The sequence below is a fragment of the Vibrio sp. 10N.286.51.C3 genome, assembly GCF_003050065.1.
Lineage (GTDB): Bacteria > Pseudomonadota > Gammaproteobacteria > Enterobacterales > Vibrionaceae > Vibrio > Vibrio crassostreae.
In genome coordinates this window covers 1-57671 of record NZ_PIGC01000010.1, presented here as the reverse complement: position 1 = coordinate 57671, position 57671 = coordinate 1, and the positions used below count along the sequence as shown (strand labels likewise).

The 57671-nt window shown below is 44.4% G+C and carries 51 protein-coding genes and 3 tRNA genes (1 of these 54 running past the window's edge); 22 read left to right on the top strand and 32 right to left on the bottom strand.

Annotated features, from left to right (window positions below; translation table 11 throughout):
* Positions 1-2544 carry the 3' portion of an exodeoxyribonuclease V subunit beta gene (gene recB, locus CWO27_RS12745; RefSeq protein ID WP_107899050.1) on the top strand. 1131 nt of this gene lie to the left of the window's left edge, so the window shows 2544 of its 3675 coding nt (coding positions 1132-3675); its start codon lies off the left edge, out of view; the stop codon is at positions 2542-2544.
* The gene (gene recD, locus CWO27_RS12740) at positions 2544-4754 is read left to right on the top strand and encodes an exodeoxyribonuclease V subunit alpha (RefSeq protein WP_102432262.1); all 2211 of its coding nucleotides are present in this window, start codon (positions 2544-2546) and stop codon (positions 4752-4754) included. The genes recB and recD overlap by 1 nt, the downstream gene beginning before the upstream one ends.
* A 52-nt stretch (positions 4755-4806) precedes the next feature.
* Here the strand turns inward: recD and CWO27_RS12735 are convergent, their stop codons facing one another.
* Both CWO27_RS12735 and argA read right to left on the bottom strand, forming a co-directional pair.
* Positions 4807-4998: a hypothetical protein gene (locus CWO27_RS12735; RefSeq protein WP_008223046.1), complete on the bottom strand. Its 192-nt coding sequence runs from the start codon at positions 4996-4998 to the stop codon at positions 4807-4809.
* A 283-nt stretch (positions 4999-5281) separates the two neighbouring features.
* Positions 5282-6619, bottom strand: coding sequence for an amino-acid N-acetyltransferase (gene argA, locus CWO27_RS12725; protein WP_048663694.1), 1338 nt, complete (start codon positions 6617-6619; stop codon positions 5282-5284).
* A 162-nt stretch (positions 6620-6781) separates the two neighbouring features.
* On the opposite strand from argA, the gene CWO27_RS12720 reads away from it, so the two are divergent.
* From CWO27_RS12720 to csdE, 4 genes are all read left to right on the top strand, one after another.
* Positions 6782-7255, top strand: coding sequence for a DUF2850 domain-containing protein (locus tag CWO27_RS12720; RefSeq protein ID WP_107899049.1), 474 nt, complete (start codon positions 6782-6784; stop codon positions 7253-7255).
* Positions 7256-7336: 81 nt separating this feature from the next.
* Positions 7337-8449 (top strand): murein transglycosylase A, encoded by a 1113-nt coding sequence (gene mltA / locus CWO27_RS12715; RefSeq protein ID WP_048663693.1) that lies wholly within the window; start codon positions 7337-7339, stop codon positions 8447-8449.
* A 113-nt stretch (positions 8450-8562) separates the two neighbouring features.
* A complete protein-coding gene (gene tcdA / locus CWO27_RS12710) occupies positions 8563-9372 on the top strand; it encodes a tRNA cyclic N6-threonylcarbamoyladenosine(37) synthase TcdA (RefSeq protein ID WP_048657895.1) in 810 nt (269 codons plus the stop codon).
* 37 nt (positions 9373-9409) lie between these two features.
* The gene (gene csdE, locus CWO27_RS12705) at positions 9410-9838 is read left to right on the top strand and encodes a cysteine desulfurase sulfur acceptor subunit CsdE (protein ID WP_107899048.1); all 429 of its coding nucleotides are present in this window, start codon (positions 9410-9412) and stop codon (positions 9836-9838) included.
* A 73-nt stretch (positions 9839-9911) separates the two neighbouring features.
* Here csdE and csdA read toward each other — a convergent pair whose 3' ends face one another.
* The 3 genes from csdA to CWO27_RS12690 all read right to left on the bottom strand — a co-directional run bounded on the left by csdA (position 9912) and on the right by CWO27_RS12690 (position 12996).
* Entirely contained in the window at positions 9912-11123 is a 1212-nt protein-coding gene (csdA, locus tag CWO27_RS12700) for a cysteine desulfurase CsdA (RefSeq protein WP_107899047.1), read from the bottom strand.
* A gap of 86 nt (positions 11124-11209) precedes the next feature.
* Positions 11210-12103 (bottom strand): 2-dehydropantoate 2-reductase, encoded by an 894-nt coding sequence (gene panE / locus CWO27_RS12695; RefSeq protein ID WP_102480750.1) that lies wholly within the window; start codon positions 12101-12103, stop codon positions 11210-11212.
* A 110-nt stretch (positions 12104-12213) separates the two neighbouring features.
* Positions 12214-12996 (bottom strand): nucleoside-specific channel-forming Tsx family protein, encoded by a 783-nt coding sequence (locus tag CWO27_RS12690; RefSeq protein ID WP_102480751.1) that lies wholly within the window; start codon positions 12994-12996, stop codon positions 12214-12216.
* Positions 12997-13584: 588 nt separating this feature from the next.
* On the opposite strand from CWO27_RS12690, the gene CWO27_RS12685 reads away from it, so the two are divergent.
* Positions 13585-14931 (top strand): DUF4397 domain-containing protein, encoded by a 1347-nt coding sequence (locus CWO27_RS12685; protein WP_102480752.1) that lies wholly within the window; start codon positions 13585-13587, stop codon positions 14929-14931.
* A gap of 78 nt (positions 14932-15009) precedes the next feature.
* Here the strand turns inward: CWO27_RS12685 and CWO27_RS12680 are convergent, their stop codons facing one another.
* The 4 genes from CWO27_RS12680 to CWO27_RS12665 all read right to left on the bottom strand — a co-directional run bounded on the left by CWO27_RS12680 (position 15010) and on the right by CWO27_RS12665 (position 18757).
* The gene (locus CWO27_RS12680) at positions 15010-16368 is read right to left on the bottom strand and encodes an AmpG family muropeptide MFS transporter (protein WP_048657901.1); all 1359 of its coding nucleotides are present in this window, start codon (positions 16366-16368) and stop codon (positions 15010-15012) included.
* A 53-nt stretch (positions 16369-16421) separates the two neighbouring features.
* On the bottom strand, positions 16422-16970 hold the full coding sequence (locus CWO27_RS12675) for a peptidylprolyl isomerase (protein ID WP_102480753.1): 549 nt from the start codon (positions 16968-16970) through the stop codon (positions 16422-16424).
* A complete protein-coding gene (locus tag CWO27_RS12670) occupies positions 16970-17539 on the bottom strand; it encodes a YajG family lipoprotein (protein ID WP_048663688.1) in 570 nt (189 codons plus the stop codon). Before CWO27_RS12670 ends, CWO27_RS12675 begins: the two co-directional genes overlap by 1 nt.
* Positions 17540-17605: 66 nt before the next feature.
* Positions 17606-18757 (bottom strand): methyltransferase, encoded by a 1152-nt coding sequence (locus tag CWO27_RS12665; protein ID WP_048607983.1) that lies wholly within the window; start codon positions 18755-18757, stop codon positions 17606-17608.
* A gap of 174 nt (positions 18758-18931) precedes the next feature.
* Here CWO27_RS12665 and bolA point away from each other — a divergent pair, with 174 nt between their 5' ends.
* The 9 genes from bolA (at position 18932) to nqrM (ending at position 27051) form a co-directional block, all read left to right on the top strand.
* Entirely contained in the window at positions 18932-19240 is a 309-nt protein-coding gene (gene bolA, locus CWO27_RS12660) for a transcriptional regulator BolA (protein WP_017064186.1), read from the top strand.
* 521 nt (positions 19241-19761) lie between these two features.
* Positions 19762-21102 carry a Na(+)-translocating NADH-quinone reductase subunit A gene (locus CWO27_RS12655; RefSeq protein WP_048657905.1) on the top strand — a complete coding sequence of 447 codons (1341 nt, stop codon included), beginning with the start codon at positions 19762-19764 and terminating at the stop codon, positions 21100-21102.
* Between the two features lie 5 nt (positions 21103-21107).
* On the top strand, positions 21108-22352 hold the full coding sequence (locus CWO27_RS12650) for an NADH:ubiquinone reductase (Na(+)-transporting) subunit B (protein ID WP_017067139.1): 1245 nt from the start codon (positions 21108-21110) through the stop codon (positions 22350-22352).
* The gene (locus CWO27_RS12645) at positions 22342-23109 is read left to right on the top strand and encodes a Na(+)-translocating NADH-quinone reductase subunit C (protein ID WP_004735209.1); all 768 of its coding nucleotides are present in this window, start codon (positions 22342-22344) and stop codon (positions 23107-23109) included. The genes CWO27_RS12650 and CWO27_RS12645 overlap by 11 nt, the downstream gene beginning before the upstream one ends.
* Positions 23109-23741: an NADH:ubiquinone reductase (Na(+)-transporting) subunit D gene (locus CWO27_RS12640; protein WP_008223083.1), complete on the top strand. Its 633-nt coding sequence runs from the start codon at positions 23109-23111 to the stop codon at positions 23739-23741. Before CWO27_RS12645 ends, CWO27_RS12640 begins: the two co-directional genes overlap by 1 nt.
* 7 nt (positions 23742-23748) lie before the next feature.
* Entirely contained in the window at positions 23749-24345 is a 597-nt protein-coding gene (gene nqrE, locus CWO27_RS12635) for an NADH:ubiquinone reductase (Na(+)-transporting) subunit E (protein WP_009848375.1), read from the top strand.
* Between the two features lie 29 nt (positions 24346-24374).
* Positions 24375-25601 (top strand): NADH:ubiquinone reductase (Na(+)-transporting) subunit F, encoded by a 1227-nt coding sequence (gene nqrF / locus CWO27_RS12630; protein ID WP_017631923.1) that lies wholly within the window; start codon positions 24375-24377, stop codon positions 25599-25601.
* A 174-nt stretch (positions 25602-25775) separates the two neighbouring features.
* Complete coding sequence (locus CWO27_RS12625) at positions 25776-26780, top strand: FAD:protein FMN transferase (protein WP_048657906.1); 1005 nt, start codon at positions 25776-25778, stop codon at positions 26778-26780.
* A 16-nt stretch (positions 26781-26796) separates the two neighbouring features.
* A complete protein-coding gene (gene nqrM, locus CWO27_RS12620) occupies positions 26797-27051 on the top strand; it encodes a (Na+)-NQR maturation NqrM (protein ID WP_009848378.1) in 255 nt (84 codons plus the stop codon).
* A gap of 135 nt (positions 27052-27186) precedes the next feature.
* Here the strand turns inward: nqrM and CWO27_RS12615 are convergent, their stop codons facing one another.
* Positions 27187-28425 carry a response regulator gene (locus CWO27_RS12615; RefSeq protein ID WP_107899046.1) on the bottom strand — a complete coding sequence of 413 codons (1239 nt, stop codon included), beginning with the start codon at positions 28423-28425 and terminating at the stop codon, positions 27187-27189.
* Between the two features lie 164 nt (positions 28426-28589).
* Between CWO27_RS12615 and dinB the strand changes: the two genes are divergently transcribed.
* On the top strand, positions 28590-29666 hold the full coding sequence (gene dinB / locus CWO27_RS12610) for a DNA polymerase IV (protein WP_048657908.1): 1077 nt from the start codon (positions 28590-28592) through the stop codon (positions 29664-29666).
* A 112-nt stretch (positions 29667-29778) separates the two neighbouring features.
* Here dinB and CWO27_RS12605 read toward each other — a convergent pair whose 3' ends face one another.
* Positions 29779-31713 carry a RecQ family ATP-dependent DNA helicase gene (locus CWO27_RS12605; RefSeq protein WP_107899045.1) on the bottom strand — a complete coding sequence of 645 codons (1935 nt, stop codon included), beginning with the start codon at positions 31711-31713 and terminating at the stop codon, positions 29779-29781.
* A gap of 145 nt (positions 31714-31858) precedes the next feature.
* On the opposite strand from CWO27_RS12605, the gene CWO27_RS12600 reads away from it, so the two are divergent.
* The 3 genes from CWO27_RS12600 to CWO27_RS12590 all read left to right on the top strand — a co-directional run bounded on the left by CWO27_RS12600 (position 31859) and on the right by CWO27_RS12590 (position 34866).
* On the top strand, positions 31859-32332 hold the full coding sequence (locus CWO27_RS12600) for a GreA/GreB family elongation factor (RefSeq protein ID WP_102432271.1): 474 nt from the start codon (positions 31859-31861) through the stop codon (positions 32330-32332).
* Between the two features lie 88 nt (positions 32333-32420).
* Positions 32421-33215, top strand: coding sequence for a YggN family protein (locus CWO27_RS12595; protein ID WP_107899044.1), 795 nt, complete (start codon positions 32421-32423; stop codon positions 33213-33215).
* Between the two features lie 289 nt (positions 33216-33504).
* Positions 33505-34866 carry a sodium-dependent transporter gene (locus CWO27_RS12590; protein WP_102432273.1) on the top strand — a complete coding sequence of 454 codons (1362 nt, stop codon included), beginning with the start codon at positions 33505-33507 and terminating at the stop codon, positions 34864-34866.
* A 148-nt stretch (positions 34867-35014) separates the two neighbouring features.
* Here the strand turns inward: CWO27_RS12590 and lipA are convergent, their stop codons facing one another.
* The 12 genes from lipA to leuS form a co-directional block, all read right to left on the bottom strand.
* On the bottom strand, positions 35015-35980 hold the full coding sequence (gene lipA, locus CWO27_RS12585; protein ID WP_017059920.1) for a lipoyl synthase: 966 nt from the start codon (positions 35978-35980) through the stop codon (positions 35015-35017).
* Between the two features lie 4 nt (positions 35981-35984).
* Positions 35985-36644: a lipoyl(octanoyl) transferase LipB gene (lipB, locus tag CWO27_RS12580; RefSeq protein WP_004737632.1), complete on the bottom strand. Its 660-nt coding sequence runs from the start codon at positions 36642-36644 to the stop codon at positions 35985-35987.
* Positions 36645-36839: 195 nt separating this feature from the next.
* Entirely contained in the window at positions 36840-37118 is a 279-nt protein-coding gene (gene ybeD, locus CWO27_RS12575) for a DUF493 family protein YbeD (protein ID WP_026084358.1), read from the bottom strand.
* Positions 37119-37350: 232 nt separating this feature from the next.
* The gene (locus CWO27_RS12570) at positions 37351-38532 is read right to left on the bottom strand and encodes a serine hydrolase (protein ID WP_017067140.1); all 1182 of its coding nucleotides are present in this window, start codon (positions 38530-38532) and stop codon (positions 37351-37353) included.
* Between the two features lie 93 nt (positions 38533-38625).
* Positions 38626-39465 carry a septal ring lytic transglycosylase RlpA family protein gene (locus tag CWO27_RS12565; protein WP_102432274.1) on the bottom strand — a complete coding sequence of 280 codons (840 nt, stop codon included), beginning with the start codon at positions 39463-39465 and terminating at the stop codon, positions 38626-38628.
* Between the two features lie 3 nt (positions 39466-39468).
* Positions 39469-40590 carry a rod shape-determining protein RodA gene (rodA, locus tag CWO27_RS12560; RefSeq protein WP_048607962.1) on the bottom strand — a complete coding sequence of 374 codons (1122 nt, stop codon included), beginning with the start codon at positions 40588-40590 and terminating at the stop codon, positions 39469-39471.
* Positions 40590-42482 (bottom strand): penicillin-binding protein 2, encoded by a 1893-nt coding sequence (gene mrdA / locus CWO27_RS12555; RefSeq protein ID WP_102432275.1) that lies wholly within the window; start codon positions 42480-42482, stop codon positions 40590-40592. Before mrdA ends, rodA begins: the two co-directional genes overlap by 1 nt.
* A 6-nt stretch (positions 42483-42488) precedes the next feature.
* On the bottom strand, positions 42489-42959 hold the full coding sequence (rlmH, locus tag CWO27_RS12550) for a 23S rRNA (pseudouridine(1915)-N(3))-methyltransferase RlmH (RefSeq protein WP_004735246.1): 471 nt from the start codon (positions 42957-42959) through the stop codon (positions 42489-42491).
* 3 nt (positions 42960-42962) lie between these two features.
* The gene (rsfS, locus tag CWO27_RS12545; protein ID WP_004735247.1) at positions 42963-43280 is read right to left on the bottom strand and encodes a ribosome silencing factor; all 318 of its coding nucleotides are present in this window, start codon (positions 43278-43280) and stop codon (positions 42963-42965) included.
* 64 nt (positions 43281-43344) lie between these two features.
* Entirely contained in the window at positions 43345-44370 is a 1026-nt protein-coding gene (holA, locus tag CWO27_RS12540; RefSeq protein WP_102432276.1) for a DNA polymerase III subunit delta, read from the bottom strand.
* Positions 44371-44382: 12 nt separating this feature from the next.
* Positions 44383-45036: an LPS-assembly lipoprotein LptE gene (locus CWO27_RS12535; protein ID WP_102432277.1), complete on the bottom strand. Its 654-nt coding sequence runs from the start codon at positions 45034-45036 to the stop codon at positions 44383-44385.
* A 179-nt stretch (positions 45037-45215) separates the two neighbouring features.
* Positions 45216-47792: a leucine--tRNA ligase gene (gene leuS, locus CWO27_RS12530; RefSeq protein WP_017068503.1), complete on the bottom strand. Its 2577-nt coding sequence runs from the start codon at positions 47790-47792 to the stop codon at positions 45216-45218.
* 263 nt (positions 47793-48055) lie between these two features.
* On the opposite strand from leuS, the gene CWO27_RS12525 reads away from it, so the two are divergent.
* The gene (locus CWO27_RS12525) at positions 48056-48526 is read left to right on the top strand and encodes a zinc ribbon-containing protein (RefSeq protein WP_009848479.1); all 471 of its coding nucleotides are present in this window, start codon (positions 48056-48058) and stop codon (positions 48524-48526) included.
* Between the two features lie 106 nt (positions 48527-48632).
* Here CWO27_RS12525 and lnt read toward each other — a convergent pair whose 3' ends face one another.
* From lnt to miaB, 5 genes are all read right to left on the bottom strand, one after another.
* Positions 48633-50150 carry an apolipoprotein N-acyltransferase gene (lnt, locus tag CWO27_RS12520; RefSeq protein ID WP_102432278.1) on the bottom strand — a complete coding sequence of 506 codons (1518 nt, stop codon included), beginning with the start codon at positions 50148-50150 and terminating at the stop codon, positions 48633-48635.
* Positions 50151-50182: 32 nt separating this feature from the next.
* A complete protein-coding gene (gene corC / locus CWO27_RS12515) occupies positions 50183-51073 on the bottom strand; it encodes a CNNM family magnesium/cobalt transport protein CorC (protein WP_012603382.1) in 891 nt (296 codons plus the stop codon).
* A 120-nt stretch (positions 51074-51193) separates the two neighbouring features.
* A complete protein-coding gene (ybeY, locus tag CWO27_RS12510) occupies positions 51194-51655 on the bottom strand; it encodes an rRNA maturation RNase YbeY (protein ID WP_102432279.1) in 462 nt (153 codons plus the stop codon).
* Positions 51656-52777 (bottom strand): PhoH family protein, encoded by a 1122-nt coding sequence (locus CWO27_RS12505; RefSeq protein ID WP_048663673.1) that lies wholly within the window; start codon positions 52775-52777, stop codon positions 51656-51658. It abuts the gene before it with no gap.
* A 163-nt stretch (positions 52778-52940) separates the two neighbouring features.
* Positions 52941-54365 (bottom strand): tRNA (N6-isopentenyl adenosine(37)-C2)-methylthiotransferase MiaB, encoded by a 1425-nt coding sequence (gene miaB, locus CWO27_RS12500; protein ID WP_012603385.1) that lies wholly within the window; start codon positions 54363-54365, stop codon positions 52941-52943.
* A gap of 308 nt (positions 54366-54673) precedes the next feature.
* On the opposite strand from miaB, the gene CWO27_RS12495 reads away from it, so the two are divergent.
* Entirely contained in the window at positions 54674-55849 is a 1176-nt protein-coding gene (locus tag CWO27_RS12495) for a 2-octaprenyl-3-methyl-6-methoxy-1,4-benzoquinol hydroxylase (protein ID WP_102432280.1), read from the top strand.
* A gap of 69 nt (positions 55850-55918) precedes the next feature.
* On the opposite strand, the gene CWO27_RS12490 is transcribed toward CWO27_RS12495, so the two are convergent.
* The 4 genes from CWO27_RS12490 to CWO27_RS12475 form a co-directional block, all read right to left on the bottom strand.
* A complete protein-coding gene (locus CWO27_RS12490) occupies positions 55919-56965 on the bottom strand; it encodes a lactonase family protein (RefSeq protein WP_102480002.1) in 1047 nt (348 codons plus the stop codon).
* A 157-nt stretch (positions 56966-57122) separates the two neighbouring features.
* Positions 57123-57207 (bottom strand) — tRNA-Leu (locus tag CWO27_RS12485).
* A gap of 94 nt (positions 57208-57301) precedes the next feature.
* Positions 57302-57376, bottom strand: a tRNA-Gln gene (locus tag CWO27_RS12480).
* 30 nt (positions 57377-57406) lie between these two features.
* Positions 57407-57491, bottom strand: a tRNA-Leu gene (locus tag CWO27_RS12475).
* Positions 57492-57671 lie beyond the last annotated feature (180 nt).

Here is a 57671-nt window from a genome sequence, read left to right as displayed (position 1 = left end):
GTGGATGAGCAATCGCTGCTGGTGGAAAGAATCCGTACCTTATACCCGGTGGCGATGATCGATGAATTCCAAGATACCGATCCGCTGCAATACAGTATTTTTAGCCGAATCTACCTCGATAATCCGCAGTGTGGTCTGTTTATGATCGGTGACCCGAAGCAGGCTATCTACGGTTTCCGTGGCGCGGATATCTTTACCTACATTAAGGCAAGAAACCAAGTTAGTGCTCACTATACGTTAGGGACTAACTGGCGTTCGAGTGCTGATATGGTCAGCGCAGTAAACCAAGTGTTTATGAATTCGGACAGTCCGTTTATCTACGATCAAGACATTCCATTTTTGCCCGTTGCTGCCAGTCCATCTGCTGACAAACGCCAATGGGTGATGAATGGCCAGACTCAACACGCACTGACCTTTTGGCTGCAAGAGGCTGAAGATAAGCCATTGCCGAAAGGTGAATATCACAAGGCAATGGCAGAAGCGACAGCGAGTCAAATTCAAACCATTCTGACCGCTTCTCAAAACCAGCAAGCCTATTTTGATAACGGCAAAAAACAACATGCCGTGAATGCGGGGGATATTGCTGTCTTGGTTAGAACCGGTAGTGAGGGTCGTCTGATTAAGAACGCGCTGTCTGAGCAAGGTATCGCGAGTGTGTATTTGTCGAACCGAGATAGTGTGTTTACCAGCTTAGTCGCACAAGATATCCAACGCTTACTACAAGCTGTGCTGACACCTGAAAACGACCGTGCATTGCGCGCGAGTTTGGCCTCTGAGTTGTTTGCTCTGGATGCCGCATCATTGGATGAACTCAACAACGATGAAGTGGTGTGGGAGAACGTCGTTAACGAATTTCGAGAATATCGTAAGTTGTGGCTGCAGCGTGGCGTGCTACCAATGCTGCGTAGCGTTATTAGTAAACGCCATCTCGCGGAACGCTTACTAGAAGAAGAAAATGGTGAGCGCTCACTTACTGATTTGATGCACATAGGCGAATTGCTACAACAAGCAAGGCAAGAGCTTGATAGCGACTATGGCTTGTTGCGTTGGCTAGCAGAAGCGATTTCCGATGCTCAAAATGGTTTAGGCGGGAGTGAGGATGACATTCAGCGTCTTGAATCAGAAAGAAACTTGGTTCAAATCGTTACCATCCACAAATCAAAAGGCTTGGAATATGACCTCGTATTTTTGCCGTTTGTCGCGAGTTACCGTGAAGCGAGTGAAGGCAAGTTCTACGATCACGAATCAGATACCACAGTGCTTGATATTACCGGTAGCGACAGTGCTTTGGCGCAAGCCGATAAAGAGCGACTCGCGGAAGACCTGCGTTTGATTTACGTGGCGCTTACTCGTGCCGTTTATGGCTGTTTTATTGGTATGGCTCCTTTACGTAAAGGGCGTTCAACCAAAGAGCCGACCGGCGTTCACTTAAGTGCCATGGGCTACTTGGTTCAAAACGGACAAGAGCAAGGCATCGCTGAGTTACATCAAGCTCTGTCAGCGATTGAGGGTAAGAATTCAAGCGTATTGCTGTCTGAAACACCAACCGCTCACGAACAAGTTTTTGTGCAAACAGAGCAAGTGAGTGACGACTTACAGGCCAATGAACTTAAAGCTTCAATTGACCGAGCTTGGCGTATCACCAGTTATTCAGGGCTTGTAAAACAAGGCAGTCACGGCGCGAGCCATGACGCTACCATTGAGGTGTCTGGTTTCGATATTGACTCGGCTGATGAACAAGATGAGTCGGAACTGATTGAACCTGAACGTTCTATATTCACGTTCCCTCGCGGCGCTCGCCCAGGTACCTTCTTGCACACCTTGTTTGAGGATGTTGAATTTACTGAGCCAGCAACCAGTGAACATAACACGCAAGTAATCACTCACTTATTAGAGTCGGAGCAATACGAACTAGAGTGGTTACCTGTGCTTCAACAACTGGTTGATACGGTGCTGAACACCGCGTTGGATGGCAAAAATCTAAAGCTAAGTGAGAAAGACTCGACTCAACGATTAGTCGAAATGGAGTTCTTGTTGCCGATCGAAGTGTTGGCCGCATCTGAATTGAATCAAACCATTCAATATCACGATCCGTTATCGGCCAAAGCGGGTGACTTAGGCTTCCAAACCGTGCAAGGCATGTTGAAAGGCTTCATCGATTTGGTGTTCGAGCATCAAGGTAAATACTATGTGCTCGACTGGAAATCGAACCATTTAGGTGATGACGTTGCCGTCTACCATGGTGAGGCATTGAAATCGGCGATGGCCGACCACCGTTACGATCTGCAATATCAAATCTACGCGTTGGCTCTGCACCGTTTCTTACGCAGCCGCGTTGCAGATTACAGTTATGAACAACATTTTGGTGGGGTTTATTACTTGTTTTTAAGAGGAATGGACGGCCAATCTCAACAAGGTATTTTCTCGGCTAAACCTACATTGGCTTTGCTCGATGAAATGGATCAATTGATTGACGGTAAAGTGATAGACAGACGTTCAGCACAATTGAATGACAATGAAACTGGACAGATGGGGCTTCTATAATGACAACAACGACCACTAATACCAGCATAGAAGCTGCGAACACAGTTAAGCCAGTTTCACTTATCCCTGAGCAGCTCATGGATGTATTAAAGTTCCTAGCGGACAAAGGTTCGATTCGTCAGTTGGATTATCAGTTTGCCCGTTTTATTGCTCAGCAAGCCACGAGTTACTCTCAAGAAATCGGCTTTCTCGCGGGGGTAGTGAGTCATGAATTAGGCAAAGGGCACATTTGTTCTCAGCTTATACAGCAGCATACGATAGGCCCTGCACAAACGGCAGATCTAGCCCAGTTACTTGGGTTGTATGGTGAAACGGCGCTGCAATTGAATCAAAAGCTGTTAGGTATTGATTGGTTGGCGGTACTTCAATCGTCCAATTTAGTTGGAGCAACCAATGACTGTGTTAAGCCGCTGATGTTTGATGGACAGCGTGTCTACTTACAGCGTTACTGGAACTACGAGGTTGTACTGGCTGACACCTTAAACCGTTTAAGTAAGCCTGTAGAGTTCAATATTGAACAGAAAAAGGCGCTGACGGAAACACTCAATCAGCTCTTTGCACGCAGCTATCACTTCCTGTTTAACGCCTTAGCCAAGGCTGAAGCAAGCCAACAAACGTCTCAGGTGTTACGCCAACAATTGGTGTGTGATCATCTTGATATTGTGAATGAGCAGGCTCTAGATTGGGGAGCAATCGACCAAGCGATTATCCAAGCCAAGCAGGTAACAGACTTAGATGTCCTAGATAGCTTGGTACCGTTATCGGCATGTTTGAATTGGCAAAAAGTGGCGGCAGCGGTGGCGCTGAGTCGTCGCTTTGCGGTGATTTCCGGTGGGCCGGGTACTGGTAAAACGACCACAGTAACCAAGTTATTGTCGGCGATGGTCGAGCAATCATTAAGCCAAGGAAAAACACCTACGATTAAGCTAGTGGCACCAACGGGTAAAGCGGCGGCGCGTTTAACTGAGTCGATTGGTAAAGCGATTGAACAGTTGCCATTAGCGCCTGAAGTGAAAGCCAACATACCAACTGAATCGAGTACCTTACACAGATTACTCGGCGCGATTCCTAACCGTGCTGAATTTAGACATAACCGACGCAATCCACTCCACCTTGATATCTTGGTGGTGGATGAGGCCTCTATGGTTGATTTATCGATGATGTATAAGCTGGTGGATGCACTTCCTGAACACGCAAGGCTTATCTTGTTGGGTGATAAAGACCAACTCGCTTCTGTTGAGGCGGGCGCGGTGTTAGGTGATATCTGCTCATTTAATTCAACAGGCTATAGCACAGTGCAAGGCAACTTGATTGCGGAGATGACAGGCTTTGATGCGATAGCCAATACACAACAAGCAAAAGCGGGAGCCGTTAATCCTCCGGAGATTGCAGATAGCTTGTGTATGCTGCAGAAGAGTTATCGTTTCGATGCACGTTCAGGTATCGGGCAGTTAGCAAAAGCAATCAATAACGGCTCTGCGAATCAAGTAGACCAAGTGTTTGCCAAAGGGTTTGGCGATATTGAAAATCATCCTCTATCGAGTGACAGCTACAACTTGATGCTACGTACTTTGGTTCATGAGTATGGTGCGTACCTCAATAGAATGAACGTGCCGTTGGAAGAATTAGAAACTCAAGAATCGAGAGCCAAATTGGTACTCGATTTGTTTAGCCAATGCCGACTGTTGTGCTCTATTCGTGAAGGTGATTTTGGTGTTAAAGGTCTCAACCATCGTATTGAAAGAGCGCTTGCCGCAAGACGTTTAGTGAATCCACACAACGATGAATTGTGGTATCACGGGCGACCTGTGATGGTAACGCGTAACGATCATGGCTTGGGTTTATACAATGGTGATATTGGTATCTGCATGCTTGAATCGGATTCAAGCCAACCTGATTCATCACCTCGCTTGAAGGTCTATTTTGAGTTGCCTGATGGTAGCGTAAAAGCGGTGTTACCAAGCCGAGTGCCGGATCATGAAACCGCTTATGCGATGACGATACATAAATCTCAAGGTAGTGAATTTGATCTGACCTTAATGATCTTGCCGCCGGATTTCAGCCCTATTTTAACGCGAGAGCTTATCTACACAGGTATTACGCGAGCGAAGAAGCAACTGATGATGTTCAGTGATACTAATGTATTAAAGCGTGGGATTAAGGTGAAAACAGAGCGAGTGAGTGGTTTAGGAAGCCGCTTAACTAGCTAAAGGTGATTGAGGTACATGTACAAAGCAACCATCCCTGGTTGCTTTGAGCGTGCTAGGAATCAGTGCCTAAAAACGCTCGAGTAAACGATATGTGGTTTATCTTGTATTTTGCTTGGCAATTCAAAATAAACTCTTTTAGATTCTCGCTCACAGGGAACACGCAGTGTACGTCTAGCCCTTCTAAGAATTGGTTATCAGCCATATCCCAAAAACTTTGCAGCGAGTTACAAACAATGGTTCTCATATCAATGTTGCTCTTTTTGCTGTTTATATTAACGAGCAGAGCTAATGTTAGCGTGCTGACCGTCAACGGGTATAGCAATCCGTGCAGTGACCACCTCAATGCATGTGATATGACAACCGAGATGGTAATTCCAATAAAAACATTTGTTATTTTGTTAAAGCGACTAAATTCTATACAATTTTGCGTGTGAGTTAAAGTGCATAGTTAATAAATCTCATATAGAAAACGATTACGTTTGCAATTATTTTTATTTTGAAGTGAGATTCCGCTCCAAAAACTTTATTTATACGTTGAGCGCCAGGATCTTTGAGTTTCTCTGATAGTTGTATAGCCCTTGTTTTTCCATCGGTAACTCATCAACTGCTATCTCGTAAAAACCTTGTTCACGAAACCAATGAAGGCTGTGTGTCGTTAGGACAAATATTTGGTCGATATCGCGAGATTTTGATTGGTGGCGCATGTAATCCAGCAGTAATTGCCCACGATTTCCATCACGATAATCAGGGTGGATTGCAACACACGCCATCTCTGCCATGTGATCTTCCGGGTAGGCGTATAGCGCCGCGCAACCAATGATCAGTCCGTCTTTTTCGATAATGGTAAAGCGGTGGATCTCCTGCTCTAATTGCTCTCTTGAACGACGAACCAAGATGCCTTGTTCTTCTAAAGGACGAATGAGATCAAATATGCCACCAATATCGTCAATCTGAGCTTGTCTTACTTGCTCTGCACTCGCCATGACCACTTGGGTGCCAATACCATCAAAAGAGAACAGCTCTTGGATTAATGCGCCGTCGACTTTGTAGCTGATTAGATGGCAACGAGGGACTCCGGCACGACAAGCCGAGATCGCACCTTTCAAGAAGCGCAGTGTTCCTGTGCTCATGTCTTCGGCAGGTTTTTGAGATTCTGTTAAGCGTTCTAGAATTTGTTTGGCGTCTTTAGGGAAGAGTTCGGCGAGTACATTGCCGCTTTCATCTGTTACCCCTTGCTCGGAACAGAAACCAATCAGCTTGTCGGCCTTTAAACGAATAGCAACCTGAGTTGCGACTTCTTCTGAAAGCAGGTTAAAGCTTTCGCCAGTCACGGAGCTAGCTATGGGCCCAAGAAGGACTATGGAACCTTGGTCAAGTGTGCGATTAATCCCTTCGATATCGATTCGACGAATACGACCACTGTGGCAATAATCTGTACCATCATCGACACCTAGCGGTTGCGCGGTGATGAAGTTACCACTCATCACATTGAGTTGAGTGCCTGCCATAGGGGTGTTGTTCAAGCTCATTGAAAGGCGAGCTGTTATGGCTAGTTGTAGCTGGCCAGCTGCCTGCATAGCGACACCCAGAGAGTATTCATCGGTGACTCTAATATTCTTGTGATAAGGCGTATGGCAATCTTGTTTTTCTAACAGTTGGTTGATCTGTGGTCTTGCCCCGTGAACGAGAACAATCTTCACGCCAAGACTATGGAGTAGGGCAATGTCGCTAATAATGTTACCAAAGTTTCTATCGGCAACAGCTTCGCCTCCCAGCATAATGACCATGGTTTTGCCACGGTGAGCATTCACGTAAGGGGTTGATTGTCTGAAACCTTTTACTAGCGCTGTACTTCTTAATTTCACAGAACAAGTCCATTTATGTTTATTTATTCGCTAATTTAGCATTTAAATTCAAATGTAAACAACACCTTTTTGGAATAAAGCGCAAACTATTCTTATCTAGACTTCAATATATAAACTGTCTCAGTGTAGAATGCGCATAGCATCCTTATGAGTCGTAAACGAATGCAGCAAGTTCCCGCTACAAAGAACAAAATCGATGAGATAACCAAAGGCCTCTACAGTGAAGCAGATCAGCGCAATCAATCTAAGTTGAAGCGTAAGATCATTGAGCGCTGCTTAATGGTTTTAGCCTTGGTGGGTTCATTTGCTGTGGTTTCTTTATTCGGTGATGTGCTTTCCCGAGTGCAAGATGCGGCGACGCCTGATCATCTAATATATGGTACTTGGATAGAGCAGGATGTTGCACATTATGCGACAGATGAGTTTGTACTGAATGCTAATGGTGTGTCAGTTCGTGGGTCTGTTATCTCGACGAACTTTGACTTTGATGGCCACTACTTCGAATATAAGGCCGGTGAAAAGACCTATCGCTACCGCATGACTAATTCTGACAATACAGAAATGGTGCTCGATTCTGACAGCCACTATAACCCTACCTTCCGTCTTAAAGGTCACATCGATAACTCCGTCCGGTAGGTTATCTTATTGTAAACTCTTACAATCTAAGATTGTGTTATCTGACTGTTTTTGTCATCCTCGATGCATAGAATTTTTAGGATGACTCTTGTGATTAAAAAATGGCTTCCCCTTGTCGCTGCCTCTTTGTTATTTGGCTGTGCTCAACCCACTGATCTCGCTCAACAACACCTTGATGATGAATTTCCCCGCACCTTAAATAAGGTCGATCAGGTTGAATCCAATAAACCAAGAGACTATACCGCATTTTCAGAGCAAGCTGAGATGGTGGTTTCTAAATCTCCTTCGATGGCTAAAATCTATGAGCCGCTTTATCAGCAACTCAATGAGTGGGCAATGCTGAGTGGTGACCCGAGTGAGTTAGCAAACTTTGGCGTTCAAACTGCGCAGCTTGGTGGTGGTGATAAACAAGGCAATGTTTTGTTCACGGGTTACTTTTCTCCTGTAATGGAGTTGCGCCACGAAGCGAATGAAGAATATCGTTACCCAGTTTATGGGCTTCCTGAATGTGGTAAAGAGTGTCCAACACGCGAAGAAATTTACAACGGCGCATTAGAAGGTCAAGGCCTTGAGTTAGGTTACTCAGCAAACCGTATCGACCCATTTATGATGGAAGTGCAGGGCAGTGGGTTCGTGCACTTCGGTGATGATGATACGCTGCAGTATTTCGCATACGCAGGTAAGAACAATAAAGCTTATGTGAGCATTGGCCGTGTTTTGATTGAGCGAGGCTTAGTTCCACGCGAAAAAATGTCACTAAAAGCAATCAAAGAGTGGGTATTGGCAAACGACCCTGAAGTGGTCAAAGAGTTGCTTGAGCAAAATCCATCTTTCGTGTTTTTTGAAGCGAGAGACGACTTGTCAGTAATGGGCAGTGCTGGGATTCCTCTATTACCAATGGCTGCAGTAGCTGGCGATCGCTCTATCTTGCCTATGGGAACTCCAATTCTGGCTGAGGTTCCTTTATTGAATGCGGATGGTACTTGGAGCGGTGCACACCAATTAAGACTGTTACTGGTTTTGGATACGGGCGGCGCGGTTAAGCAAAACCATTTGGACCTTTACCACGGCATGGGCCCTCGAGCGGGTACTGAAGCGGGTCATTACAAGCATTTTGGTCGTGTGTGGAAGCTCGGGTTAGATGGCAGCGCAACCGAAGCTCCTTGGGCTTTGCCTCCTGAAAAGGTTGAGTAAGCGACAATAAAATAGGGCATTGAAAGCGAATCGTTAATCCCCTAGACTTTTTATTCAAGAGTGCGTATAAAACGCACTCTTTTCTTTTTCTCAGAAATAAATTGGCGGCAACAATGCGTGAATTGACCACTCCAGCTTCAGAAAACTATGACCAACGATTTGGTGGCACTCGTCGCCTGTATGGCAATAGTGAAGTCGACATACTTAGAGGAGCACACGTGTGTGTAATCGGTATTGGCGGTGTAGGTTCATGGGCGGTTGAAGCGCTTGCTCGTACTGGTTTAGGTGAGCTGACGTTGATCGATATGGATGACGTTTGCGTGACCAACATTAACCGTCAGATTCATGCTATGTCGGGTACCGTTGGTAAGAGCAAAATCGAAGTGATGGCAGAGCGCGTCAAGCTGATTAACCCTGAATGCAAAGTTAACCTGATTGATGACTTTATCGGCCCAGACAATCAGGCTGAATACCTATCGAAAGAGTTCGACTTTGTGTTAGATGCTATTGATAGCATGAAAGCGAAGGCTTCGCTGCTGGCGTACTGTCGTAGCAACAAAATTAAGGTGATCACTACTGGTGGTGCTGGTGGTCAAATCGACCCAACGCAAATTAAAGTGGCCGATCTGACCAAGACAATTCAAGACCCGCTAGCGAAGAAGCTAAAAGACACCCTTCGTCGTCATCATAATTTCCCTAAGAATCCAGCACGTAAGTTTGGTATCGATTGTGTGTTCTCAACTGAACAGCTGAAATATCCTCAAGCTGACGGCAGTGTATGCGCTGCGAAAGCAACAGCAGAAGGTCCAAAGCGCATGGATTGTGCGACGGGTTTTGGTGCGGCAACGGTGGTAACGGCGACGTTTGGTTTTGTGGCTGTTTCACGTATTGTAGAAAAGCTGATTCAAAAGCACGCTAAGTAACGTCTTCTATTCAATTAATAATCGACTGGATATTAAAATGACCACATTCCCAAGCTCTCCATTCGGCACTGAAATTACCAGTGATGATATTGTCGCGAAAATGCAGACATTCAGCGGCTGGGAAGACCGTTATCGCCAAGTGATTCAATGGGGAAAAAAACTACCTAACATGCCTGATGAACTGAAAAGTGAGCAGGTGATTGTCTCTGGTTGTGAAAGCCAAGTGTGGTTGGTTTCTCAAAATATCGATGGTGTTTGGCACTTTTGTGCTGACTCTGATGCTCGCATCGTTCGCGGTCTGATTGCATTAGTGATGGCTGCGTATGATGGAAAAACATCAGTGCAGATTCAAGGGTTTGATATTGACAGCTACTTTGAAAAAATCGGTCTAATCACTCACCTAAGCCCATCTCGCGGTAACGGCTTAAAAGCGATTGTTGCTCAAATCCAAGAGCTCAGTGCTTAACATCTCTTAGATACACAGAAACAAAAGGGTTGACGCTAAACGCCAACCCTAAATAATTTCGCTCGTGACTCGGCTAAAGCATATCAACGGCTTTTTCTATCGCCGCTACGAGCCTTTCAACATCATCCATGTTGTTGTAAATGCCAAATGAAATACGAACCGTTCCTTTCACATTAAGAGCATCCATCAATGGGTGAGCACAATGATGCCCTGCACGTACTGCGATACCTTGCTGATCCAGTAGAGTCGCTATATCTTGATGGTGAACGCCATCCATTACAAACGTAATCACACTGGCGTTGGGTTGATAGCCCAAAATCTGAATGTCATCCAGTTTACTGAGCGCAAGGTAAGTCTCGTGCTGTAGCTGGTGGATATGATTTTCGACATCTTGCTGTGTAAAACCACTTAACCATTCTATTGCAGTACTTAATGCTATCGCTCCGGCAACATTTGGCGTGCCTGCTTCAAACTTGCCCGGTAATTCTGAAAAAGTGGTACCAGAAAATGATACTCGCTCAACCATTTTACCTCCACCGTGCCATGGTGGCATCGCTTCGAGCAATTCAAGCTTGCCGTAAAGTACACCAATGCCGGCGGGAGCATAGAGCTTGTGCCCAGAGAATACGTAGAAATCAGCGCCTAAAGCTGCAACATCAATTGATTCATGAACGATACCTTGTGCGCCATCAACCACCACAACCGCATTCATCTTGTGAGCTTTTTCGATGACTTGTTCAATTGGCTGACGAGAACCTGTGACATTGGTGATCTGAGCTAAGGCAACAATCTTGGTCTTATCATTAAGAAGATGATCAAAAGCTTGTAGATCAAATTCGCAATCAGATGTCATTGGCACTTTAACTACTTTAGCGCCGGTTTGTTCTGCAACAATTTGCCAAGGCACTATGTTGGCGTGATGTTCCATTTCACTCACTAAGATCTCATCGCCAGGTTGAAGGGTACTTCTTGCGTAAGTTTGAGCAATTAAATTGAGTGCTTCGGTGGCACCACGAGTCCAGATGATCTCTTTTGATGAGGTTGCGCCAATGAACTGAGCGACCTTATCTCTAGCAGCTTCAAACTGACTGGTCGCGTTCGCTGTTAAGCTATGACTACCACGGTGAACATTGGCATTTTGTTTGGAGTAATATTGGCTAATGGCATCAATAACTACCTGAGGTTTTTGTGTTGTTGCCGCGCTGTCTAAGTAAATCAATGGTTGTTGATTGATGGTTTGTGATAGCGCAGGAAACTGCTCTCGGATGTGATTGATATCAAACATCTATTCTTACCTAAATCTTGGAAATTGGTGCCAGCGTCATGCTGATCAGTATTGTTATTTTATCGCGACTTGTTAACCGTTGCTGACTAATCTTGATGATTCCAGCTATTTTCTTGCTCTTTGACCTGATCGAACAGCTTTTGGTTAACGGGAACTTCTATCTGATGCTTATTTGCTGTTTTTATCAGGTGTCCAGTGATGAAGTCGATCTCTGTCTTGCGTTGGTAAAACATATCCTGCTTCATGGATGAGTTGTTCTGGGCTGTGGCTTGGATTACCTGTTTGACGCTCGCTTCTAACTCTTCGATCGAACAATCAATACCTTCTGCCTGAATAACTTTTGTGAGCTCTTCAACGATAGAGCTTAAAGTATCTCCAAACTTTTGCTCTGCAAGTTCGCCATTCTTGACTTGCTCTAACCCAGTCAGTGGGTTGATAGCACAGTTGATGGCGAGTTTAGTCCAAAGCGCGATTTTTATTTGTGGGTTCCAACTCACAGCCGGGAGAGCATTATCCAATACATCAACTAAAAAAGTGCACTGTTGCCCATTGAGGTTAAAAGCACCCAGTTGAGTTTGGCCAAGTCCAGTGTGATATACACTATTACGATCAGGTTTGAATGCTGCTTGGGTGGTGGTTGCCAATACTATCGGGTGAGCATCAATCTGAGTGGCTATCTCATCTACTGCTCCCATTCCGTTGTGCATGAACATAAGAATGGTATCAGGGTCGAGATATTGAAGTAACGGAGTGGTGGCTTCTTTTACTTGCCAAGCCTTGACCGTGAAAATCACTAAGTCACTCGCTGATAGCTTTTCGATATTGTTGTTACTGAAGTGAAGTGAAGTTTGCTCATCAAGTGATAGGTCAATTGAGGTTTCAGGGGAGCGGCTCCACAAAGAGACATTATGACCAGCTTGAAGTAGTTTTATTGCCCATAAAGAGCCAATTGCTCCAGGTCCAACAATCGTGATGTTCACAGCAATACCAAGATAAGAAAGTGATGCTGCAAGGATAGCGAGGCATTAAATGAAAGCAATAAAAAATGGCACCCGAGGGTGCCATTTAGGAAACTTTCTTAGAAGTTCGATTAGAACTTGTAAGTTACTGCTACGTAGTGACCGAAGCCTGTTGATTTGAATCCATCAGTATCTTTAATACCGTAGATGTCTTTGTAACCTTTTAGGCCGTAACCAACAGCAAAACGATCTGAGTGCCAGTAGATACCATTGTACATTGCACCACCGTTACTTGCAGAAGAGTACTTGTCTTCCAGACCAAATTGGTAATCGATGTAACCTTGGTAAGAGATGAATGAACCGTTCTCGAAGAAGTAGAAAGGTTTAAACCAGTTTGCAGAAACTTGGTAACCGTTCCAATCTTTGTTGTTTGAATCGTATGTACCGTAAAGGTTTAGGCCAATTTTGCCTAACCACGGAACCATTACGTCAGAACCTAAACCAACTTTTTGAGTGTTAACGCCAGAGTTACCACCCCATTCCATAAGTGTAGATACGTAAAGCTCTTGAACTGGACCGAAAGAAAGATCTTTACCTGTAAGTCCGTCTAGAGACATACGAGGAGCGAACTTCATGAACATCTTTTCAGCACCAGCTTTATCGCTACCTGGATCAGACGTTAGGTTAAATACGTCAACATAGCCATAAAGGTCGAAGATTCCCGAGCGGCCACCGAATTCCATCTCTAGGTAATCATGTGAAGACTCACCTGGAAGTTCGTCAATTGCAGCCATAAGGTTGAATTGCATCCATTTGTAATCGTTCTTATGGATGTCGCCGTCAGAATAATCAGCCGCCATTACTGGAGCAGATGCTGCTGCAAGTAGGCCAAGAGTTAAAAGTGATTTACGCATAATGGAACTCTCTATGTTAAAAATGAATAACCCGCTAATCCGTGCGTGTTTATAATGTCCGAATGCCGAGCATAATAGCGATTTTGTTCTCAAATAAAAGTGAGACAGAGTGAAAACTACAATTATTAAGGTGAGGTTGATCACACTAACGATCTAAATGATGGAACTTTAAAGTGTCAATGCATCTAGATGCACCTCTAATTCTATTGATTTTGTGAAATTTGATTATTTTGTGGATAAATAGGTGAAATACTACGCTAAGCAAACGATTCTACTAATTAGAGTGACATGCATATCAAAATCAACAGTATTCTTTTCTATGTAATTTACCCCCAGAAAACGACTAAATCTCTCCTCAGTTAGATCCACTCTTTGATCTATTTTTAACCAGCTCCGTAATGGTGGGGGAATCAATTGATGAACAACTCATGTGATGAGTAATTTGGAATGTCAGCCTTATTACTTTTCCCATCACAGATATTATTGAGACAGTTCACTGCACTAAATACTGAGAGAGTATTTGAAGATTTTTTACTGAGCTTATCTTTTGTGTGACGAACTGGTCTAACTTTTTTGGAGAGAAGACCGATGAAATATTCACCATTACTAGCGGTAGCAATAGCAGCCCTGTTCGTTGTTGGGTGTGACGATGACGATGAACCTACTACACAACTTCAAGCCGTTCACGCATCACCCGATGCACCTTTGGCTAATGTTATCGTCAACAGTCAAGCTCGTTGGACTGGCGTCGATTATGCTCAAGCGTCTGGGTACGCGTCAGTGTCAGAAGGGCAGACTTCAGTGCAAGTTGACGTTCAGCTTCCTGGAGAGGCCGTCGCAACCGTCATACCTCAAAGCCAATTTAACCTGAGCAAAGACCTAGATTACACCGTGATGGTGGTCGGCGATGCTGATGGTTCTAATAACCCGGTTGAGGCTTTAGTTGTTACTCGTCCTGCTGCGGGCACGGCAACAAGTTCAAGTTTAGATGTGCAAGTAGTCCATGCGGCGACAGGTGTCGGCGATGTAAACTTGTATGTCACAGGTCCTAGCGATCCATTGGGTGCACCGTTGGGGACGTTGGCTTATAAAGATTTTACCGATGTGCTCAATATTCCTGCTGGTCAATATCGCGTGAGACTTGAAACAGTCACTGGTAGTGCTATCGCGTTTGATTCAGGAGAGATCACTCTGTCTGGCGGTAGCGAGCTAACGATTGCAGCTGTGCCAAGAGCTGACTCAAACAGTGCATCTCCAGTTAAGTTGATGGTGATGGATGGTAGCGGTTCCTCTTTAATATACGACATGTCAGAAACTGCCGAAGTGAGAGTCGGGCATTTGGTCGATGGCGCACCAGCTGTAGATGTATTTGTTAATTCTGCTAAGTTTGCTCCTCTTGATGGTTTAATGTTTAAAGAAATTCGCGGTTTCTTAGATTTAGCAGCAGGCAGTTATGATATTGATATATACGAAACGGGAACGACGTCTCCGACATTTATTGATGTTGATGGATTAGCTGTATTTGCTGGCATGGATTACAGCGTCTATGCGGTAGGGACAGTAAGTCCACTGAATTTGGAACCTTTGGTTGTTCCTGAAAACCGTCGTCCGGTTGCGACCAGTGCGGTGTTAAACATTACCCACGCCGCTGCTAACCCAATTGCAGCTTCGGTGGATATCTACTTAACAGAAAATGCGGGGATCTCTGGTAGCACTCCGGCGCTGAGTGATGTGAAATTCAAAGATTATGCGAATGGCATTTATGTTGCAGCGGGAACTTATTATGTAACGATTACCGTTGCAGGTGACCCATCAACAATCGCTGTTAATTCAGCACAGGCGACCTTGGCTGATGGCGTGGTGTATCAAGTTGTGGCGATCGACGATTCGGCTGGCACAGGCTTCAACCTTATTGTGAGTGATACAACAGACTAGCGTTTACTAAATCAGTAGTGACAAAGTAAAAGAGGGTAGCGTGAAGCTACCCTCTTTCTATTCTGTCTTCTTTTTCTCTTATTCGTGGTTGGTTTTGGCTTTTTCTAGTAAATCTGTGAAAAAGTGGCGCAACGAATAGAGCATGATCAAACTTGGTATCACCATGAGAGCAGTCAATATAAAGAAGGTTGACCAGTCATTGAGGTAATCAACCAACTCACCGCTGAAGGAAGCTAGTGTGGTGCGACCGAAGTTACCTAAGGATGCGAGTAAGGCGTATTGTGTTGCCGAAAACGCTTGGCCTGTTAATAACGTTAGGAAAGAGACAAACGCAACGGTAGAAAAGGCAGTTGTGAAGTTGTCGACAATAATGGTTGCCAAGAACAAGGTTTCACTCGGGCCTGTCTGAGCGATCCACGCAAACATTAGATTACTTGCTGCCATTGCCACACCACCGATCATCAGTCCGCGTACAATGCCAAATTTCACATTGAAGACACTGCCTACCAAAGTGAAGAATATGGTTGCTCCCCAGCCAATTAACTTGGAGTAGTGACCGATCTGTTCGTTACTGAAACCTATCTCTTTATAGAAGGTGATCGACATGCGACCTAAGAAGGCTTCACCTATCTTAAATAGGAACACAAACAGCAATAGAGTAATGGCAACTTGAACGCCGTTTCTTTTGAAGAAATCATAAAACGGTTCAATTACCGTTACACTGAACCAAGCGACAAGCTTTGAGCCGACCACTTTATTGTGGCGCTGCTGTGCTTGCTCTTGTAGGGCTTCACGTTGTGTGTTTGGCTCTCCGACAAAAAGAGTAAACAGCATTAATACAACAACGACACCTGCCATGCCGTAATACACGCCATTCCAACCGATTGAGTCTGCATTAATAAAGGCAAGGTAGCCTGGTAGAGAATACCCTGTCCACCAACCAATGACGGCCATTGCAGAAGCTTGCGGCAGTTTTGATGCTTCGGATTTTGGGAAGGTATCAATACGAAATGCATCAATCGCGATATCTTGCGTGGCTGAGGCAATAGCAATAGCGAGCGCCAACATTGAGGTAAACGCCAAATTTTCTGCGGGATTGACGCCTGCGATGAATAAGGTGCCAATCAAAACAATGGTTTGGCAGAAAAAGATCCAACTGCGGCGCTGGCCGAGTATTGCGTGAAGCACCGGCAGTTTTACTCGGTCTACCAATGGTGCCCATAGAAAGTTAATCGCATAGACGGCAAACACACTACCAAAGTAGCCAATGGCTGCTCGTGTTAAACCTGCATCTTTTAACCAACCAGACATGTTGGATCCAATAAGAACCCATGGGAAGCCGCTCGAACAGCCGAGCATAAACACCCAAAGTAGGCGTTTATCTAGGTAGCTGCGAAAAGTCTGCATCCAAGAAAGAGAGGGAGTGCCTGATGACATAGGGCGTCCTTGTATAGAAAAACGCCCTTAAGAAATAAGGGCGTTGCATTGGATTACTTAAGAAGGGTCACTTTAGTGATGACGATTGGGTCGACTGGAATGTCTGACATGCGGCCCATTCGTTTAGTTGGAATTGTTGCCATCTTTTGTACAACATCAAAACCTTCAGTTACTTTGCCGAATACTGCGTAACCTGGGTTACCACCTTTTGCGTTCAAAAAATCATTATCAGAGAAGTTAATGAAGAACTGGCGAGTTGCAGAATCTGGCGCATTAGTGCGAGCCATAGCGATCGTTGCTGTATCATTCTTTAGGCCGTTGCTGCCTTCATTTTTGATAGGAGCATAAGTCGCTTGTTGATTCATCTCTTGATCGAAGCCGCCACCTTGCGCCATAAAGCCAGGAATAACACGGTGGAAGATAGTACCTTCGTAGCTGCCGTCAGCAACGTACTTTAAAAAGTTCTCAGCACTAACTGGTGCTTGCTCTTGGTTAAGCTCGATAGTGAAGTCGCCTAATGTTGTTTCTACGTTCACTTTAGGACCAGCCCAAACGCTCACGCTCACTAGCATTAATGCAATAAAAGATAGAATGCGACCCATTAGAAACGTTCCTTCATGTAAGTTTGTAGCTCTTGGTCATTGGCAATCTCTTTCAATACCAAGTTGATTACATCGTTAAGCACCATCGCGATATCATCGTTTGAAGCGCTTAATGCTCCTGTGCGAGTAGCAGTACCGTTGAATGTTTTAACGAGCTTACCTTCCGGTGTTTCAGCGGTAACTTCAAGCGTTACTTTACCGTCCATTTTGTTTTCCATAATGGTGTGTTCTACGGTAACGAGTGCTTCTTGAATTTCTAAAACAATTGAGTTTTCACTGTTTACGCTTGCACGAAAACCTTGAGACTCTAACTGTTGAGCCACAGCGTTTTCTAGAGAAATACGCATGTTTTGCTTAGCATGAATTGGCTGAATGTTTGAACGGCCACTATCAACCAATGCAACATATTGAGCGGCACGAACATCTTTACTGGTTAGTGTGTATGTTTTACCTTGTACAAGGTTGCTTGAGCTTAGTGAAGCTTCTGGCATTACATTGATCTGTTCTTGCTGAGGGGCTGAACATGCTGTCAAAGCCATAATAGAAGCAGCCAAAATCAGTTTTTTCATTCCTTTATCCTTTCTAAATTCACACCAGAAGCTCGGTATCTTAAATTCTTGTGAAGTCGTTTCTGCTTATTTATTAAAATTCGCAGGTTCTCTTGTTGCTTGTAATATCTCAAATTTTTGGTTTAGTTCAAGCGTTTCAACGTTAGCTTCACCAAATAGTCTTGCTAGTTTGACATCGTATCCGAGGTGTCGGTTGCCAATAACAATTAATTTGCCTCCATTGCTTAGAACATGCTTTGCATCACAGAACATTTGCCACGCAATGTGATCCGTAATCGCTTGTTGCTGATGGAATGGAGGATTACACATCACTAAGTAGGTGCTGTTTTTCTTGAAGCCATCTAAACAGTTGTTGGCGATGAACTGGAAGTTACCTTCTTCACCAAGGTTATCCTTGACGTTTTGGCGTGCTGATTCCACTGCCATAAAGCTTTCATCCACACAAGTGATACGAGCTTGTGGGTTCAATTGCCCAGCTTTTACACTCAATACACCGTTGCCACAGCCTAGGTCGATGATATGACGCAGCTCAGGATCTTGAGGGATGTGCTCTAGCATATAGCGAGCGCCTTGATCGAGTGCTTCCCCTGAGTAAACATTTGGTAAATTTTTCAGGCGGATATCTTCACCGTCCACATCCCATTCAACAAAAGGCTCTACCGTTTGAATTGGCTGGCAGTTTGGAGACGAGAATACTAAGCGGTGTTTTTTCTTCGCTAGTGATGTTTTGGTTTCGCCTAGGTACTTCTCGAACAGGTTAAGCGTAGAAGTGTGAATCTCTTTTACCTTGTTGACACCGATCACTTGGCAGCCTTCAGGCAAAGCTTGGCGTAGCTGACTCAATTGCCAGATTAGGTGACGATTTGTTTTCGGCAGCTGCATGATCACAAGATCGATACCGTGTGGGATATCATCCATTGTGTTCAAGAAGTTCACTCGGTTACTTTGATTACGCTGCAAGTTTTTCAGAGCACCACGGTGAGAGATAAATGAGTCGCTCATCATAGTGACATCATGATCTTTCGAGAACCAAGTCGATAGAGCACCGAAGCTGTCGTTCATGATCAGGATGTGTTTACCTGGTTCAAGGTTCATCTCTTCAACATGACTGATCAGGTATTCGTCGCCTGCATCCCAAGCTTGAAGGGTTTCATTTGAACGTTTAGGGAAACGATGTAAGGTCAAAGTTCTGTCGTGAAGAGTAAGTTCGGTTTTCATTGCTTGAGATACTTATGTAAGAAATAACAAAGATATTGTCTCAAATGCAGGCTGAACAAGATAGAAAAAACTCAACCAAACCTATGCCATTCGTTATGAAATACTCAGACACTCGACCTGTTAGGGTTTATACTCACCCCACGGATAATGCCAATACGTTATTAAGGAATCACAATGATCCAAGAAGTTATCGAAACAAAATTGCACAATGAGTTTTCACCAAGTCATTTAAACGTGGTCAATGAGAGCTATATGCACAATGTTCCGGCTGGTTCTGAGAGTCATTTCAAAGTGATTGTTGTCAGCGATGTGTTTGAAGGTTTGCGTCTTATTGCTCGTCATCGAGCGGTAAATAAAGCCCTTTCAGAAGAGCTGGCGAACAATATTCATGCATTGTCCATTCACACTTATACAAAAGATGAATGGATGAAGCAGCTAGATAACGTGCCAGATAGCCCGATGTGTATGGGCGGCGGTAAGTAAGAAAGCTTACGAATATAGAAGAGGTGGCGATGCCGCCTTTTTTGTCGTCAAATTCATCTGTTTTTCGTTGTTATATCACTCAAACTGATGGTAAATCGAACGGCTGAAAATACCTACAATGAGTAATGTTTTTATTAACAGTGTTTCAACATAACTCGTAAAATATTAGTTTGTGACAGAGTATTAATCTCTTGTTTAAAACACGATTCAAAAGCCAAATTATCTGTGCGGCTCGTCAAATTTATACATATTTGAGAGTCCATATGCTTCAAATCTCACCAAATAAAGGCCGTATTCAAGTTATTGGTCATGGCATCAAGTTGTCAAAAAATGCTAGAATACGGCACCTGATAAATCTCACATAATTAGTGTGATGAATTTATTAAGATAATGTTGCGATTTTGGTATTTCAAATCTACCGAAACCGGACACTGTAATGTCGTGTCTAAGGGCGATTTTAAAACGTCCCGAATTTACGCAATTAAAAGAATCTTTTTCCCGATAAAGTAGTGCAAGTGCGTATGATTACAATAAAGAAGGGTTTGGATCTTCCTATCGCAGGAACTCCATCCCAGGTGATTAATGATGGTAAGTCCATCACTAAAGTCGCCTTGCTTGGCGAAGAGTACGTTGGTATGCGTCCTACGATGCATGCTCGCGTTGGTGATGAAGTGAAGAAAGGCCAAGTTCTTTTTGCAGATAAAAAGAACCCAGGTGTTGTATTTACTTCTCCAGCAAGCGGTAAAGTTATTGAAGTGAACCGTGGTGCTAAGCGTGTTCTTCAATCAGTAGTGATTGAAGTAGCAGGTAATGAGCAAATCACGTTCAATAGCTATGAAGCTAACCAACTAACAAGTCTTGACCGTGAAACGGTTAAAGCTCAGTTAGTTGAGTCTGGCGCATGGACCGCTTTGCGAACTCGTCCGTTCAGCAAGGTTCCAGCAGTTGATTCTGAAACTCAGGCTATTTTCGTTACTGCTATGGATACTAATCCACTAGCAGCTGAGCCAGAATTAATCATTAACGAGCAGTCTGATGCTTTCGTTGCTGGTTTAGATCTTCTTTCAACTCTGACTAACGGTAAAGTGTACGTTTGTAAAAAAGGTACTAGCTTACCTCGTTCAGCTCAGTCTAACGTTGAAGAACATGTTTTTGATGGCCCACACCCTGCAGGTCTTGCAGGCACGCATATGCATTACCTATATCCGGTAAATGCACAAAATGTAGCGTGGAGCATTAACTACCAAGATGTTATCGCATTCGGTAAGCTTTTCCTTACTGGTGAGATTTACTCTGAGCGTGTTGTTTCTCTGGCTGGTCCAGTGGTTAACAACCCACGTCTAGTTCGTACTCAAATTGGTGCTAGCCTTGAAGAGTTGACAGACAGCGAGTTAATGCCAGGCGAAGTTCGTGTGATTTCTGGTTCTGTACTTACGGGTACTGAAGCAACAGGTCCACATGCTTTCCTTGGTCGTTACCATCAGCAAGTTTCTGTTCTACGTGAAGGTCGTGATAAAGAGCTATTCGGCTGGGCTATGCCTGGTAAGAACAAGTTCTCTGTTACTCGTTCATTCCTTGGTCACCTGTTTAAAGGTCAGTTGTTCAACATGACAACGACGACAAACGGTAGTGACCGCTCAATGGTTCCAATTGGTAACTACGAGCGCGTAATGCCTCTAGATATGGAACCTACATTGCTGCTTCGTGATCTATGTGCAGGCGACATTGATAGTGCTCAAGCACTTGGTGCGCTAGAGCTAGACGAAGAAGATGTAGCATTGTGTACCTTTGTATGTCCAGGTAAGTACGAGTACGGTCAACTACTTCGTGAATGCCTAGATACGATTGAGAAGGAAGGGTAATTTTCATGGGCCTTAAAAAGTTTCTTGAAGACATCGAGCATCATTTTGAGCCAGGTGGTAAACACGAGAAGTGGTTTGCGCTTTACGAAGCAGCAGCGACAGTGTTCTACACGCCAGGTCTTATTACAAAGAAAAGCTCGCACGTTCGTGATAGCGTTGATTTAAAACGTATCATGATCATGGTTTGGTTCGCGGTATTCCCAGCAATGTTCTGGGGTATGTACAACGCGGGTGGCCAAGCTATCGCAGCACTTAACCATATGTACGCAGGCGCTGAACTAGCATCTGTTATCAGTGGTAACTGGCACTACTGGCTAACCGAAATGCTTGGCGCCTCCTTAGGAGCCGATGCAGGTGTTGGCAGCAAGATGCTACTTGGTGCGACATACTTCCTACCTATCTACGCAACGGTATTCATCGTTGGTGGTTTCTGGGAAGTTCTGTTCTGTATGGTGCGTAAGCACGAAGTAAACGAAGGCTTCTTTGTTACTTCTATCTTATTTGCGCTTATCGTTCCGCCAACACTTCCTCTATGGCAAGCAGCACTAGGTATTACCTTCGGTGTTGTAGTCGCTAAAGAGATCTTCGGTGGTACGGGTCGTAACTTCCTGAACCCTGCACTTGCTGGCCGTGCGTTCCTATTCTTTGCATACCCTGCACAGATTTCAGGTGACGTAGTTTGGACTGCTGCAGACGGTTTCTCTGGTGCAACTGCTCTTAGCCAATGGGCTCAAGGCGGCGGTAGCGCACTAATGAACGTAACATCTGGTGAAGCAATCACTTGGATGGACGCATTCATTGGTAACATCCCAGGTTCTATCGGTGAAGTATCGACTCTAGCACTTATGATCGGTGCTGCGATGATCGTATACATGCGTATCGCTTCATGGCGTATCATTGCTGGTGTAATGATCGGTATGATTGCAGTGTCTACGCTGTTTAACGTGATCGGTTCTGATACTAACGCAATGTTCAGCATGCCTTGGCACTGGCACCTAGTTCTTGGTGGCTTCGCGTTCGGTATGTTCTTCATGGCGACTGACCCAGTATCAGCTTCATTTACCAACAAAGGTAAGTGGTGGTACGGCATCCTAATCGGCGCAATGTGTGTAATGATCCGTGTAGTTAACCCTGCATACCCAGAAGGCATGATGCTTGCGATTCTATTCGCAAACCTATTTGCTCCTCTGTTTGACCACGTTGTAATCGAGAAGAACATTAAGCGGAGACTAGCGCGCTATGGCAAGTAATAACGATAGCATTAAAAAGACGCTGTTTGTTGTTATCGCATTGAGCTTAGTGTGCTCAATCATCGTTTCAACAGCTGCAGTTGTTCTTAAACCTAAGCAACAAGCTAACGCGGTTCTGGATCAGCAAACTAAGATCCTTGAAGTTGCGGGCATTGAACTTGCGGGTAACATTCCAGCACTGTACGCAGAGAACATTGAACCTCGTCTAGTTGATTTCGCTACTGGTGATTTCGTTGACGGCGATGCTGCTGCATACGACCAACGTAAAGCGGCAAAAGATCCAGCTCAGTCAATTAAGCTTTCAGCTGAAGATGACATCGCTAAGATCATTCGTCGTGCTAACACAGGTACTGTATACCTTGTGAAAGATGGCGCTGAAACTTCTAAAGTTATCATCCCTGTTCACGGTAACGGTCTATGGTCAATGATGTACGCATTCGTTGCGGTAGAAACTGATGGCAACACAGTTTCTGGTATCACTTACTACGAGCAAGGTGAAACTCCTGGACTTGGTGGTGAAGTTGAGAACCCAACTTGGCGTGCTCAATTCGTTGGTAAGAAATTATTCGACGAAAACCACAAACCTGCTATTCAGGTTGTTAAAGGTGGCGCTCCTCAAGGTTCTGAGCACGGTGTAGATGGCCTTTCTGGTGCAACACTGACTAGCGTTGGTGTTCAACATACATTTGACTTCTGGTTAGGTGATATGGGCTTTGGTCCGTTCCTAGCAAAAGTTCGTGACGGAGGTCTGAACTAATGTCTAGTGCAAAAGAAATTAAAAAGAGCATCTTAGCGCCGGTGTTGGACAACAACCCAATCGCGCTACAGGTTCTTGGTGTGTGTTCTGCTCTTGCGGTAACCACTAAGCTAGAAACAGCATTTGTTATGACTATCGCGGTAATGTTCGTTACTGCTCTGTCTAACTTCTTCGTTTCTTTGATCCGTAACCACATTCCTAACAGTGTGCGTATCATCGTTCAGATGGCAATCATCGCATCATTAGTAATCGTGGTAGACCAAGTGCTTAAAGCATACCTATACGATATCTCTAAGCAGCTATCTGTATTCGTAGGCCTAATCATTACTAACTGTATTGTAATGGGTCGTGCTGAAGCATTCGCAATGAAGTCTGCGCCAATCCCATCTCTAATCGATGGTCTTGGTAACGGTCTTGGTTACGGTTTCGTTCTTATCACTGTTGGTTTCTTCCGTGAGCTTCTAGGCTCTGGCAAACTATTTGGTATGGAAGTACTACCTCTAGTGAGCAACGGTGGTTGGTATCAGCCAAACGGCTTGATGCTTCTAGCACCTTCTGCATTCTTCCTAATTGGTTTCTTGATTTGGGCAATTCGTGTGTTCAAACCAGAACAAGTAGAAGCGAAGGGGTAAGGTAGTCATGGAACATTATATTAGTCTGCTAGTTAAATCGATTTTCATCGAAAACATGGCGCTTTCTTTCTTCCTAGGTATGTGTACATTCCTAGCGGTATCTAAGAAAGTTAAAACTTCTTTTGGTCTTGGTGTTGCGGTAGTTGTAGTACTTACAATCGCTGTTCCTGTAAACAACCTTGTTTACACACACATCCTGAAAGAAAACGCGCTTGTTGAAGGTGTCGATTTAAGTTTCCTTAACTTCATCGCATTCATCGGTGTTATCGCGGCACTTGTACAAATCCTAGAGATGGTTCTAGACCGTTTCTTCCCACCTTTGTACAACGCACTAGGTATCTTCCTTCCACTGATCACAGTTAACTGTGCAATCTTTGGTGGTGTATCTTTCATGGTAACTCGTGACTACAACTTTGCGGAATCTGTTGTTTACGGCTTCGGTTCTGGTGTGGGTTGGATGTTAGCTATCGTTGCTCTTGCGGGTATCCGTGAGAAGATGAAGTACTCTGACGTACCTCCAGGTCTTCGTGGCCTTGGTATCACGTTCATTACTGTTGGTCTGATGGCGTTAGGCTTTATGTCTTTCTCTGGTGTTCAACTGTAGGGTAAGCACCCAGTAATAAGGAATAACAAATGCAAAGCATTATTCTTGGCGTAGCGATGTTTACCATTATTGTATTGGCTCTAGTACTAGTGATTCTTTTCGCTAAGTCTAAGCTAGTACCATCAGGTGACATCACTATTGCTGTAAACGGCGACCCTGAAAAGGCGATCGTTACTCAACCTGGTAGCAAGCTACTTGGTGCCCTAGCTGGCGCTGGTATCTTCGTATCTTCTGCTTGTGGTGGCGGTGGCTCTTGTGGTCAGTGTCGTGTAAAAGTTAAGTCTGGTGGTGGCGACATCCTTCCAACTGAACTTGATCACATCACAAAAGGTGAAGCTCGCGAAGGCGAACGTCTTGCATGTCAAGTTGCTATGAAAACTGACATGGAGATTGAACTAGACGAAGATATCTTTGGTGTTAAAAAGTGGGAATGTACTGTTATCTCGAATAACAACGAAGCTACTTTCATCAAAGAACTTGCTCTAGCGATCCCTGAAGGTGAAGAAGTTCCGTTCCGCGCGGGTGGTTACATTCAGATTGAAGCTGAACCACATCACGTGAAATACGCAGATTACGATATTCCTGAGGAATACCGTGGTGACTGGGATAAGTTCAACTTGTTCCGTTACGAGTCTATCGTTAAAGAGCACTCGATCCGTGCTTACTCTATGGCTTCATACCCAGAAGAGAAAGGCATCATCAAGCTTAACGTGCGTATCGCAACTCCGCCGCCAAACAACCCTGACGTAGCTCCTGGTGTGATGTCTTCATACATCTGGTCTCTTAAAGAAGGCGACAAATGTACTATTTCTGGTCCATTTGGTGAGTTCTTTGCTAAAGACACAGACAATGAAATGGTATTCATCGGTGGTGGTGCAGGTATGGCGCCAATGCGTTCACATATCTTCGACCAACTTAAGCGTCTTAACTCTACTCGTAAGATGTCTTACTGGTACGGTGCACGTTCTAAGCGTGAGATGTTCTACATTGAAGATTTCGATGGCCTAGCGGCTGCAAACGAGAACTTCGTGTGGCACTGTGCTCTGTCTGATCCTCAACCAGAGGACAACTGGGACGGTTACACAGGTTTCATCCATAACGTATTGTACGAAAACTACCTGAAGGATCACGAAGCTCCTGAAGACTGTGAGTACTACATGTGTGGTCCACCAATGATGAACGCGGCTGTTATCGGCATGCTGAAAGATCTTGGTGTAGAAGATGAAAACATCCTACTAGATGACTTCGGTGGTTAATCCATTTAAGTGATTGATATTATGGCTGACTCTCACGAGTCAGCCATTTGTTTTTCTAAGACTATTTTTGACAACATACTGGCTTATATAAGAAAGAGTAAGGCATTCAAAATACCTATTTTTTACTCTTATTTTTCCTTATATAAATCCTTAACATTAGACAGGAGTAAGCAAGTGAGAATTTGGCTTGTTGCATTAACTTCTTTGATTTTTCTTGCGGGCTGTGATCAGGCAAGAGAGCAAGTGCATTTAAGTGGCCCAACAATGGGTACCAGTTACAATATTAAATATATCAATGGTGATGAATTTCCTGAATCTAATGAAGTTCATACTGAGATCGATCGTCTACTTGAAGAAGTGAATGATCAAATGTCGACTTACCGTGAAGATTCAGAGCTGAGCCGTTTCAATCAACACAAAGGTGCGGACGCATTCGAAGTATCTGAACAAACTGCTATCGTTGTGAAAGAAGCCATTCGTTTGAACGGTCTTACTGAAGGTGCGTTGGATGTTACGGTTGGCCCATTGGTTAATCTTTGGGGTTTTGGTCCTGAAGCGCGTCCGGAAGTCGTTCCATCAGATGAAGAACTTGCTGCTCGTAAAGCTAAGGTTGGTATTCACCACTTGAGCGTTGAAGGCAACAAGCTAACTAAAGACTTGCCTAATTTGTATGTCGACCTGTCAACTATTGCAAAAGGTTGGGGCGTTGATGTTGTTGCCGATTACCTTGATTCAATTGGTATTCACAACTACATGGTAGAAGTAGGCGGTGAAATCCGTTTGAAAGGCCTAAACCGTGAAAGTGTAGGCTGGCGTATTGCCATCGAAAAACCAAGTATTGACGAACGTAACATCCAAGAGATCATCGAGCCTGGTGATATGGCGATCGCAACGTCTGGTGACTACCGCAACTATTTTGAGCGTGATGGTGTTCGTTACTCACACATCATCAACCCAGAAACAGGAAAGCCTCTTCATCATAAAGTGGTTTCTGTGACTGTTTTAAACCCGTCTTCAATGACTGCAGACGGCTTATCTACTGGCCTTATGGTCTTAGGTGAGGAAAAAGGAATGGAAGTCGCAAACCAGCATAACATCCCAGTGTTCATGGTGGTAAAAACAGCAGATGGCTTTAAAGAAATTGCTTCTGAAGCATTTAAGCCATACTTAGGTAAATAAGGTAAGCGAGATAATTATGAATACATTTCTGATTACATTTGGTGTTTTTCTTGCAGTAATCGCAGCGATGTCAATTGGCTACATTATCCAAAAGAAAGTTGTGAAAGGTAGCTGTGGTGGCTTAGGTGCTGTTGGTATTGATAAAGTATGTAACTGCCCTGAACCTTGCGACGCGCGTAAGAAGCGTGAAGCACGTGAAGCTTACCGTGAAGAGAAGCTGGCTGAGCGCCAACAAAAAGAAGCGGCTTGGAGTAAAGACCGTATCGCTTAATGGGTGACAGTCATAAGGGGTAGAGTTATCTATGCCCTTAAATTGAAAAGCTCAAGATTATCATCTTGAGCTTTTTTGGTTTTGAGGCTTAGTCATTTATCTTGGCAGATTAACGATGGAAACAAAAACGAATGACTATTGTTCGATTTGCATGCTGTTACGCGCAAACACTAGCTGATTCCTACCTTGCTCTTTTGCCGTATAAAGAAGCTCATCAGCGGCTTTGATCTGCTCATCTAACTTGGCGTCTAAATCGGTTACGCCGATGCTAATACTGACCTTGATTCTTTGAGAGTCATGCTCAACAACATGGCTTTCAATGGCTTCTCTCATGGACTCTAAGTTGTCAACAAAGCTCTCAAATGCACCGCATGACTGAATACAAAACTCTTCACCACCGAAGCGCACAGCGACATCGTCTTTGAAATGATCTTTGATGATTTTCCCTACATCGATCAGCACGGCATCACCACCATCGTGGCCAAAGGTATCATTCACTTTCTTAAAGAAGTCGATATCCATCATCGCGATGTTTCGTTGATCGCAGCCCTTACAAGGATGATTAAACAGGTAGCGACGATTCCATAAGCCAGTAAGAGCATCCTCGTTGGCATGTCGAAATAGCTCATTGGCCGCTTCTTTCATATCAAGCAGTTGATGGATACGGCAGAAAAACTCTTCTTGGTTAAAAGGCTTGTAAAGGAAATCGTTAGCACCCGCTTTAAGGAATCGCGCTGTCATGGTGCGGTCATCGCTACCTGATAGCCCTAAAATAGCCAACTGGTTTCTATCGTGATCGCGTCGAATTTCACGGATCATCGCTATACCGTCTTTGTTCGGCATATCATGGTCTGTAACAACGAATGTAATATCGGGATCGTTATGAAGAAGCTTTAATGCTTGTTCGCCGTCTTCGGCTTGGATAGTTTGGATATATTGGTGTTCTAGAAGTTGAGCTATGTAACGGCGAACAACCGCTGAATCATCGACAACCAATGCTTTGTGGTGGCGATTATTCGAAATTCTTTGAACCAGAGGGAGTAGGTAGCTTACTGATGACATACTGTCTTTAAGTATGTAGTCAATAACGCCTTTTGCTAGGACTTGCTCTCGCAGTTGATTGTCGAACATCCCGGTAAGAACAATTATTTTCTGTTGATAGCCTAATACGAGATCAATGATCTCACCGTCTTGCCCGTCAGGTAAGCAGTAATCTAATACGGCACATAAGAAATCCGTCTCTTGTTCCAAGATGTTTTTTGCTTTTGCAATAGATTCAGCAAGTGCGACCTCATAACCGCTATTTTTAAGCTGTTGGTACAGGTAGTTGCGGAATGCTCGGCTATCTTCCACCACTAGTATTTTTTCACTCACAAGCGATCCCTACTTATAGACTAAATACTCGTTAACAATAGTATCAGAAGAGCTTATGACTATTGAAGCGAAACCTTTTTAGCTGGACTCGAGATCGTTTTAAATCTGATAAAATTTGGATTATACTGTTTATTGATACAGTTGTAAGGTCGAGTCATTCCTAGATGTGTAGCGCAGGCGAAGAGAAAATAAGAAAAATAATTCATGTCGATATGGATTGTTTTTATGCGGCTGTAGAAATGCGTGATAACCCTGCTTACCGAAATCGCCCGTTAGCTGTTGGTGGGCATGAGAAGCAACGCGGTGTTTTGAGCACATGTAATTATGAAGCCCGCAAGTTTGGTGTTCGCTCTGCAATGCCGACCGGAAAAGCGCTACAGCTTTGTCCTAATCTATTGGTTGTGCCGGGAAGAATGTCGGTCTATGTCGAGATATCTAAAAAGATCCGTGAAATCTTCTCTCGATACACGTCTGTCATAGAGCCTCTTTCCTTAGATGAAGCGTTTCTTGATGTCACCGATTCTACGCAGTGTCATGGTTCAGCAACACTTATTGCTGAGTCGATTCGCCGTGATATCTGGAATGAACTCAACCTGACCGCTTCGGCTGGCATTGCCCCGATCAAGTTCTTAGCCAAAGTTGCCTCGGATCTGAATAAGCCCAATGGTCAGTTTGTTATCCCTCCACAAGACGTACAATCAGTGATTGATGAGTTGCCACTAGAAAAGATTCCCGGTGTCGGCAAGGTGAGCATTGAAAAGCTGCATCAAGCAGGTTTCTTTACTTGTAAGGATATTAAAGAGTCTGACTATCGAGACCTCCTACTCAAGTTTGGCCGTCAAGGTGCATCACTCTGGAAGCGCAGTCATGGCATTGATGATCGAGAAGTTATCATCGAGCGCGAGCGAAAATCGGTAGGCGTAGAGCGCACCTTCACTCAAAATATTTCAACTTACGCTGAATGTTGGCAGGTAATCGAAGACAAGCTATTTCCTGAGCTCGAAACTCGCTTAGAAAAAGCCAGCCCAACTAAAGCGATCATCAAGCAGGGAATCAAACTCAAGTTCGCCGACTTTCAGCAAACCACGATTGAACATATCCACGCCTCTTTAGATCGTGAACACTTCAAAGAACTGCTAAGTGAAATACTGAAAAGACAACAGGGGCGAGAGATACGTCTGCTTGGTTTAAGCGTAATGCTGCAACCCAAAGACCAAATGCGTCAGTTGAGTTTCTTTTAGGGAAAGGCTCTGAGAGGTTCGGCTTAGAAATGTTGTTGAAAGTGTTGTTGGTATTTGAATACCGACTAGACTTCACAGCCTAATCGGTTTTTACCTAAGTATGGAAGTTGGCTTATCTAGGAAGCTGTTTAACTCGCGCTAAGGTATCACTGAACGGTTGCTGCTCTAGCTTGCCGTAACCAACCATTTTGCTGGCTTTGAGTTTGGTTGAAAGCGGGGTAGCGATTCCACATAAGAAGCGAGTAATTGCCTCGTCGGTAATCAGTTGTTGGCTAGTCGAAATAAACTCATGTATCCATGTCATCACCGTCTCATCATCGACAGGTTCAACATCAACGGTTGGTAAGATTGCCACTTCTCCTCGACATACAGAGCAATGACCGCAGTTTGCTGGCGCCTTATCATCGGCAAAGTAACTTGCAAGGCGCGAGCTTAGGCAGGTGTCGGCTTCAAAGAAGCTCAGCATCTGATTAAGACGATTGATTTCACTGTTCTCTTTTATCTTAAACAACTCAGTTAGACGCTCTGACAGCTGCATCATATCTTCTGAGGTATTGTGAATCGCATAGACATCTGTGATCTGCTTGCTTTCCAGTTCAATCCAACCTTGTTCATTGAAGTAGTCGATAGCCGCAATCACGCGCTGACGATCAGCTTGGAAATGAGTCCAAAGCGCATCGAAGTCGACTTGGCACCACACTCTTGCCTGAGGAGAGCATTGGAAAATCGCTTCGACAAATTGACGACGTTCACTTTGGAACTGTTCGGTGATTTGCTGTTTCGGGCGAATGAACTTAAATTTGTAGTCTGCGAAGTAGCTGTACTTCGGCTCAATCACACCTTCAATTTCGAGATACACCAGCAGTGTTTTTAGCGGTAACTGACGAATGTTGGATTCACGTGATAGTTGGTTAAGCATGATCTCCCATTGGTTCCAACCAGAAGCGCCAATGTTTTGATTTTCGTAGATCTCTTTTAATACTGCCTGGATCGATATGTTGTCTGGAGTATCGCCAAATACAAAGTTCTCTAGTGTGCTCAAGCCGTGTTTGTTCGCGAGCAATATACACTCAGAAGCTTGTCCATCTCGTCCCGCTCTGCCGATCTCTTGTGAGTAGTTCTCGATCGATTTTGGTAAATCAAAGTGAATCACTCGGCGAATGTTGGACTTATCTACGCCCATACCAAACGCAATGGTTGCCACGATACAGCTCACTTCATCATTCATGAATTGATGTTGAATTGCATCTCGGTTTTCAGGCTTAAGACCCGCATGGTAAGCCACGGCATTAACGCCAGCGTTTCGAAGTTGCTGAGCCACCATCTCTGCTGTTTGTTGAAGGGTGACATAAACAATAGTCGGAGCGAGAGAAGCTTGGTTGACGACATTGCTCAAGGTTTCTAGCTTGCTGGTTTGTTCGCAAGGTTGAATCGACAGGTCGAGGTTTTGACGATAGAACCCCGTAACCACAACGCGTTCCTCATCAATTTCAAACTTCGACTTCATATCTTGGATAACAGATGTCGTCGCGGTTGCTGTCAGTAACAGTACTTGAGGAATATTGAGCTGTTTCTGGTATTGAGGAAGCTTCAGGTAATCTGGTCTGAAGTTGTGTCCCCATTCTGAAATACAGTGCGCTTCATCGACCACAAGCAGTGAGATCGGCACTTGAGAGATAAACTGACGAAAGCGCTCGTTCTTCAAGCGCTCAACTGAGATCATGAGGATCTTTGTGTCACCGTTACGTACCGACTGCATGACCTGTTGTGTGGTTTGTCTGTCTTGGCTTGATTCGATGGCAGCTGCGCTAATGCCTTTACTGTGCAGGAAAGCGAGTTGGTCTTTCATCAAGGCTAACAGCGGTGATATCACTAAGGTTAAGTGCGGCAATTCTAATGCTGGTAATTGATAACACAGAGATTTACCTGAGCCTGTAGGAAATATGGCCGCAGTTGAGTGACCAGATAGAACATTATCAATGACTTGCTTTTGTCCATTACGCAGTGAGTCGAATCCGAATACTTGTTTTAGTTTCTGCTCAATCATTTATGTTCTACCTGAGTTATTAAGTGTCGTATTGATGCTAAAGCGGGCGCCTATTCATGATAGCGTCGCTTGATGAATCAAATGTCTTGCACCTGATTGTACCTAATTCTATTCTGTAGCTCCTATAGAAAAGCACCCCAATAGTATGAATAAGCCTGAGCTTCGACAAATAATCATTGAGCAACTCGAATCCCGATTGCGTATCGCACAATCTGCCACTCAACGTGCCATTGACGCCGCGACCGATGAAGAGACAGTGCCAGAACACAAGTACGACACCTTAGCTCTAGAAGCCTCGTATCTTGCCCACGGACAAGCGGTGAGAGTGCAAGAGTGTGAAGATGATATTCAGTGCTATCGAAACCTTGTATTGCGTGACAGTGAAAAAGTTACTGTGAGTAGCTATGTGGTGGTGATTGATGAGCATGACCAATATAAACACTTCTTTATGGGGCCGAGAGTTGGGGGACTGGCTGTCACGTGGAATGACAATGAAGTAGCTATCGTGACGGCAAATGCGCCTTTTGGTCAGGCGTTAATGGGTAAAGAAGTTGGCGATGAAATTGAGTTTAAGGTCGCTGATAAACAGTTTTGCTACGAAGTGGTATCGGTTGACTGAATAATTGGCTAGGGAATATAAGACGTTGCTCTGACAAAGAAGCATACACCCAAGGTATAGTAATTTGTCAGATTGATGAGAGGATGTTATGAAAAGCAATGTATTTATGAAAAACAAAATGTTTATGAAAAACAATGTATTAATCGCATCGTTAACAGCGGTAATCTCTGTCGTGAGCCTGCCAACTTTTGCTGCTCAGTGTCGAGTTGATTTGAAGAATGAATTACGAATCGATGATCAGAAAGTCGAAATTCATCAGGTAAATGGCAATAGCGCCGTGTTCGATAACAACAACGATCTCTATATTCATGGTGAGAAAGTTGAGCTTGATGCAGACCAACAAGCGGCAATTGAAAAGTATCGTGAAAGTATGGGTGAGTATTTACCTCGCGCAAAGCAAATGGCTAACGAGAGCTTAGCATTAGCCAATGACGTTATTGATGATATTGCCGCTAGCCTAGATTCGCCTGAGTCGTTTGATAATGTAAAAGAGTCAATGAAGACGTATTTTGCTGAACTTGAGGCGCGTTACTACAAAGATGGTGAGCTAGTACTACCAGCAGACAGTTTCGACTCGATGGCAAATGGCTGGTCTGAAGATTTCGAGAAGGCGAAAGAAATCTTTAACCAAGAATTTATATCTAGCGCTTTTAATGCGATGTCAGAAAAGATGAAACAAGACGGTGGCCTAAACCTGACTGAATTGGCTGACAGCATGGCTGAATTAAAGCTGAAAGTTGAAGAGCGAATGAAAGAACATGCTCAGCAAATGGAAGAAGAAGGCACTGAGTTCTGTGATTCACTTGATGAGATGGCAGAGCAAGAGCAAGAACTGCATGAAATTATTCCGAACCTAAAAGATTACCAAGTATTCACAATTTAATTTGAATCTAATGATGAATAGCAAGAGCACCGGTTGGTGCTCTTTTTGTTTGTATAAATGGAACCACGCAACGAGTATTTATCTCTATTTAATCGATTTGCTTCTCAAGCCCGCCACTTTGCTTTATTGCTTATGATTGAATGATAAGACTGGTTATTTGTTAATTTTGTGGTTCTAAATAGCGCATTGATTGTAAAAATCAGAGAATTGTTCATTTATTGGTTGTGCCTATCATTGCTTTTTATTACTGTACTTCTCAACTAGTTCACTGATTTTTAATGCGGGCAATATGGACCAACAATCTTCCTCTTCAAGAGAGCACTTTAGCTCTCGTTTAGGCTTTATTTTAGCAGCGGCTGGTGCAGCGGTTGGCTTGGGTAATATTTGGGGTTTCCCGACTCAAGTTGCCAGCAACGGTGGCGGTGCTTTCCTTTTGGTCTATTTGATCATGATCTTCGTGGTTGCTTTCCCTATGCTGGTGGTAGAGATGGCTATCGGCCGTCACGGCCAAGCAAACCCAGTTGATAGCATGCGATCTTTGACGACAAACCCTTTGGGTAAGAAAGTCGGTGAGTTTGTCGGTTGGATTGGATTGAGTGTTCCAAGTGCAGTGCTAGCCTTTTATAGCATTGTTGGCGGTTGGTTGATTTGCTTCCTAATTGGAGCTGTTGCGGATCTGATTGGTCTAGAGGCTGCTGCTGATTGGTTTAAAGGCTTCAGTGTTGAGCGCAACGTATTTGGTACCGTCGCGTTCTATGTACTGACTATCTTGATTGTACAGGGCGGTGTTAAGCAAGGTATCGAGAAGTGGTCGACTCGTTTGATGCCTGCGCTGTTTGTTTTATTTGGCTTATTGTTTGTTTACATCATGACGCAATCTGGTGCAATGGAAGGCCTAAAACATTACCTCGTTCCAGACTTTGAGAAAGTGTGGGATAGAAAACTGATTCTGGCGGCAATGGGGCAGGGTTTCTTTTCGCTCACCATTGGTGGCTGCTCAATGTTGGTTTATGGCTCTTACTTAAGTAAGAAAGAAAACCTGCCAAAAATGGCAATGAACGTTACTTTGGTTGATACTGCTGTCGCTTTTATTGCTGGACTAGTGGTGATGCCTGCAATGTTTGTTGCGATGCAAAAAGGCGTTCAAATCTACGCGGAAGACGGCTCACTATTAAGTTCTGACACGCTAGTATTCACGGTTCTGCCGTTGATGTTTGATAGTTTAGGTGTGCTTGGTCAGATCTTCGCAATTGTCTTCTTCTTACTACTAACGATTGCTGCACTGACTTCTTCTATCTCGATGCTTGAAGGCCCGGTAGCGCTAGTGAGTGAGCGTTTCAATACTAGACGAACGCCAACAAGCTGGGTGATTGGTGGTGCTATCGCGCTGTTTAGTGTGGTGATTGTTTACAACTTTGCTGCGATGTTTGGCATGGTAGCGATGATTGCAACTCAATACCTTCAACCTGTAGCGGCATTGATGTTTTGCCTGTTTGGTGGCTGGGTGTGGAGCCGAGCTTCAAAAGTGAGAGAGCTTGAGCAAGGCTGCCCTGATTTTCAACTGGGTTGGTTTGGTAAAGTTTGGCCAATGTATGTGAAATTTGTCTGCCCAATCTTGGTGGCAACGGTTATTTGGGCTTCTTTCGGATAGTGACCAGCTGACGGCTACATCATTATATTTGCTATTCAAGGCCACTCTTAATGAGTGGCTTTGTTGTTTTTAGCGGCACCAAGAAGATAGAAAAAAGGCGCTGAACATAATATTCAGCGCCTTTGTATTTTTAGTTAAGCAATCGTGATTACTTAATTTCCATACCTTGAGCTTGTAGATCTGCATGGTAAGAAGAGCGTACAAACGGGCCACACGCTGCGTGAGTGAAGCCAAGCTCTAGAGCAATCTCTTTTAGTTCATCGAACTCAGAAGGCGGCACGTAGCGTTCTACTGGTAAGTGGTGACGGCTTGGTGCTAGGTATTGGCCTAGTGTCAGCATAGTCACACCATGTTCGCGAAGGTCTTTCAGTACTTGAACGATCTCTTCTTTCGTCTCACCAAGACCCATCATCACACCTGATTTTGTTGGGATATCAGGGTGCTGTTCTTTGAATTTCTTCAGTAGATCAAGAGACCACTTGTAGTTCGCACCTGGACGCGCTTTACGGTATAGACGTGGTGCTGTCTCTAGGTTGTGGTTGAAAACATCTGGCGGGTTGTCTTTCATTAGATCAAGCGCAACATCCATACGACCGCGGAAGTCTGGAACCAGTGTTTCGATACGAATATTTGGGTTTAGCTCGCGAATCTCACGGTTACAGTCAGCAAAGTGCTGAGCACCGCCGTCACGCAAGTCATCACGGTCAACTGAAGTGATTACTACGTACTTCAGTTTCATGTCTTTAATCGTCTTAGCCAGTTTCTTCGGCTCTTCTGCTTCAGGAGCAACAGGACGACCATGGGCAACATCACAGAACGGGCAGCGACGAGTACAGATAGCGCCAAGAATCATAAACGTTGCCGTACCGTGGTTGAAACACTCGGCTAGGTTAGGGCAAGACGCTTCTTCACAAACTGAGTGCAGGTTGTTTTTGCGCATTGCTGATTTGATTTCTTGAATACGATGGCTGTCTGAAGGAAGTTTAATCTTCATCCATTCAGGCTTACGTAGAACTTCTTTCTGTTCAGCAGGCATATTCTTTACGGGAATTAATGCCATTTTGTCAGCGTCACGATATTTAACGCCTTTTTCCATTTGGATTGGTTTGCTCATGATTTTATGCTTCTGCTGTAATGTTACTGGTGGCTTGAATGTCTACTTGGTCATAGCCGAGTAGCTCTACGAGCTCTTGTATTAACTGTTGCTCAACGTTTTCCAGTTCACTTGGTCCGCCAAGTTGGCTTACCTGCGCCATTTCCATACCTTGGTAACCGCATGGGTTAATACGTAGGAATGGAGACAGGTCCATATCGACGTTAAGTGCTAGCCCGTGGAACGAGCAGCCACGTCGAATACGTAATCCGAGTGAACAGATTTTTTTGCCATCGACATAAACACCAGGAGCGTCAGGTCGGGCAGCTGAATCTATATTGTAAGCTTTCAGAGTATTGATTACGAGGTTCTCGATATGAGTAACCAAATCACGTACTCCGAATTTCTTGCGGCGGATGTTAATCAGAAAGTAAGCAACTAATTGGCCTGGGCCGTGGTAAGTCACTTGGCCACCGCGATCGCTTTGTATCACAGGGATATCACCGGCATTTAATACATGCTCAGCTTTGCCTGCTTGTCCTTGAGTGAAGACAGGGTTGTGTTCAACCAACCAAACTTGGTCTACGTCTTCTTCCGTGCGTTCGTCTGTGAACTTATGCATGGCTTTCCATACAGGTTCGTAATCCTGACGGCCTAATTTTTTTACGATTAGCTTATTTTGCAAAGCTGCACTCCCTCAAGGATTAATAAAGTGAACGCATTATAAACGCGAAACATGATTCTAACTACAGACGGACTGCAAGGTTTTTCAACTTTCTTTGTATTTATTGAAAATTAAGTTGAATGAATTTGAACTCGTTAGGGGGCTTTAAACAAAAACAGCGGCAATAAGCCGCTGTTTTTGATGTGTAATCGGAGATTACAGAACCATACGAACGATTTCGATCTCGCCCAGTTCTTTATAAAGAGTTTCTACTTGCTCGATTGAAGTCGCAGTAATATTGATAGAAACAGAGTGGTAGTTACCTTTCGCACTCGGTTTTAGTGTTGGGCTGTAGTCACCAGGAGCATGACGCTGGATCACTTCTAGCACTAGCTCTGTTAGTTCTGGCTTAGCGTGGCCCATTACTTTGTAAGTAAATGAACAAGGGAACTCTAAGAGATCTTTTAGTTTTGCATCAGAATTGATGTTCATGATTAGCTCCAAAAGGCTAGACTCTCGCAAATTGGCGAAATGTCGATAAAAAGCGTGTTCGGTCAACAGACACGAGTAATAAGGCGGAATATTACGTGTAAATATCACTGAACTCAAGATCAACAAAAGCCGCACATGGCGGCTTTTGGCTCACTAATGAGTAAATCATGAACTTACTCATTAGGTTAGCTATACAACAAGCTTAGGTTTTACTTAGAACAAACCTTTGGCTGGTTTAGAATAAACCCTTGAACAGAAGAACTAGGTAGTCCCATAGGCGGCTGAATAGGCTGCCTTGGTCTACATCTTCAAGTGCTAGTAGTGGGTATTCAGCAACGTCTTCACCGTCGACTTGGTAGAATAGTTTACCAACTACATCGCCTTTGCTGATTGGCGCTTCTAGCTCTTTCTCAAGTACGAAGCTTGCTTTTAGGTTCTTAGCTTGGCCACGAGGTAGAGTTACGAAAGTATCTTCATCGACACCTAGCGCAACTGTGTCCTTGCTACCCATCCAGATTTTCTCTTCTACGAAGGTTTCACCCGCTGTATGTGGCGCCACTGTTTCGAAGAAACGGAAGCCGTAGCTAAGCAGTTTTTTGCTTTCTGTTTTACGAGCATTAGCATTCTTGGTGCCCATAACTACAGCAACTAGGCGCATTTTGCCTTCGGTCGCTGAGCTTACTAGGCTGTAACCTGCATTGCTTGTGTGGCCCGTTTTGATGCCATCAACGTTCATGCTCTTATCCCATAACAGACCGTTACGGTTGTATTGGGTGATGCCGTTGTAAGTGAATTTTTTCTGCGAGTAGATACGGTACTCATCAGGAACGTCACGAATCAACGCCTGACCAAGTAGCGCCATATCGTAAGGCGTTGAGTATAGGTTCGGGTTGTCTAGACCGTGCACGTTAGCAAAGTGCGTGTCTTTCATACCGATAGAGCTTGCCCATGCGTTCATTAGGTCAACGAATGCATCTTCAGAGCCGGCGATGTGTTCAGCCATGGCAACACAAGCATCGTTACCTGACTGAACAATGATACCGCGGTTCAGTTCTTCAACTTTAACCGTTGTACCTACTTCAACGAACATCTTAGATGAATCTGGGAAGTTTTTAGCCCAAGCATTTTCACTGATTACAACATCGTCGTTTAAGTTGATGTTGCCACGCTCTAGCTCTTGGCCAATTACGTAGCTCGTCATCATCTTGGTTAAACTTGCTGGAGAAAGTTGAGTATTCATCTCTTTCTCTGCTAGTACTTTGCCTGAATGGTAATCCATCAGAACAAAACCTTTAGCGGCGATTTGAGGTGCATCAGGAACAACAATAGGAGCGGCGAATGACGATGTAGCTATCGTTGCAGAAAGAGCAACAGAAGTAGCAAAAATTGATTTAACAAGTTTATTAGATTTAATCATTTTGAATGCAATTATTTGGTGAACTATTCATATATTAACAGAATCACTCTGTCACACCAGAGCGCTGATTACCAGAAGTAACTGTTAGATTAATTAGCGAGTTAGGGTGTGTTTTTTTATATAAGCTGACGGGTAACCCATTAGCTTAACTTGTTCTAATTTTTCTTGAGTCAGAGCATAGTCATGAAATGGCCCAATCATCAGACGGTAGTTGTCATCATTTGACTGCAAGAACGTTGCTACTTCTAGTTTTTCGGCTAGATCTTTAGCTAACTTCTCTGTTCTATCTTCATGTGGAGATGTGGCAACTTGAATAATAAATTGTGGCAAAGCGGCCTTTTTCTTAGCGTCGGTTGGCATAGCTACAGTAATGACTTCTATCTCAACATTTGCAGTGCCGGTTCTTAATACATCGAGCTTGTAAGCGGCCGCATAACTAAGGTCAATGATTCGGCCTTCATGGAATGGACCACGATCATTGATGCGTACAATCGTTGTTTTGTCATTATCGGTATTGGTCACTTTTACGTAGCTTGGAATAGGCAATGTTTTGTGTGCTGCAGACATCGAATACATGTCGTAGATTTCGCCATTAGACGTTAAATGACCATGAAATTTCTTACCGTACCAAGAGGCTTTTCCTTTCTCGGTAAATCCTTCCGTCTCCTTGACGATCTTATAGTCTTCGCCACGCAGAGTGTAATCCGTGTTACCACCTAAACTATAAGGTTCATACTGAGGGTGAGCATCTTCTAAATGCTCTACCGAGATCGGTGCGTCTGGCGCAATATCTGAATCAATATCGTAGCGACCTGTTGGCTTCTGTGAAGAACAGCCATTGATTAAAATCGCTAGCCCTAAGATAGAGGCTATTTTTTTGAATGGCAGCTCATCAACCAGGGATGCTTTTTTTGAGAACGTTGTAATAGACATCGATTAGGTCGCCTTTGAGAATGCTTTTCTGTGTGTATGGATTGACATTAAAATACCAAAACCAGCCATAAGGGTAACCATTGAAGTACCGCCATAACTGACTAGAGGAAGAGGAACACCAACCACAGGTAGAATGCCACTTACCATGCCAATGTTTACAAAAATGTAGACGAAGAAGCTCAGTACAATACTGCCGCCCATCATTCGGCCGAATGCGGTTTGAGCTTGGCTAGCAAGCACTAAGCCACGTCCAATAATAAACAAATAGATAGCAAGCAAGAACAAGATACCAATCATGCCCCACTCTTCGGCAATTACCGCAAAAATGAAGTCGGTGTGGCGCTCTGGGATGAACTCTAGTTGAGATTGAGTGCCTTGCAGCCAACCTTTTCCTGATATACCACCAGAACCTATCGCAATCTTACTTTGAATGATGTGGTAACCCGCACCTAATGGATCTGATTCAGGGTCAAAAAGGGTTCTTACACGTACTTTTTGATATTCACGCATCAAGAAGAACCATAAGATTGGGATAAACGCCCCCAACGCGATTGCCGCACTAGCAATGATTTTCCAACTGATACCTGCCAGGAATATCACGAAGATACCGGATGCGGCGATAAGGATAGATGTACCTAAGTCGGGTTGCTTTGCGATTAGAATCGTCGGTACAAATACCATCACTAGCGAGATCGCTAATGTTTGGAAGGTAGGTGGAAGTGAACGCTTACCGATAAATCGTGCCAGCATCAAAGGCACTGCAAGCTTTAATAGCTCTGAGGGCTGGAATCGAACAAAGCCGAAGTTTAACCAACGCTGGGCACCTTTCGAGGCTTCACCAAAGAACAACACGCCTAATAGTAAGATGACACCACCAGCAAACAGCAGTGGTGCCAAGGTCTCATAAGTGCGAGGTGAGATTTGCGCTAGGAAGATCATCACACCTAAAGATAGAGCCATACGCATTGCTTGGCGATCCATCATAGCAAGACTTTGTCCGCTTGCGCTGTACATGATCAGTAGGGCAAAGCCCATTAAAACCAGAATGCCGAGCAAAAGCGGCAGGTCGATATGCAGCCTTTCGAATAGGGCTCTATTTCGTCCAGTTGAAGGATCAAGTTTCATTATTTAATTGGCTCACTTTGATAATCTTCTGCAAGGATAATATGGTCTAAAATTCTTCTTACTACTGGTCCGCCGTTAGACGAACCGCCACCTGCGTTCTCTAGAACGATAGTCACGACTGCTTCAGGATCTTCAAAAGGCGCGTAACCCGTAAAGAGGGCGTGATCGCGTAAGTGCTCTGCGATTTCATCCGCGTTGTACTCTTCATCTTCTTTTAAGCCGAATACCTGCGCGGTACCCGATTTACCAGCAGTTTGGTAAGACATCTTCTGGAATGAACGTCTTGCGGTGCCTTTCTTACCGTGGTTAGCCAGCCTCATACCTTCCTGAGCGATGTCCCAATACTTCTTCTTAACTCCGGTTAGCGGTGGGTAAGTTTCAATATCCGACATAATTTGTTCATCGAATGGGCGGCCGTTATCAATGGTTGAACGAAGTAGATGAGGGGCTGTTACTTCACCTTCATTCACCAAAACTGATGTGGCTTTTGCAATCTGCATTGGTGTTGCTGTCCAGTAGCCTTGTCCAATGCCAACAGGGATGGTGTCACCTTGGTACCAAGGCACACGGTGTCTTGCCATTTTCCAATCACGAGTTGGCATATTGGCTTTGCTTTCTTCATAAATATCGATGCCAGTGTAGTCACCAAAGCCGAACATCATCATCCATTTGGATATGCGGTCAATTCCGAGATCATAAGCAATTTGGTAAAAGAAAGTATCCACTGACTCTTCAATCGCTTTCTCTATATCAACGACACCGTGCCCCCAACGCAACCAGTCACGGAATGGTCTGGTTTTAGAGTTCGGGATCTTCCAGTAGCCAGGGTCGTTACGTGTGGTATTCGGTGTAATGACACCTTCTTGCAAAGCCGCAACAGCAATGAATGGCTTGATCGTCGATGCTGGTGGATAAATACCTAGCGTTGCACGGTTAACTAAAGGTCGGTCTTTGTCTTGAAGCAGTGCGTTGTAACCTTTAGAGGATATACCATGTACAAATGCATTTGGGTCGTAGCTTGGGCTAGATACCATAGCTAACACGCCATTGTCTTTCGGGTCGAGAACGATAGCTGAACCACGGCGGCCATCAAGTAACTTATGTACGTATAGTTGTAGCTTGATGTCCAAGTTGAGCACGATATCTTTACCCGGAACCGAAGGTACAAACTTAAGGGTACGGATCACTCGTCCACGGCTGTTTACTTCGACTTCTTGATAGCCAGCGGTACCGTGCAACATGTCTTCGTAGTAGCGTTCAATGCCAAGTTTACCGATGTCGCGAGTCGCTTGGTAATTGGCGTCTTTCTCTTCTCGTGCTAGGCGCTGCATATCACGGTCATTGATGCGCGATACATAACCAATAACGTGAGTCAGCACATCACCATAAGGGTAAAAACGTTTTAACGTGCCAGTGACCTCAACACCAGGGAACTTATGTTGGTTTACAGAAAAGACCGCAACCTGTTCTTCTGTAAGTTGGTTCAGAATCGGTACTGACTTGAAGCGTCGTGAATTACGACGATCACGATTAAAACGCTCGACACGTTCTGGTGGGACCTCGATTAACGCTTGTAGGCGGGCGAGCGTGTCATCCATATCTTTTATTTTTTCTGGTGTGATTTCTAGATTGAAAACAGGGCGGTTTTCAGCAAGAAGTACACCGTTGCGATCGTAAATCAAACCTCGGTTGGGTGCGATTGGAACGACCTTGATACGGTTGTCGTTAGAGCGGGTTTTATAGTCCTGATATTGGTTGATTTGAATGTTGTAAAGATTCATAACCAACATCGACATCATCACTATGATCCCTGCAAACGCAACAAAAGCACGGCTAGTAAATAGTCGTGCTTCTGCTTTGTAGTCACGGATTTGGCTACGTTTACGTAACATTAACGCTTATTCTCGATGATAAGGGTGGTTAGCAGTGATGCTCCAAGCTCGATACAAGCTTTCAGCCATGATAACGCGTACTAATGGGTGAGGGAGAGTAAGTGCCGATAGAGACCAACTTTGATCTGCTGCCGCTTTACATGCAGGTGCTAGTCCTTCAGGCCCGCCAATAAGGATAGAAACGTCGCGTCCATCCAATTTCCAACTTTCCAATTGCTCTGCCAGCTGAGGGGTATCCCATTTTTTACCTGGGATATCAAGCGTGACAATGCGGTTACCTTTCGGAACCGCTGCCAACATTGCTTCGCCTTCTTTTTGAAGAATACGTGCAATATCCGCATTTTTACCGCGTTTACCCGCAGTGATTTCAATGAGTTCTAATGGCATATCATGAGGGAAGCGGCGTTTATATTCTTTAAAGCCTTCTTCAACCCACTTTGGCATTTTTGTACCAACTGCGATTAACTGGATCTTCAAAGCTTAGCCCCAAAGTTTTTCTAGTTGGTACAGTTCACGATGCTCTTCTTGCATAACGTGGAGCATGCTTGTGCCCATATCTAGAACAACCCATTCACCTTCTTGCTGGCCATCCATGCCTAGTGGTTGCATGCCTGCTTTACGTACTTCATCAGCAACATGCTGTGCAATAGAAGCAACATGGCGCTTAGAGGTGCCAGTACAAACAATCATGTAATCAGTCACACTTGATTTGCCTTCTACATCGATAGTCACAATCGATTCTGCTTTCATGTCGTCGGCTTTGTCTGCAAGAAAATCTTTTAGTTCTTCACGTAACACGGGGTGTTCCTTTAATCTGAATTTAGCTTTTTAGGGGCTGTTGACCCTAGAATATACCACGCTTTTATGCGTGAAATGGTATTGAAGCTGAAGGGATACAAAACTCTACGCTTAACTGATGAATTAGTGGCCAAGGCGACTGCTCATATTGAGTCTTTGTCATCAATTCAGCTTGGGTGAGCAACGCGAACAAAGAGTGTAATTGAGAAATCGAAACTCTTGTTAGCGCGGCGTTATAAAGAGGCTTTTTAGATTGCCAGATGCGGTGTTTGTCGAAGACTTGACCAATCGGCATCTGTTTCATTTGTTGCTGCATTTGCAACAACAGGGCAAGTTCACGTTGGATACTACGCAGTAAAATGACTGGCTCTATACCCTCGGCTTCTAGCTGACGCAGGATCCGTTGTGCTCGGTTTCCTTTGCCTGCTAATAACGCATCACTCCAATGGAATGGAGTAAAATGGTTATGGCGACTCAGCGATTCTTCTAAGCGTACTAGTGTGAGCTTTCCATCTGGGTATTGGAGAGCCAGTTTTTCTAGGCTTTGGGTTAGTGCAAATAGGTTACCCTCATGCCATTGTGCCAGCATTTGAATCGCTTCAGGATCTGGCGTCAAACCGATTTGACGGCAGCGAGCTTGGACAAACTGAGGAAGTCGACTGACATCTGGAGTCAAGCAACTGACCCAGTGACCTTGATTCGAGAGCGCCTTAAACCACTTCGCGCTCTCTTGAGCTTTGGTTAGCTTAGTGCCGACCAAGATCAATAGGATATCACTGTGGATATGCTCGGAGATCGCGAGTAGCTCTTTTGCTATCGCGGCATTGACGCCTGACTCTGGTAATTCAAGTTCGATGACTTGACGGCTAGAGAACAGGCTCAGTGCTTGAGTGCAGTCGTAGACTTGATTCCAGTCGAGGCTGCTATCAATAGCAAAGCGGTGACGTTCTTCAAAACCTTGTTGTTTTGCAGCTTTTTGAATTGCTTCTCGGCTTTCTTGTAATAGCAGAGGCTCGTTACCAAAAATGAGGTAAACACTGCTTAGCTGTTTAGCAAGTTGCTCTGATAAGCGGTCAGCAAAAATACGCATCAAATAAACCTATTACTCAGCCGGTTCGCTAAGTGTTGGTTGCTCTTCTGAAGCCGGTACGATCTCAACGTCGTCAATTTCAACATTCTTGATGTTGTATTGCTTTTCGAGCTCTTTCACTTGAACGTGTTCTAACGCTTCTAAATCCATGCTATCAGCTGCGATGTTCGCTTTTAGTCGAGCCATTTGACGTAGGATTTGGCTTGTTGCCAACTTGCGCATCTCATCTTCAATCATGTCTCGTTCAACCGACTTCGCAAGTGCAGTCAGTGGGTTGTCTAGATAACTACGGGTTACACTGGTTGAGAATGTCTTTGAGCCAAGGTCTGGGATAGTTACGCGATACGAAGCATAAAACGTAAGTTCAATTTCAGCAGCACGAGTGTTTTGGTATAGAGAAAGGGTACGCTCACCAACGCTCTCACTAATAATGTGTAGGTTAGGGGTATTTTCAGCAGGTGGCACGATTTCTACATCATTCATGCGTAGCTGACCTTTCATCATACGTGTAAACGTACTGTATTGGTCATAACTGGTTACGGAGATCTTGTTGAGTTCTTCTGGTACGGAGTAATCACCACGCAGGTGGAAACCACACGCACTTAACAGGCTGACGGTTAAAACAACAATAGTAACTTTCAATGAAGATAGTGAAATCAGGCGCATTATTTGATGGCTCTCATGAAGGTAGAATACTTATTTAAAGGCTTTAGCTAGATTGAGTTGTTAGGCTCAAATCTAAAGCGCTTAAATAAGTAGACAGGGCAATTAGCTACCCTGTCTACAGACTGCTTTTGATGAATTAAGTTCGTTAATTCTTTAGCAATTGCACTGTACTAACGAAATTAGTTAGCAACGATGTTTAGAAGCTTACCAGGAACGAAGATAACCTTACGAATCGTTAGGCCATCTAGGAACTTCTTAGCGTTCTCATCGTTTAGACCAAGTTCACGAACTTGCTCTTCTGTCGCGTCAGCAGCAACCGTTAGCTTCGCACGTAGCTTACCGTTGATCATGACAACGATAGTCTTCTCGTCTTCAACTAGCGCTTTCTCATCGAAAGTTGGCCATGTTGCTGAGTCTACGTTTGATTCACCAAGTGCAATCCACATTTCGTAAGAGATGTGTGGAGTCATAGGGTAAAGCATACGAACTACTGCTTTTAGCGCTTCATCAAGAATTGCACGATCTTGTACAGACTCTTGAGGTGCTTTCGCTAGCTTGTTCATTAGTTCCATGATTGCAGCGATAGCTGTGTTGAACGTTTGGCGGCGGCCAATATCGTCCGTTACTTTCGCGATAGTCTTGTGGATATCACGACGAAGTGCTTTTTGGTCGCCAGATAGCGCAGAAGCGTCAACAGATTCAGCTGCACCTTTAGAAGAATGAGCGTGAACCAATTTCCAAACACGTTTAAGGAAGCGGTTAGCTCCTTCAACGCCAGACTCTTGCCACTCAAGCGTCATGTCTGCAGGTGATGCAAACATCATGAATAGACGTACTGTATCAGCGCCGTACTTGTCTACCATCTCTTGTGGGTCGATACCGTTGTTCTTAGACTTAGACATTTTGATCATGCCTGAGTGCTCAACTTCGCGGCCTTGATCGTCGACTGCTTTTTCGATGCGACCTTTACCGTCACGTTCAACCGTTACGTCAGTCGGTGCAATCCACTCTTTGGTGCCTTTTTCGTTTTCGTGATAGAAAGCGTCAGCCAGAACCATGCCTTGACATAGTAGTTGCTTGAACGGTTCGTCAGACGTCACGTAACCAGCATCACGTAGAAGCTTGTGGAAGAAACGAGAGTAAAGCAGGTGCATACAAGCGTGCTCGATACCACCAACGTATTGGTCAACTGGTAGCCAGTAGTTTGCTTTCTCTGGATCTAGAATGTCGTCTGCTTGTGGTGAACAGTAACGTGCGTAGTACCAAGAAGACTCCATAAACGTATCGAACGTGTCAGTCTCACGTAGAGCTGGTTCGCCGTTGAACGTTGTCTCAGCCCAAGATTTGTCTGCCTTGATTGGGCTAGTTACGCCATCCATTACCACATCTTCAGGAAGAATTACTGGTAATTGGTCTGCTGGGACAGGGTGAACTTCACCGTCTTCAGTGGTTACCATTGGGATTGGAGCACCCCAGTAACGCTGACGAGATACACCCCAGTCACGTAGACGGAAGTTTACTGTCTTTTTACCTTTACCTTCAGCTTCAAGCTTCGCAGCAATTGCATCGAATGCTTCTTGGAACGCAAGACCATCGAACTCACCAGAATCGAACAATACGCCTTTCTCGGTGTAAGCCGCTTCAGACACATCTAGCTCAGAACCGTCTTCAGGTTTGATTACTGGGATAATGTCGATGCCGTACTTAGTTGCGAATTCGTAGTCACGTTGATCGTGAGCAGGAACCGCCATTACCGCACCTGTGCCGTAATCCATAAGAACGAAGTTTGCTACGTAAACAGGAACAACACGACCGTTAAGAGGATGGATAGCCGTTAGGCCAGTATCCATACCTTTCTTTTCCATCGTTGCTAGTTCAGCTTCAGCAACTTTAGTGTTACGACACTCTTCAACGAATGCAGCAAGCTCTGGGTTGTTCTTCGATGCTTTCTCTGCAAGAGGGTGACCTGCAGCGATACCCACGTAAGAAACACCCATCAGTGTGTCTGGACGAGTTGTGTAAACTTCCAGTGGCGCTTCTTCGCCGTTGACAGCGAAAGACAGCTCAACACCTTCAGAGCGGCCGATCCAGTTGCGCTGCATGGTCTTAACCATTTCAGGCCAACCTTCAAGGTTGTCGAGATCGTCTAGTAGCTCTTGAGCGTACTCCGTGATTTTAATGAACCACTGTGGAATTTTCTTTTGCTCTACTGGAGTATCACAACGCCAGCAGCAACCGTCTTCTACTTGCTCGTTTGCTAGTACTGTTTGGTCGTTTGGACACCAGTTAACAGAAGATGTCTTCTTGTAAACCAGGCCTTTTTCGTAAAGCTTAGTGAAGAACTCTTGTTCCCAACGGTAGTACTCTGGAGTACATGTTGCGAATTCACGGTTCCAGTCGTAACCAAAGCCTAGAAGTTTAAGCTGGTTTTTCATGTACTCAATGTTTTCGTAAGTCCATGGTGCAGGCGCTGTGTTGTTTTTAACAGCTGCGTTTTCTGCAGGTAGGCCGAATGCATCCCAACCAATTGGCTGCATTACGTTTTTGCCTTGTAGACGTTGGAAACGAGATACCACATCACCGATGGTGTAGTTACGCACGTGACCCATGTGCAGTCGGCCACTTGGGTAAGGGAACATAGAAAGACAGTAGAATTTTTCTTTGTTTGGGTCTTCACTTACAACGAAAGTTTCGCTGTTATCCCAGTGTTGTTGAACCTTTTGTTCAATCTCTTGCGGGTTATATTGTTCTTGCATCGATGGTATCCGGTTATCTTGGAATTTGTGAGTTCGGTTAGAACAGAATCTTACAGATCGTCATAGAATACCTAAAGGAGCTGAGTACAACAATAGTTATACCCTTCATACTTGCAGTTGCTACCTAGTAGATTGTGTAATTTTCACTGAATTTCGCAGGGCAACTATACTTAAGAGTATGAATTGCATTTGTTTGTGAGCGGGAGTGCATTGCAGCGCACCCGTTTGCTCACTAAAAGGTTGGTTATCTTAAGGAGGTTGTTATGCCGAAGAAAAAAGCGCTCTATGAAGAAGTAGTCGAAGAGGTGATTGAAACGCTGAAGCATAGTCCTGAAGAGCTCAACAACAAAATCGAAACGTCAGGCAAGTATGCGAAAGCAGCCAACGACATGACCAAAGATGAACTATCGCTGATTTCTGCCTACGTGAAGTCGGACTTAAAAGAGTTTTCTGAAAGCTATGAAGAGAGTAAAAGTGGTCCATTCTATTTGATGATTGCAGACTCTATTTGGCAAGGACTGTTGGATATCACTGACCGCACTAAGGTGGAGTGGGTTGAACTGTTCCAAGATTTAGAACATCAGGGGCTGTATCAAGCGGGTGAAGTCATAGGCTTAGGAACCTTGGTATGTGACGAGTGTGGTCACCAAACTGAATATAACCACCCAACCAATATCATTCCATGCATTAAATGTGGTTCTAAAGGGTTTAGTCGTAAAGCCCTTAAGCCGTAAGCTCCTGAACCATAATACAGTATCAACGTAAAACCACAGCAATAAAAAGGGTTGACCCAGTCAGTCAACCCTCCAATCACCTTTCGTCGAATCTCGAATCTCGAATCTAGCTTTTTGGCTTTCTTATTAGCCAACCAATCACCAAGCTGAGCATCGCCCATATATACAGTGGCCAAGTACCTATTGTGTGATAAGGCGTTTGACCATCCGTTGAAATGAGTTCAGCTTTTAATACGGCCGTTTCAAACTGAGGCACTTGTTTGATGATGTTGCCTTTGTAATCTGTCACCGCCGTCACACCATTGTTGGTAGAGCGAATAAGCGGCTTACCAAGCTCCAGAGCCCGCATTTGTGCGATTTCCATATGTTGCAATGGCCCAATCGAACGACCAAACCACGCATCGTTGGAGAGCGTGAGGATAAAGTCAGTCTCATCAGTCACATTCTGTCTAACTTGATCATTAAAGATGATCTCGTAACACAACGCAGGCGCAAGATGACGACCGTTGGCCACGATGTTTGGTTGGATGAAATCACCACGACTGAACGAAGACATTGGCAAGTTAAAGAATGGTGCCAATGGGCGCAATATGTCCTCAAACGGTACAAACTCACCAAATGGCAGTAGGTGATGTTTATGATAGCGCTCGTCTGGATCGTAGCTGTATTCACCGTATGGGTTTACACCAAGTGAGAGAACGCTGTTGTAGTACTTCTTGTCTTCAGACTGATTCAGTACACCTGTGATGATTGAGCTGTTATTCATCTTAGCAGCGCTGTCTAAGTTGCGCAGAAAAGAGGGTATCTCGACTTCAAAAGCAGGAATAGCGGCTTCAGGCCAGATGATGATATCCGCATCCCAGTTTTCTCTGCTGAGGTCGGTGTATTTCATCATGGTCGGCCAGCGATGACTTGGTAGCCATTTACTGTCTTGATCGACGTTGCCTTGTATTAAAACGACTGACGTAGTTTTTTCCGGGTTCGGCGTGACCCAATCGATATTTCGAATACCAAAACCTGCGCTAAATACGACGGCGGGAATGATAGCGATACTCCAAGCCCTGTTAACAATCGCATAAGCGAATGCAGAGGCTGAAACAATGATCGCTAGAGTTACTAGCTCTACGCCGCCAATCGGTGCAAACGAACTTAATGGCGAATCGATTTGGCTGTAGCCCAACCAAAGCCAAGGGAAGCCCGTCATTACCCATCCACGTAGCCAATCACTGACTAACCACAATGCTGGAGCAGCGAGGAAAAAGCGGCTTAGATTATTAACAGGGAAGAACTTGTTCAAACTCCAGGTAAACAGACCTGAATAAACAGCTAGGTAGCCAACGAGCAATGCCATCAAAAATAGATTAGCCGCCAGTGGCATGCCACCAAAACCATCAATGCTGACGTATACCCAGCTGATACCTGTCGTGAATTGGCCTAAACCCCATGCGTAGCCAATCCAAAGCGCGCTTTTAGGAGAGCGGTTGTGGATCAGTAACAGCAACAAAGCTGGGCTGAGAATAGCAAGAGGCCATATGGAGTATGGAGCGAATGAAAGGGTGGTTATAGCGCCAACAAAAACGGCCGCAAGCGGCCGTAATAGGCGATGAATAAAGGTCTTAGTCATCTAATTTCTGTCATCTCTTTAGAGAGAAGTTGTTATTCTTCGATAGTCGGAAGAGGCTGTTCGTCAGGAATGGTTACCTGTAGCTGAATTACACGACGGTTATCTGCTGATGTTATCTTGAAATGGTAGTTTTCAATTTCTACAATTTCGCCACGAACCGGCAGGTGACCGAGTGCTGTCATAACCATGCCGCCTACTGTATCTACTTCATCATCACTAAAGGCAGTGTTAAACGTATCGTTGAACTCTTCAATAGTGGTTAAAGCTTTTACAGAAAAGGTATGCTTACTCAGCTTACGAATATCTAACTCTTCTTCATCGTCGAACTCGTCTTCAATTTCACCAACGATTTCTTCGAGGATATCTTCAATGGTTACTAGGCCAGAAACTCCGCCAAACTCATCGACAACGATAGACATGTGGTAACGCTCTTCTTGGAACTCCTTAAGCAGGCGATCAACTCGCTTACTTTCAGGAACAACTACGACAGGGCGAATCACTTGTTCGATATCAAATGGGGCACTTTCTGAACCCAAATACTTAAGTAGGTCCTTCGCTAATAGAATGCCTTCAACATGGTCTTTATCTTCACTGATCACTGGGTAGCGAGAGTGTTGAGCATCAGTAATAAGCGCAATCAATGTATCTAAATCATCGGTGCGTTCAACTGTAACCATTTGAGAGCGAGGCAGCATGATATCGCGTACTCGCATCTCTGAAATTTCCATTACACCCTCGAGCATGTCGCGCGTGTCGTGGTCAATTAGGTCATTAATTTCTGAGTCGCGGATTACATCCACGAGCTCTTGGCGATCTTTTACTTCACCTTGAAATAGTTGGCCTAGGCGTTCAAAGAAGGACTTTCTACTCGGACCTTCAGATTTTTTACTTCCCTCAGAAGTGGGGGGGTTACCTTCGTTCATGATTTCTCAAAAAATAACGCTATCAGAAGTGTGATAGCACACGTTACAACTCAGATTCCTGCGGAAATCACAGGTTCGATGAGTTATTGTTTCTCTGCAACCTACTTTACTAGAATCAATTTACTTTTCTAGAATATACGGGTCTTCAAACCCCATAGTTTGCATGATTTCTGTCTCGAGTGATTCCATCTCTTCAGCTTCATCATCTTCGATATGATCATAACCTAGCAGATGCAGACTGCCATGTACAACCATATGAGCCCAGTGTGCTAGCAGAGGCTTACTTTGCTCTTCTGCTTCTTTTTCGACAACTTGACGGCAGATAATGAGGTCGCCTAGCAGATCTAGCTCGATCCCTGGAGGTGCCTCGAATGGAAAAGACAGCACGTTAGTTGGCTTGTCTTTGCCACGGTATTCATGATTGAGCTGGTGGCTTTCTTGCATATCAACGATACGAACCGTCAACTCAGCGTTCTCTTGAAACTGAGGAATTGTCTTGTCCAACCAAAGCTGAATATCTTGCTCAGTTGGAAGACCTTGCTCATTTTCGACTGCTATTTGCAGGTCTAGTTCAATAGACATCTATTTATCACCTTGTTCTGTAATCACAGAACTATTTTGTGTTGCTAATTGTGTCGTAACTGCCTGCTGAGCCTCAAGAAGTTTGGCTTCGCGCTCTTCACGTTTACGCTTTTCAAACTCTTTGCGCTCTTTCTGGTCTTTCGCTTCCCATTTCTCGTAGGCGTTGACGATACGAGCAACAACAGGGTGACGAACCACATCTTCAGACATGAAGAAATTAAAGCTGATGTCATCCACTTCACTCAGCACTTCAGTTGCATGACGAAGACCAGACTTCGCTCCACGAGGTAAATCGATTTGCGTAATGTCACCTGTGATAACTGCACGCGAATTAAAACCGATACGGGTTAAGAACATTTTCATCTGTTCTACCGTGGTGTTTTGGCTCTCATCAAGAATGATAAATGCATCATTTAGTGTACGTCCACGCATGTAAGCCAGTGGAGCGACTTCAATCACGTTACGTTCAATTAGCTTTTCAACACGTTCAAAACCGAGCATCTCAAACAGTGCATCGTAAAGTGGGCGCAAATATGGGTCGACTTTCTGGCTTAAATCACCCGGTAGGAACCCAAGCTTCTCACCGGCTTCTACAGCAGGGCGAGTCAGTAGGATCCGGCGAACCTCTTGGCGTTCAAGTGCATCAACTGCTGCTGCAACGGCTAAATAGGTTTTACCTGTACCTGCTGGCCCAATACCAAAGGTGATGTCATGGGTGACCATGTTCATTAGGTACTGTGCTTGGTTTGGCGTACGAGGTTTGATGACGCCTTTTTTAGTCTTAATGGTCACTTCTTTGCCGTAGTCGATTTCAGACTCGACGTGTTGTTCCAAAATGCCAGATTCGGTGACCGCCAGATGCACTTGCTCTGGTTCGATATCGATTATGTTGCCTTTAACTGGAGCCGTTTCAACATAGAGGTGTTTGATGATGTCTAAAGCAGCGGCTGCTGTGTGAGGCTTACCAACGATGGTGAAGAAGTTGCTTCGGTAATTAATCTCAACGCCAAGACGACGCTCAAGGTGTTTGATGTTGTCGTCGAATGGTCCGCATAAGCTAGCCAAGCGCTTGTTGTCGGCTGGCTCTAGATTTATCTCTAAGGTAACGATTTTATTGCTCAAATTAGCCTCTCATTTTGTGCCACTCGCTCTTAAATAAAACAAAGAGCAAAAAGCCCGATTTAGACCGGGCTTTTGATTGTGATATCCCTATTTCTAAGATGGTCACTTAGTTAGGTAATTTCAAGCTTTGTGTTTGCGCTTTGTGCTCAAACAGTTGTATTGCCTACGGTGTAAATGTCGCTACACCTAGCTCGTCTTCACGTTTTGTTTTTTCCATCATTTCTGCTGGAGTCATAACAACGCGTAGACCCATGTCTTTTTCTGTGCGAACTAGCTCACCACGTAGTGAGTTGGTGTAAACCTCAGTGATCTTCACATCTACGAACTGGCCGATTAGGTCTGCAGAACCTTCGAAGTTCACAACACGGCTGTTTTCTGTACGGCCGCGAAGTTCCATTAGGTTCTTTCTTGATGGACCTTCAACAAGGATACGTTGCTCTGTGCCTAGCATTAGACGAGAGAAGCGCATAGCTTGTGTGTTTACCGTTTGTTGCAGTTCGTATAGACGATCTTTCTTCTCTTGTGCTGGTACGTCACATGGGTAATCTGCCGCTGGCGTACCCGGACGAGGAGAGAAAACAAAGCTGAAGCTCATATCGAAATCAACTTCTTTAATTAACTTCATTGTATCTTGGAAGTCTTGTTTAGACTCACCAGGGAAACCAACGATAAAGTCAGAACTGATTTGAATATCAGGACGAGCTTTACGCAGTTTGCGGATAATAGACTTGTACTCGATAGCCGTGTGTGGACGCTTCATCATCGTAAGAATACGGTCACTACCACTTTGTACTGGCAGGTGAAGGAAGCTCACTAGTTCAGGAGTATCTTTGTAAACTTCAATGATGTCGTCACCAAACTCAAGCGGGTGGCTAGTTGTGAAACGAATACGGTCGATACCATCGATAGAAGCAACAAGACGAAGCAGTTCTGCGAATGAACAGATATCGCCTTCGTGTGTTGGACCGCGGTATGCGTTTACGTTCTGACCTAGTAGGTTAACTTCACGTACGCCTTGCTCTGCAAGTTGAGCCACTTCGAACAGTACATCATCCATTGGACGGCTAACTTCTTCACCACGTGTGTATGGTACAACGCAGTAAGTACAGTATTTAGAACAACCTTCCATGATAGAAACGAATGCCGTCGCACCTTCAGCTTTTGGCTCAGGCAGGTTATCGAACTTTTCGATCTCTGGGAAAGAGATGTCCATTACTGGCTTTTCGTTAGACAGTGATGATTTAATCATCTCTGGCAGACGGTGCAGTGTTTGTGGGCCAAAGATAACGTCTACGTAAGGTGCACGTTGACGAATGTGATCACCCTCTTGAGTCGCTACACAGCCACCCACACCGATCACCACACCTTCTTTCTTATCTTTAAGCGTTTTCCAACGACCAAGCTGGTGGAATACTTTTTCTTGTGCTTTTTCGCGGATAGAACAAGTATTCAATAGTAGTACGTCTGCTTCCTCAGGTACTTCAGTTAGCTCATAGCCATTTGCAGCGTTAAGCAGGTCGGCCATTTTTGATGAATCGTATTCATTCATCTGACAGCCCCAAGTTTTAATTAGCAGTTTCTTACTCATTATATGTTCGCTCGATCGTTAGTTTAATTTAAGGGAGCAAATCGCCCATTATTCATCCGCTAGCTCCATATGTCATAATTCAGTATTCAATTTTATGACAGGCTCTAGCGGCAAGCGGCGTATTGTACTGGTTTCAAAACCGACTGACTAGTAGTCTGAACAAATCTCTTATGTAGTGGCTTTTATTATCGTTAACGCCATATGCCATAAGGGATAACCCTTTTTTCGAATAAGGTTTTTGGTTACAAGTTAGTTATGAAAAAGTACAATCAAAAACAGTCAAAGAATCAAACTGATAAGTACAAAATATGAACAGTTACGATATTGTAGTAGTCGGTGGCGGCATGGTTGGCGCAGCAACAGCTATCGGTTTTGCAAAGCAAGGTCTGAGTGTTGCGGTAATCGAAGGTTTTGCCCCACAAGCTTTTGATGAGTCACAAACGATGGACATTCGTGTGTCAGCGATTTCTCAAGCATCGGTCGAGTTGCTTGAAGATCTTGGTGCATGGCGAAGTATTGCAGCGATGCGAGTGTGTTCATATAAGCGTTTAGAGACGTGGGAACACCCAGAGTGTCGTACTCGGTTTGATGCTGCATCACTGGACCTTCCTCGTTTGGGCTATATCGTTGAGAACAGACTCATTCAATTAGGTTTATGGTCTCAATTTGCTGAACACGACAACCTCGAATTGCTATGTCCAGAAAAGCTCGATGAGATTGAGTTTGGTGAAATCAATATCGTTAAGCTTCAATCTGGGGCTGAGCTATCCGCGAAATGGGTGATTGGCGCGGATGGCGCCAATTCAGCCGTTCGTCAACAAGCTGGTATCGGTATTACTGCTTGGGACTACCGCCAGCACTGTATGCTTATCAACGTAGAAACCGAGCAGCCTCAGCAAGATATTACTTGGCAGCAATTTTTACCAAGTGGTCCTCGTTCATTTTTGCCTTTGTGTTCTCTAACCTCTGACGGTCAAGAAATCGGGCAGGGGTCATTAGTTTGGTATGATTCTCCACTGCGTATTAAGCAACTGTCAGCAATGACCCCTGAAAAACTACGTAACGAAGTACTTTCTCACTTTCCTAAAGAGTTAGGTGATATTAAAGTCTTGAATTCGGGTTCTTTTCCTCTGACACGACGTCATGCTCAATCATATTCGAAGAATAACTGTATTTTAGTCGGGGACTCTGCACATACGATCAACCCATTGGCAGGGCAGGGTGTTAACTTAGGCTTTAAAGATGTATCAGTACTGTTGGATGTCACCAACGAAAAGGGTGAATTGAATCAGTTTGTAGCAAGACGTTATGAAGTGATGAGAAGAGGCGACAACCTAATGATGCAGAGTGGCATGGATTTTTTCTACAAGACATTCAGCAACGACATTGGTCCGCTCAAGTTTGCACGTAATGCTGCGCTAAAATTAGCAGAGAACTCTGGGCCGATTAAAACCCAAGTATTGAAATACGCCTTAGGCCTTTAATTTATTAGTTCAGATTATCTATATAGAGAAGGAGAGCAGATGCTCTCCTTTTTTGTTTGGTGTTGAGTGCTATAACTGCTGTGTAACGCAAACCGGTGCATCGATCTCTAAAGAGTATCCTGTATAAACCAAAGACCCATCCTCATTATTTCGTTTGAATGAGGTGATGTTATTGGAGTGTTGGTTTGCTGCGATAACCCATCGTCCGCAGTCAGTAATATGAAAATCGCGAGGGAAGTTGCCTTCAGTATTATAGCTATCAATAAAAATAGGCATTTTTGTTGTAGGCTCGATTCTGAAGCAACTGATCCTTGATTGGTGTCGACAAGATACATAGAGGAATTGCTCATCCGGCGATAGTTTTATCGCAGCCGTAGCTTCTCCTTTCTCCATATTGGGAAGCGCATCAATTTCTTCTACGATATTCCATACACCCAAAACCTTTTCCAACATAAGTATTGATTCAGAGAGCTCGCAGATCACATAGGCTCTGTCTTCTGCTTTGTTAAAGATTAAATGGCGAGGTCCATTGCCAGCTGGCACTTTAATAGACTGCATAGGCCCGTCTAGAAACTCTTCCTGTTCTTCATCGAAGCAATAGAAGTTGATTCGATCGGTGCCGAGATCGACAGTCACAAACTGTGGCGAGTTTTGTAAGAACAGACATTGGTGGGCGTGCGGGCTAGTTTGTCTCTCTTTGTTTGGCCCGGAACCAACCATCTTGATTGTTTTGAGGCGCTTATCGATGTTGCCATTGATACTTAAGCTAAAAATATCGAATGTGCCTGATGAGTATTGCGACGTGATAGCAAACTTATTGTGTGGATCTATCGTGATGTGACAGGGGTGACCGCCAGCGATAGTACCGGAGTTCTTAACCGTCTTTGAGTTAGGGCTAGGAATATGAATCAGCTGCGGCTGTTTTGGCTGATCAATTTCAGACGCGGTATAGATGCCAAGTTTTGTCGCTACGACAAAAGACGGGTTAGTGCACTCTGCAACGAGCTCTAAAGGTAATAGCTTTCCGCTTTCCAAGTCTAATTGAGCCTGATATACGCCTTGGCTTTTACTGGGAGTGTCTGTGTAGCAACCGATCGTTAGAGTGAGGTTTTTCATAGGGAAGTCATACTCAATTAGAAAATGGAGCAGACATTGTCTTATAAAAAAGTCATGAAGTGATTAGATAGAGAGAAATACTTGGTGACGGAGTTATCAGATTTACATATTCCAGATAAAACAAAACCCAGCTAAAAAGCTGGGTTTCATTCAATGATGGTGCGGTCGGAGAGACTTGAACTCTCACACCTCTCGGCGCCAGAACCTAAATCTGGTGCGTCTACCAATTCCGCCACGACCGCAGCAAAGCTTTATAGTTATATCGACATTGGTGATTCGATGTAACGTTGTGCTCTTAGTTAACTACTTAAGTAATAAAACAAAGAGTTTAAATAGTGGCTGGGCTACCTGGATTCGAACCAGGGAATGCTGGCATCAAAAGCCAGTGCCTTACCGCTTGGCGATAGCCCAACAATGATATCATTTAAGATATCTAAATAATGGTGCGGTCGGAGAGACTTGAACTCTCACACCTCTCGGCGCCAGAACCTAAATCTGGTGCGTCTACCAATTCCGCCACGACCGCAGCAAATCTTTATAGTTATATCGACATTGGTGATTCGATGTAACGTTGTGCTCTTAGTTTTCTATTTAACTTTAAAACAAGCTAAGTAAAAACAAAGAGTTTTAAATAGTGGCTGGGCTACCTGGATTCGAACCAGGGAATGCTGGCATCAAAAGCCAGTGCCTTACCGCTTGGCGATAG

Excerpts from the sequence above, each read along its gene's own strand:
- recD (WP_102432262.1), top strand. The coding sequence starts at position 2,544 with ATGACAACAACGACCACTAATACCAGCATAGAAGCTGCGAACACAGTT.
- CWO27_RS12735 (WP_008223046.1), bottom strand. The coding sequence starts at position 4,998 with ATGAGAACCATTGTTTGTAACTCGCTGCAAAGTTTTTGGGATATGGCT.
- CWO27_RS12720 (WP_107899049.1), top strand. The coding sequence starts at position 6,782 with ATGCAGCAAGTTCCCGCTACAAAGAACAAAATCGATGAGATAACCAAA.
- mltA (WP_048663693.1), top strand. The coding sequence starts at position 7,337 with ATGACTCTTGTGATTAAAAAATGGCTTCCCCTTGTCGCTGCCTCTTTG.
- tcdA (WP_048657895.1), top strand. The coding sequence starts at position 8,563 with ATGCGTGAATTGACCACTCCAGCTTCAGAAAACTATGACCAACGATTT.
- csdE (WP_107899048.1), top strand. The coding sequence starts at position 9,410 with ATGACCACATTCCCAAGCTCTCCATTCGGCACTGAAATTACCAGTGAT.
- csdA (WP_107899047.1), bottom strand. The coding sequence starts at position 11,123 with ATGTTTGATATCAATCACATCCGAGAGCAGTTTCCTGCGCTATCACAA.
- CWO27_RS12690 (WP_102480751.1), bottom strand. The coding sequence starts at position 12,996 with ATGCGTAAATCACTTTTAACTCTTGGCCTACTTGCAGCAGCATCTGCT.
- CWO27_RS12685 (WP_102480752.1), top strand. The coding sequence starts at position 13,585 with ATGAAATATTCACCATTACTAGCGGTAGCAATAGCAGCCCTGTTCGTT.
- CWO27_RS12680 (WP_048657901.1), bottom strand. The coding sequence starts at position 16,368 with ATGTCATCAGGCACTCCCTCTCTTTCTTGGATGCAGACTTTTCGCAGC.
- CWO27_RS12675 (WP_102480753.1), bottom strand. The coding sequence starts at position 16,970 with ATGGGTCGCATTCTATCTTTTATTGCATTAATGCTAGTGAGCGTGAGC.
- CWO27_RS12670 (WP_048663688.1), bottom strand. The coding sequence starts at position 17,539 with ATGAAAAAACTGATTTTGGCTGCTTCTATTATGGCTTTGACAGCATGT.
- CWO27_RS12665 (WP_048607983.1), bottom strand. The coding sequence starts at position 18,757 with ATGAAAACCGAACTTACTCTTCACGACAGAACTTTGACCTTACATCGT.
- bolA (WP_017064186.1), top strand. The coding sequence starts at position 18,932 with ATGATCCAAGAAGTTATCGAAACAAAATTGCACAATGAGTTTTCACCA.
- CWO27_RS12655 (WP_048657905.1), top strand. The coding sequence starts at position 19,762 with ATGATTACAATAAAGAAGGGTTTGGATCTTCCTATCGCAGGAACTCCA.
- CWO27_RS12650 (WP_017067139.1), top strand. The coding sequence starts at position 21,108 with ATGGGCCTTAAAAAGTTTCTTGAAGACATCGAGCATCATTTTGAGCCA.
- CWO27_RS12645 (WP_004735209.1), top strand. The coding sequence starts at position 22,342 with ATGGCAAGTAATAACGATAGCATTAAAAAGACGCTGTTTGTTGTTATC.
- CWO27_RS12640 (WP_008223083.1), top strand. The coding sequence starts at position 23,109 with ATGTCTAGTGCAAAAGAAATTAAAAAGAGCATCTTAGCGCCGGTGTTG.
- nqrE (WP_009848375.1), top strand. The coding sequence starts at position 23,749 with ATGGAACATTATATTAGTCTGCTAGTTAAATCGATTTTCATCGAAAAC.
- nqrF (WP_017631923.1), top strand. The coding sequence starts at position 24,375 with ATGCAAAGCATTATTCTTGGCGTAGCGATGTTTACCATTATTGTATTG.
- nqrM (WP_009848378.1), top strand. The coding sequence starts at position 26,797 with ATGAATACATTTCTGATTACATTTGGTGTTTTTCTTGCAGTAATCGCA.
- dinB (WP_048657908.1), top strand. The coding sequence starts at position 28,590 with ATGTGTAGCGCAGGCGAAGAGAAAATAAGAAAAATAATTCATGTCGAT.
- CWO27_RS12605 (WP_107899045.1), bottom strand. The coding sequence starts at position 31,713 with ATGATTGAGCAGAAACTAAAACAAGTATTCGGATTCGACTCACTGCGT.
- CWO27_RS12600 (WP_102432271.1), top strand. The coding sequence starts at position 31,859 with ATGAATAAGCCTGAGCTTCGACAAATAATCATTGAGCAACTCGAATCC.
- CWO27_RS12595 (WP_107899044.1), top strand. The coding sequence starts at position 32,421 with ATGAAAAGCAATGTATTTATGAAAAACAAAATGTTTATGAAAAACAAT.
- CWO27_RS12590 (WP_102432273.1), top strand. The coding sequence starts at position 33,505 with ATGGACCAACAATCTTCCTCTTCAAGAGAGCACTTTAGCTCTCGTTTA.
- lipA (WP_017059920.1), bottom strand. The coding sequence starts at position 35,980 with ATGAGCAAACCAATCCAAATGGAAAAAGGCGTTAAATATCGTGACGCT.
- CWO27_RS12570 (WP_017067140.1), bottom strand. The coding sequence starts at position 38,532 with ATGATTAAATCTAATAAACTTGTTAAATCAATTTTTGCTACTTCTGTT.
- CWO27_RS12565 (WP_102432274.1), bottom strand. The coding sequence starts at position 39,465 with ATGTCTATTACAACGTTCTCAAAAAAAGCATCCCTGGTTGATGAGCTG.
- rodA (WP_048607962.1), bottom strand. The coding sequence starts at position 40,590 with ATGAAACTTGATCCTTCAACTGGACGAAATAGAGCCCTATTCGAAAGG.
- mrdA (WP_102432275.1), bottom strand. The coding sequence starts at position 42,482 with ATGTTACGTAAACGTAGCCAAATCCGTGACTACAAAGCAGAAGCACGA.
- holA (WP_102432276.1), bottom strand. The coding sequence starts at position 44,370 with ATGCGTATTTTTGCTGACCGCTTATCAGAGCAACTTGCTAAACAGCTA.
- CWO27_RS12535 (WP_102432277.1), bottom strand. The coding sequence starts at position 45,036 with ATGCGCCTGATTTCACTATCTTCATTGAAAGTTACTATTGTTGTTTTA.
- leuS (WP_017068503.1), bottom strand. The coding sequence starts at position 47,792 with ATGCAAGAACAATATAACCCGCAAGAGATTGAACAAAAGGTTCAACAA.
- CWO27_RS12525 (WP_009848479.1), top strand. The coding sequence starts at position 48,056 with ATGCCGAAGAAAAAAGCGCTCTATGAAGAAGTAGTCGAAGAGGTGATT.
- lnt (WP_102432278.1), bottom strand. The coding sequence starts at position 50,150 with ATGACTAAGACCTTTATTCATCGCCTATTACGGCCGCTTGCGGCCGTT.
- corC (WP_012603382.1), bottom strand. The coding sequence starts at position 51,073 with ATGAACGAAGGTAACCCCCCCACTTCTGAGGGAAGTAAAAAATCTGAA.
- ybeY (WP_102432279.1), bottom strand. The coding sequence starts at position 51,655 with ATGTCTATTGAACTAGACCTGCAAATAGCAGTCGAAAATGAGCAAGGT.
- miaB (WP_012603385.1), bottom strand. The coding sequence starts at position 54,365 with ATGAGTAAGAAACTGCTAATTAAAACTTGGGGCTGTCAGATGAATGAA.
- CWO27_RS12495 (WP_102432280.1), top strand. The coding sequence starts at position 54,674 with ATGAACAGTTACGATATTGTAGTAGTCGGTGGCGGCATGGTTGGCGCA.
- CWO27_RS12490 (WP_102480002.1), bottom strand. The coding sequence starts at position 56,965 with ATGAAAAACCTCACTCTAACGATCGGTTGCTACACAGACACTCCCAGT.